The following is a 57671-nucleotide window of genomic DNA, read 5'->3' on the forward strand; positions in this document are numbered from 1 at the left end:
ATCCCGTCCGCCCCGGACCAGCCTTCTATCCAGGAGGGTGATATGGAATTCCTGATGGACCCGTCGATTTGGATCGGCCTGCTGACGCTGGTCGTGCTCGAGATCGTGCTCGGTATCGACAACCTGGTCTTTATCGCCATCCTGGCCGACAAACTGCCGCCGGCGCAGCGCGACAAGGCGCGCCTGATCGGCCTGTCGCTGGCGCTGCTGATGCGGCTGGGCCTCTTGTCCGTCATCTCGTGGATGGTCACGCTGACCGCGCCCCTGTTCGCGCTCGCCGGCCATGACTTTTCCGGACGGGATCTGATCCTGATCCTCGGCGGCCTGTTCCTGCTGTTCAAGGCGACGATGGAGTTGCACGAACGCCTGGAGGGCGTGGTCCACGAGAACAGCGGTAGCCGTGTCTACGCCGGCTTCTGGGTCGTGGTGGCGCAGATCGTCGCCCTCGACGCGGTCTTCTCGCTCGACGCGGTGATCACGGCGGTCGGCATGGTCGACAACCTCGGCGTGATGATGGTGGCGGTGATGATCGCGATGGCGGTGATGCTGCTGGCGTCCAAGCCGCTGACGCGCTTCGTCAACGCGCACCCGACCGTGGTGGTGCTGTGCCTGAGCTTCCTGTTGATGATCGGCCTGAGCCTGGTGGCCGAGGGCTTCGGCTTCCACATTCCGAAGGGCTATCTGTACGCCGCGATCGGCTTCTCGATCCTGATCGAGGCCTTCAACCAGGTCGCGCGGCGCAACTTCGTCAAGCACGAGTCGCGCCGGCCGATGCGCGAGCGCACCGCCGAAGCGATCCTGCGCATGATGGGGTCACGCCGCCGCCACGAGTTGGCCGAATCCGCCGAGTCCGAGTCGAGCGAGGCGCCGGTCGAGGCCTTCGGCGACGAGGAGCGCTACATGATCAGCGGCGTGCTGACGCTGGCCGACCGGTCGATCCGTACCATCATGACACCGCGCACCGAGGTGTCCTGGGTCGACTGCAACGGGGACCCTCACGACATCCGTCAGCAACTGCTCGACACGCCGCATAGCCTGTTCCCGGTATGCCGCGGCACGCTCGACGAGGTGGTCGGCGTGGCGCGCGCCAAGGACCTGTTGGTCGCGCTCGACAGCGGCCAGTCGCTGGCGCACTACGCCGCCCAGCATTCGCCCATCGTCGTGCCCGAGAGCATGGACGCGATCAAGTTACTCGGCGTGCTGCGCCGTGCCAAGGGGCGTTTCGTGCTGGTGACCGACGAGTTCGGCGTGGTGCAGGGGCTGGTCACGCCGCTCGACGTGCTGGAAGCGATCGCCGGCGAGTTTCCCGACGAGGACGAAACGCTGGACATCGTCCGCGACGACGCGGTTTGGCTGGTCAAGGGCGGCGCCGACCTGCACATGCTCGAACAGGCGTTGGGAGATGTCGAGCTGGTAAGCGCCAACGACGAGTATGCTTCGCTGGCCGGGCTGCTGCTGGTGCGCTGCGGCCATATGCCGGCGCTGGGCGAGACGCTCGATATCGGCGCCTATCGTTTCGAGGTGGCCGAGCTTTCGGAGCGTCGCATCGAACTGGTGCGTATCCGCATGATCGAACCCGCGCTCTCGGATCCTCACTGATACCCTGATCTTGCCTGGCCGGAAGGCCAGGCTTTTTTTGCCCCCATGGACCTGTTACATCTTTTCAAGGCGCTGTTGCTCGGTTTCGTCGAAGGGCTCAGCGAGTTTCTCCCCATCTCCAGTACCGGTCATCTGATTCTGATCGGCGACTGGATCGCCTTCGCGTCCCACGAGGCGCGCGTCTTCGAGGTGGTGATCCAGCTCGGCGCGGTGCTGGCCGTCTGCTGGCTCTATCGCGACAAGATCCGCCGCCTGCTGACCGGCTTGCTCAACGGCGGCGAAACGGAGCGCCGCTTTGCGCTGTGCGTGCTGCTGGCCTTCCTTCCGGCCGCCGTCATCGGCGCGCTGTCGATCGGCGTCATCAAGAGCCTGCTGTTCAACCCGTCCGTGGTTGCGGCCGCGCTGATCGTCGGCGGTCTGATCATCCTCGCGGTCGAGGGGCGTCGTGCCGTCCCGCAGGTGCATGATACCGAGCAGATCGGTTGGCGCCATGCCTTGGGCGTTGGCGTCGCGCAGTGCTTCGCGATGATCCCCGGTACCTCGCGTTCCGGGGCGACGATCGTCGGCGGGATGCTGTCGGGCCTGTCGCGCCAGACCGCCACGGAATTCTCATTCTTCCTGGCCATGCCGACCATGCTCGGCGCCGCCAGTTACGACCTCTATCGTCATCATCATTTGTTGAACGCCAACGACGTTGGCGCGATCGCGGTCGGTTTTGTCGCAGCCTTCATCTCCGCGCTCTTGGTCGTCAAGGCCATGGTGCGCTTCGTCGCTCGCCATTCGCTGCGCGTGTTCGCCTGGTACCGGATTGCACTGGGAACCGTGATCGCCGCGGGCATCGCCACCGCATCCCTTTGATCGCTCACCTTGCCCCGTCTTGATAACGAGGACTCTTCGACATGAAACGCGTTCTTCTTCTGATCTGTACCAACATCGCCGTCATGCTCGTGCTCAGCGTGGCGGCCAGCCTGCTCGGCCTGAATCGCTTCATGACCGGCAACGGCCTGAACCTGGGCACGCTGCTGACGTTTGCCGCGCTGATGGGGTTCGGTGGCGCCTTCATCTCGCTGTGGATGTCCAAGCCGATGGCGAAATGGTCGACCGGCGCCCAGGTGATCGACAATCCGCAGAACCCGACCGAGCGCTGGCTGGTCGACACCGTCGCGCGGCTGGCGCGCGACGCCGGACTGCCGATGCCCGAGGTCGCCGTCTACGAGGGCGAGCCCAACGCCTTCGCCACCGGGCCGAGCAAGTCGAACTCGCTGGTCGCGGTGTCGACCGGGCTGCTGTACAACATGAACGAGCGGGAGGTCGAGGCGGTGCTGGCGCACGAGGTCGCGCACATCGCCAACGGCGACATGGTGACCCTGACGCTGATCCAGGGCGTGGTGAACACCTTCGTGTTCTTCCTGGCCCGCGTGGTCGGCTACGTGGTCGATGGCCTGCTGCGCAAGAACGACGAGGAAAGCAGCGGTCCGGGCATCGGCTACATGGTGACGGTGATCGTCTGCGAACTGGCGTTCGGCATTCTGGCCAGCCTGATCGTGATGTACTTCTCGCGCCAGCGCGAATTCCGCGCCGACGCCGGCGCCGCGCAGTTGCTGCGCAGCCCGCAGCCGATGATCGCCGCGCTGCGCCGCCTCGGCGGTACCGAGGCCGGCGAGCTGCCGCAGAACATGGCGGCCTCCGGCATCGCCGGCGGTCACGGCCGCTGGTCGTCGCTATTCGCCTCCCATCCGAGTCTTGAGGAGCGCATCGCCGCTTTGCAGTCCTGACCAGCCTCCCGCGCGAGCCGAACGAAACGGCCTCCGATCGGAGGCCGTTTTTTTTCAGATGCCATTATCCTGCTCAGATGAAGATGTGAGCTGTACGATAGAACTTATTGTGGACAATATCGGAGAACAAGAACCTCTATCCTTGCTGCAATGTCTTGAATCCCTTTAGCCACTTCTGGACTGCCCCGGGACAGTCCGCCGAGGGGCCTCTTCTGGCTCTGCGATGGGAGGCAAGCGAGTGCTCATGAGCAGCACATCCATGTCCTCCTGAAGCGTTGCGTCAGAGCTCAGGCGAACAGTGACGTAAAACCAACGCGATCATCCTGGCCGCAATGTCCTGGATGTCCTTGGCTCCTTTGCCATGCCGGGTGTCATCCCGCACGATGCCGTCGACCTCGTCGGTGAGCGGCCACGTAGTCTTCTTAACTGCCGCGACCAGGATTTTGTCGAACAACTCGTCGTCGATAGGGGTGTAATTTCGGGTGCGCAGCAAGGCGATCGGCAAGACGTCCATATAGAGTGACTGGCCAGGCCCTGGCTGCTTCCGGTCGCGGCGCTCGGCATCCAGCAAGTAGACATACTGTCCCGCTCCGACTGTCAACCGCGCGCAGACCAATCTGCGCTGCTCGGTCCGCTCGTCATCCATGAAGGAGAACTGCCGCAGCTGCAGCGTCCGCTTCTCACACGGCACCATGGGAAACAACGAGAACCACGCTTCGCGCTCCTCATCGTAGCGGCCATCAAAGCCCGCCGGGACCGTCTCCATCCGCCACTCGGGCCTCTCCTTGCTCAGGACATCCAGCGCCTCCAGAAACGCATCGAGGCTGGCCGGCACGACAGAAGGTCGTAGCGTCTTATCCTGTATGGCCAGCGGCTTGGCCGAGGTATTCCCTTGAGTCGGGTCGCCCGTGCTGGAGTTCGGCAAATCCTCCACGGCACCACCGCTCCCCCCGCCGGCACGATGTGTGCAGTCACGCCGTTTTTCGCGGACGATCGGCATGCCCTGCAGCGCAAGAAACTTGCGGCCAGCGCCCTGAAACAGCTGCTTCTCGACACCCCCGGCCGGTGGCTCGGTGCTGAGCCCCAGCCCCACAGAGCTGCCACCTCTCAAATGGCGCCATCGCCGACCAGGAAAAGCAACCGGCGCGTCCGGCCCAGCCGGTTTACCCCCGGGGCCCACCTCCTCGCAATAGCTGATGCCCTTGAACGGAAAAGGTCCGGAACAACTCAGTATCTGATGAACCAGGAAGACCGGGTGATCCGTCTTGAAATTCCAGTAAGAGCCGGCGAGTTCAAGCGTCGTCGGTGCCATGAAGGGGAAGCGGGTACGCGGATGAAACAGGGATGATCTCCCTGCGGCGTTGATCCGCTGGGCGAGCGCGAGCGTCCCGGGGCGATACACTCCGCGCTGAGCCCAGCGCTCCCCGCCTTCGAACAGGATCCGCGCCAGCACGGGAACGTCGGCACGTGCAAAACCGTGCCGATACACAAAACGGGCGACGCCACTTTCCAGATCGTAGCTCGGCTCCTCGTGGAGGAGGTTGTAGGTACTTTCGGCCCACTCCTCCCGTCCAAAGTGGCCGGTGAAGATCAGCTTCGCCATGCGCTCACTGGACACGTAGTAGAAGCGAAGCAGCTCTAACTCCGGCACCAGGATGACGGACGGCGCCACAGCCTGACCGTGGGTATGAATCACCTTACCCTGCAGTCGCTTCAAGCCCGCCCGCAGCGAAGAGCCGTCATGATCGGCCATGGGCTTCAGGAATCGCTGGTGCACCGGATCGAATCGGGCTGCGGCCTCGACGTCAAGCAAAGACGTCTCCTCGACCGCGCCCGGTTGCCGCAGGTCCAGCTGCAGCGTGAGTCGGGCTGCTGCGCGTCCCAATTGGGGGCGCCTGTTCTTACCCTGAAAGGTCTGTCCGAGGAAGAGGGTCGGCAGATAGCCCACCGCGATGCCCGCACGGATCTGATTGGGAAAGTCTCGCTTCCCACTGACAGGGTTCAAGGGCGTGAAGAAACATTCGAGCAACGGATTCGAAGGATCGCCCAGATTGGCGTAGACCCCGCCCATCCATTCGAGCCGATAGCACTGTTCTTGACTGGCGATTTCCTTGAACAGCGGCAACTGCGGGATGATGGCCATAAATCATCTGGGGGGTCGGAGACAGTCGCATAAATCGACCATCAGTCGCAAATAACATTCATGAGTCGCAAACAGCATTGGCTTTAACACGGAGCCGCCTCCGACCAGGGCCACCGCCGATGCGGTATGGTGTGGACTTCTGAACGGGCGGGCACGCCAGTTCAGCGACGCGCCGTGAGCCGTCAACGACTGCAGGGCCGCCGATTCGAGCGCTTCGTCTTCGGTCATCGACGGCAGGATGCCCGCCAGGCGTGCGGCCAGCATCGACTTGCCGGTGCCGGGCGGGCCGACCATCAACAGATGGTGCGCACCAGCCGCGGCGACTTCGAGCGCACGGCGCGCGCCGGCCTGGCCTTTGATGTCGGAAAGGTCCGGATAAGGACTCGCCAACTCGAACGGCAGCGGCGGCTGCACTTCGAGCGTAGCGATCCCGTTCAGATGCGCACAAACCGCTAGCAGCGAATCGGCCGGATGCACGGTCGCCCGCTCGACCCAGGCGGCTTCACACGCACTGGCCCGCGGCAGCACGAAGGCGCGGCCGGCGCGGCTCGCGTGCCAGGTCATCGCCAGCGCGCCGCGGATCGGGCGCAACTCGCCGGAGAGCGCCAGCTCGCCGGCGAATTCGTAGTCGGCGAGCTTCGCCGCAGGGATCTGGCCGCTCGCCGCGAGGATGCCGAGCGCGATCGGCAGGTCGAAACGCCCCGACTCCTTCGGCAGGTCGGCCGGCGCGAGGTTCACCGTGATCCGGCGCGCCGGGAATTCGAATCCGGCGACCTGGAGCGCGGCGCGTACCCGCTCGCGGCTTTCCTTCACCTCGGTGTCGGGCAGACCGACGATGGTGAACGAAGGCAGGCCGTTCGCCAGATGCACTTCGACCGCGACCTCGGGCGCCTGCATGCCGGACAAGGCCCGGCTCTGCACGATCGCGAGCGTCATCGGCGCAGGGTCAGGAGTGGCCCTGGCTCGCTTCGCTGCGTTCCTGCTCGGCCGCCGCTTCCGGGAACAGCGCCGCCTCCAGCTTGGCAACGCGCGCCTCGAGCAGCGTCAGCTTTTCGCGCGTACGCGCGAGCACTTCCTGCTGCACGTCGAATTCCTCGCGCGTGACCAGGTCCATGCGCGCAAAGGTCGACGACATCAGCGACTTGATATTCTTTTCCACATCCTTGGCCGGGCTCGCGGCGATGGTTTCGCTGATCTTGTTGCTGATTTCTTCGAAGAGTTTCTGGCTGAGCATGGTCGTCTCCTTGCTTGTGTCATTTCCTGTCTGCTGGAGTGTAGCAAAAAGGACAGACAGACGCCGGTTTGACTCCGCAGCGCAGCAAGGTTCCACCCATCCCTCGTCCTTTCCTTCGGTCGACGTTGGCCGAGCACTGCCCCAGCCTGGTGCGAACTCGCGCGACAATGCGACCAAATTGGTGCGTATCGCGATGCGACATGCCCTTTCGCGGTGCAAATCGGCGTCATTTTTCCGGCCGATCACGCGCCAGCGCCCTATATAGGGAGCTGGCACGCTTTCTGCATATTGCCTCTGCAAGCAATCCGGCAAACCGATCCTTGAGGGAGGAACCGCCATGAAACTGGTTAGCGCGATTATCAAGCCGTTCAAGCTGGACGAGGTCCGCGAGGCCCTGTCGGCGATCGGCGTGCAAGGCATTACCGTGACCGAGGTGAAAGGCTTCGGCCGGCAGAAGGGGCACACCGAGCTCTACCGCGGCGCGGAGTACGTGGTGGACTTTCTGCCCAAGGTCAAACTGGAGATCGCGATCGCCGAGGATCTGCTCGAGGTCGTGCTCGAGGCGATCGAGAATGCCGCGCGCACCGGCAAGATCGGCGACGGCAAGATCTTCGTGATGGACCTGGACCAAGTGATTCGCATCCGGACCGGCGAAACCGGCGCGGACGCGCTGTAAACGACAGAGGGAGACCACCATGAAATCCTTGAACCGTCTCGCCTGGCTCGCCGCCGGGCTCGCGATGCCGGCGCTGGCGCTGGCCGATGCGGCGCCGACGCTGGTCGACGCCAAGACCATCAGCGCCGGCGACACCGCCTGGATGCTGACCTCGACCGCGCTGGTGCTGTTCATGACCATCCCGGGTCTCGCGCTGTTCTACGGCGGCATGGTGCGCCGCAAGAACGTGCTGTCCACGCTGATGCAAAGTTTCGCGATCTGCGCGCTGATCACCGTGCTGTGGGCGGTGATCGGCTACAGCCTGACGTTCACGCCCGGCAATCCGTATATCGGCGGCTTCGACCGCGTGCTGCTCGACGGCCTCGTCTACCTCAAAGACGCCGCCAAGCTGACGGTGCATCCGCTGGCCGGCACGATCCCCGAGTCGGTGTTCATGATGTTCCAGATGACGTTCGCGATCATCACGCCGGCGCTGATCACCGGCGCGTTCGCCGAACGGATGAAGTTCTCGGCGATGCTGGTCTTCATGGCGGTCTGGTCGCTGCTGGTGTACGTGCCGGTCGCTCACTGGGTGTGGGCGCCGGGCGGCTGGATGTTCGATTACGGCGTGCTCGACTTCGCCGGAGGGACCGTGGTGCACATCAACGCCGGTATCGCCGGCCTGGTGGCAGCGCTGGTGCTCGGCAAACGCGTAGGCTACGGCCGCGAGGCGATGGCACCGCACAACCTGGTGCTGACGCTGATCGGCGCGTCGATGCTGTGGGTGGGCTGGTTCGGCTTCAACGCCGGTTCGGCGGTCGCCGCCGACGGCCGCGCGGGTCTGGCGATGCTGGTGACGCAGATCGCGACCGGCACCGCCGCGCTCGCGTGGATGTTCGCCGAATGGATCGCCAAGGGCAAACCGTCGGTGCTCGGCATCGCGTCCGGCGCGGTCGCAGGCCTGGTGGCAATCACTCCGGCCGCCGGCTTCGTCGACGCCCAGGGCGCGCTGGCCATCGGCCTGATCGCCGGCGTGGTGTGCTACTGGGGCGCCACCGGCCTGAAGCACATGCTGGGCTACGACGACTCGCTCGACGCCTTCGGCGTGCACGGGGTCGGCGGCATCGTCGGCGCGCTGCTGACCGGCGTGTTCGCGGTCAAGGACATCGGCGGCGTCGAAGGTTCGCTCGCGGTGCAAGCGCTCGGCGTCGGCGTGACCGTCGTCTACTGCGCGGTGGTCACCTTCGCGATCCTGAAGCTGGTCGACGTGGTGATCGGCCTGCGCGTCGACGAAGAAAAGGAACGCGAGGGTCTGGACCTGGTGCTGCACGGCGAGCGCGTCGAATAAACCTCTTGCGCGGCCCGAGATCGACGATCGAGAAGGAGGCGGGCCGTGCATCTTGTCAGCGGGGGTCTTATGATCCCCGCTTTTTTTTTTCGTCCTCGGCCAACGTTGGCCGAGCCCGGCACAAAAAAAACCGCCCGCACCAGAACGGTGCGGGCGGTTTTCACTAACGGATCGGGCGCGCTTACTTGACCACGCGCAGGTGGCCGCGCGCAGCGGGCGGCTTACCGCCGCCGTCGCCATCCGGTTTGGGATCGGTCGCCGGAGCTTCGGTCGGCGCCGGCGTGGCGTCGGCCGCGAGTTCGACCTCGAAGCCCATGCCCTCGCCGGTTTCGCGCGCGAAGATCGACAGCACGTTGCCCACCGGGACCCAGATGTCACGCGACACGCCGCCGAAACGCGCCGAGAACGACAGCCAGTCGTTGGCGATCTTCAGCCCCTGCGTGGCGTTGTAACCGATGTTGAGCACGATCTCATTGTCTTTGACGAACTCGTGCGGCACCTGGGTGCGGCCGTCGACCCAGACGACGACGTAAGGCGTGTGACCGTTGTCGGTGCACCATTCGTGCAGCGCACGGATCAGGTAGGGTTTGGTACTGCCGGCCATCGCGGGCTCCTTACTTGCGCATCGCCTTTTCGGACGGCGTCAGCGAATCGATGAAGGCCTGGCGCTGGAAGATGCGTTCGGCGTATTTGAGGATAGGCGCGGCGGCCTTGCCCAGTTCGATGCCGTAGTGCTCGAGGCGCCACATCAACGGCGCGATCGCGACGTCGATCATGGTGAAGTCTTCGCCGAGCATGAACTTCTGTTTGGCGAAGATCGGCGCGATGGTGGTCAGGCCGTCGCGGATCGCTTCGCGGGCACGGGTCGCTTCCTTGCCGCTGGCGCCGGCTTCGAGCGACTTCACGTGGTTGAACAGCTCGTTCTCGAAACGGTGCAGGAACAGCCGCGCGCGGGCGCGCATCACCGGGTCGGCCGGCATCAGCTGCGGGTGCGGGAAGCGCTCGTCGATGTACTCGTTGATGATGTTCGACTCGTGCAGGATCAGGTCGCGCTCGACCAGCACCGGCACCTCGTTGTACGGGTTCATCACCGCGAGATCTTCCGGCTTGTTGTGGACGTCGACGTCGATGATCTCGAAGTCCATGCCTTTTTCGAACAGCACGATGCGGCAACGTTGGCTGAACGGGCAGGTGAGTCCGGAATAGAGGGTCATCATGGCGGGCGGGTTTCCGTAGGGATTGATCAAGAAATGGGCAGATTTTACCACCTGTCAATGGGTAAAATCCAGGAAAAGGCGCTAAATCCATGATTTCAAAAAGAAAAAGCGGGGAGCTCACTCCCCGCTTTTAGCTGTTTCACGCCGCTTTTCAGTGGATGTCTTTCCAGTATTCCTTCTTCAGGAAGTAGGCGAACGGCAGCAGCAACAGGGTCAGGAACATCAGCACGATGTAACCGATCTGGTGGCGTTTCACCTGAGCCGGCTCGGCCATGTAGACCAGATAGTTCACCAGGTCGGCGACGCGACGATCGTAATCGATCGTATTGGCCTTGCCGTTTTCCAGCTTGGTCAGCGTTCCGGCCTTGATCAGCTCGAGGCTGCGCGTCTCGTGGCCCTTCGCGTCCTTGCCCTTCTTCAGCACCTGCTCACCCTGCCACTCCCACAGCACGTGCGGCATGCCGACGTTGTCGAACACCAGGTTGTTCCAGCCGGTGTCGCGGCTCGGGTCGCGGTAGAAGCCCTTCATATAGGCGTACAGGTAGTCCGCACCACGCGAACGGGCGATCACCGACAGATCGGGCGGCGCCGAGCCCATCCACACCTTGGCGTCCTTCTTGTCCATCGCCACGGCCATGGTGTCGCCGACCTTGTCCGATGCGAACAAGAGATTGCTCTTGATCTCGTCCTCGGACAGGCCGATGTCGGTCAGGCGGTTGTAGCGCATCGCGTTGGCCGAGTGGCACGACAGACAGTAGTTGACGAAGGTCTGCGCACCGCGCTGCAGCGACTCGGTATCCTGGATATTGATCGGCGCCTTTTCCAGAGCCGGGCCTTCGGAGGCGAAACCCGCCACCGGCAGCACGAGGGCGACGGCGGCGATCAGATGACGGAGTTGTTTTTTCATGTGTGCCATCCCCTCAATTACACGAACATCGCGAACAGCGCCGCACCGATGATCGTCACCGCGAACAGCACGACGAAGCGGATCTGGCGACGGACATTGCTTTCGGTCACGCGGTCCGGAACCGGAACGGCGCCGACGTCGTTCTTGGTGTAGAACGGCATGCCGAAGAAGAACGCGAAGTACACGACCGAGAGGATCTGCGACACCACGGTACGGGTATCGGTCGCCGGCAGCGCGCCGAGGATGCCGAGGCCGATGAAGGCGATGATGAACAGCACCAGCATGAACTTGAACTTCGTGCCGCGGTAGCGGACCGACTTGACCGGCGACTTGTCCAGCCACGGCAAGAGGCCGATGATGACCACCGCCGCGCCCATGCCGATCACGCCCCATACCTGGGTGCCGAGGAAGGACGGAATCGCGCGCAGGATCGCGTAGAACGGCGTGAAGTACCATACCGGCGCGATATGCGGCGGGGTCTTCAGCGGGTCGGCCGGGTCGAAGTTCGGGTGCTCGAGGAAGTAGCCGCCCATCTCCGGCAGGAAGAACACGATCGCCGAGAACACGATCAGGAACACCGCCACACCGAGCACGTCCTTCACCGTGTAGTACGGGTGGAACGGGATGCCGTCGAGCGGCAGGCCGGTCTCGGGGTCCTTGTTCTTCTTGATCTCGACGCCGTCGGGGTTGTTCGAGCCGACTTCGTGCAGCGCGACCAGGTGCGCGACCACGAGCGCCAACAGGACCAGCGGCACGGCGATCACGTGCAGCGCGAAGAAGCGGTTCAGCGTGACGTCGGACACCACGTAGTCGCCGCGGATCCACACCGACAGGTCCGGGCCGATCAGCGGGATCGAGCCGAACAGGTTCACGATCACCTGCGCGCCCCAGAACGACATCTGTCCCCACGGCAACAGGTAGCCCATGAACGCCTCGGCCATCAGCACCAGGAAGATCAGCGAGCCGAACACCCAGACCAGCTCGCGCGGCTGCTTGTACGAGCCGTAGATCAGGCCGCGGAACATATGGAGATAGACGACGACGAAGAACATCGACGCGCCGGTCGAGTGCATGTAGCGGATGATCCAGCCGCCCGGCACGTCGCGCATGATGTACTCGACCGACAGGAAGGCGAGGTTCGCGTCGGGCTTGTAGTTCATCGTCAGGAAGATGCCGGTGACGATCTGGATCACCAGCACCAAGAGCGCGAGCGAACCGAAGAAGTACCAGAAGTTGAAGTTTTTCGGCGCGTAATAGTCGGTGACGTGCTCTTTGAGCACCGACGACAGCGGGAAGCGCTCGTCGACCCAGTTGAGAATGCGTTGTCCTGTGTTCATCTTGTGTCCTCAGCTTATTTGTCGTCGCCGATCAGCAGGTTCGTATCGGACAGATACTTGTGCGGCGGGATTTCCAGGTTCTTCGGCGCCGGCACCCCCTTGAACACGCGGGCAGCGAGGTCGAACTTGGAGCCGTGACACGGACAGTAGTAGCCGCCGAGCCACTCGGGGCCGAGGTCGGCCGGCGCGAGGTCGGGGCGGTAGGTCGGCGAACAGCCCAGATGGGTACAGATGCCGACGGCGACGAGAAGCTCCGGCTTGATCGAACGGGTCGGGTTCTGGCAGTACTCGGGCTGCTGCTCGACTTCAGACTTCGGGTCGAGCAGCTTGTCGTCGTTCTTGGCGAGGTTCTTCACCATTTCCGGCGTGCGCGACAGCAGCCACACCGGCTTGCCGCGCCACTCGACGGTGATCTGCTGACCCGGCTCCAGCTTGCTGATGTCCACCCCCACCGGCGCTCCGGCGGCCTTGGCCCGTTCGGACGGGAAGAAACTCATCAAGAACGGCGTGGCGACCCCGGCCACGGCCACACCACCAACCGCGCTGGTTGCGACCGTCAGGAATCGACGGCGCCCCGTATCGACGTGTTGTTCACTCATTTACAGTCATCCTCAAAACGTGGAAACCGAGCATTTTCAAAATCGCCCGATTTTACCCGATTCCCACTAGGCACTTGAAGCCGTTATGAAAAGAAATTGTCGCCGAGCCGCTTACAACGCGTTTCATACCGGATTCGGCAGATCGACGAATTCGACCGTGGCATCGCTGTTTTGCATCAGCCATTCGCCGAGCGCCTGGATGCCGTAACGCTCGGTCGCGTGATGCCCGGCGGCGATGAAGGCCACCCCGCATTCCTCGGCCAAGTGGAGGTTCTGCTCGGACACCTCGCCGGTGATGAAGGCGTCGACGCCCAACGCGACCGCGTCGGCGAAAAAGCCCTGCGCGCCGCCGGTACACCAGGCGACGCGTCGGATGGTCTTGTCTTGCGGCCCCAAGAGCAACGTTTCGCGTCCGAGCCTGGCCGACAAGTCGTCGGCGAAGTCGCGCGCGTTCCGCACCGTTTCGGCGCGGCCGTACCACAGCAGATTCTGGTCGCCGCCCTGCCCTTCGGCCGTCAGCCCCAGCACCTCGGCCAACCTCACATTGTTGCCCAGCACCGGGTGCGCATCGAGCGGCAGGTGGTAGGCGACCAGATTGATGTCGTTTTCGAGCAGCGTTTTCAGACGGCGTCGCTTGATGCCGGTGACGCGGGCGTCCTCGTTCTTCCAGAAGTAGCCATGGTGGACCAGCACCGCGTCGGCGCCGCGCGCGACGGCCTCGTCGAGCAGTGCCTGGCTCGCGGTGACGCCGGTGACGACCTTTTTCACTTCGCTCGCCCCCTCGACCTGCAGGCCGTTCGGCGCGTAATCCTTGAAGCGCCACGGCTCGAGCGTGGCGTCCAACAGGGCAATCAGTTCGCTGCGTTGCATGGCGTATCCCCTTTGTTAGATGGCGGCATTGTGCCAGCGTAGCCCAACGCGACCAAGGTTGGCCGAGCCTTCCTTCGCCTGCCACGCTCAGCCAGGCCAAGCTCGGGAGGGTGCCGGCAAAGCCCAAAGAAAAACCCCGCTCCGAGGAGCGGGGTTTTCATCGTCGGACGGGTCCTGACGGCTGATTACATCATGCCGTCCATGCCCATGCCGCCCATGCCGCCCATCGGGGCTGCGGCCTTGTCTTCCGGCAGTTCGGCGATCATCGCGTCGGTGGTCAGCATCAGGCCGGCGACCGAAGCGGCGTGTTGCAGCGCCGAACGGGTCACCTTGGCCGGATCGAGCACGCCCATCTCGATCATGTCGCCGTATTCGCTGGTCGCGGCGTTGTAACCGAAGTTACCGGTACCTTCGAGCACCTTGTTGATCACGACCGACGGCTCGTCGCCGGCGTTCTGCACGATCTGGCGCAGCGGGGCTTCGATCGCGCGCAGCACGATCTTCACGCCGGCGGCCTGGTCGACGTTGAGGGTCTCGACGCTCGACAGGCTCGAACGCGCGCGCAGGATGGCCACGCCACCGCCGGGCACCACGCCTTCTTCGACGGCGGCACGGGTCGCGTGCAGCGCATCTTCGACGCGGGCCTTCTTCTCTTTCATTTCGACTTCGGTCGCGGCGCCGACCTTGATCACCGCCACGCCGCCGGCCAGCTTGGCTACGCGCTCTTGCAGCTTTTCACGGTCGTAATCGGAGGTGGCGTTTTCGATCTGCGAACGGACCTCGTCGACGCGAGCCTGGATCGCGGCGGCTTCGCCGGCACCGTCGATGATGATGGTGTTTTCCTTGCCCACTTCGATGCGCTTGGCTTGGCCGAGCAGCGACAGGTCGGCTTTTTCCAGCGTCAGGCCGACTTCTTCGGCGATCACGGTGCCGCCGGTCAGCGTGGCGATGTCCTGCAGCATGGCCTTGCGGCGGTCGCCGAAGCCCGGCGCCTTGACGGCGACGACCTTCAGGATGCCGCGGATGGTGTTGACCACCAAGGTCGCCAGCGCTTCGCCTTCGACGTCTTCGGCGACGATCAACAGCGGACGGCCGGCCTTGGCCACCTGCTCGAGCACCGGCAACAGGTCGCGGATGTTCGAGATTTTCTTGTCGAACAGCAGCACGAACGGGTTGTCGAGCAGCGCGATCTGTTTTTCCGGGTTGTTGATGAAGTACGGCGACAGGTAGCCGCGGTCGAACTGCATGCCCTCGACGACGTCGAGTTCGTTCTCGAGCGACTTGCCGTCTTCGACGGTGATCACGCCTTCCTTGCCGACTTTTTCCATCGCGTTGGCGATGATCTGGCCGATGTCGGCGTCCGAGTTGGCCGAGATCGAGCCGACCTGGGCGATCTCTTTCGAGGTCGCGCACGGCTTGGCGATGTTCTTCAGCTCGCCGACCAGCGCGATCACCGCCTTGTCGATGCCGCGCTTCAGGTCCATCGGGTTCATGCCGGCGGCGACGTACTTCATGCCTTCCTGCACGATGGCCTGCGCCAGCACGGTCGCGGTGGTGGTGCCGTCACCGGCGATGTCGGAGGTCTTGGAAGCGACTTCCTTGACCATCTGCGCGCCCATATTCTCGAACTTGTCCTTCAGTTCGATTTCCTTGGCGACCGACACGCCGTCCTTGGTGATGGTCGGCGCGCCGAACGAGCGGTCGAGCACCACGTTGCGGCCTTTCGGGCCCAGGGTCACCTTGACCGCGTCGGCGAGGATGTTGACGCCGTTGACCATCTTGGCGCGGGCGGAGTCACCGAATTTAACTTCTTTTGCTGCCATGTTCTTTACTCTCCAGGGATTAGATGAACGGAAGGGGGATCGGTGGACTTATTCCACGATGCCCATCACGTCTTCCTCGCGCATCACGAGGACTTCCTCGCCTTCGACCTTCACGGTCTGGCCGGAGTATTTGCCGAAGATCACCTTGTCGCCGACTTTCAGTTCGAGCGGGCGACGCTCACCGTTCTCGAGGATCTTGCCGTTGCCGACGGCGAGCACTTCGCCCATGTCCGGCTTTTCAGCGGCGGCGCCGGGCAGGACGATGCCCGAAGCGGTTTTTTCTTCGGCTTCGAGGCGCTTGATCACTACACGATCGTGCAAAGGACGGATTGCCATTGATCTCTCCTATGAGCTTTAGCAAAGGGATTTTGCTGTGAAAATCCCGTAACAAATCAGCGTGTTGGGCCGGGCGTTAGCACTCGACCTTAGCGAGTGCTAATAATAGGGGCGAGTCCGACGCTTTTCAAGAGCCTGCCCCGCGTCGCGCGGCGCCATCGCGTGCGCTAGACGTGGGGCGGCGCAACGGGATTTTCAAGAGGGAATTCAGGAAGGACGAGCAGAATCCGGCACGAAACGGATACCCAGTTGCGACACGCGATTGCCCTCGGTTTTGGCCACCACCAGCGTCAGGCGGCCGAAGGGCACGATGTCGCCCGGCACCAGCGGAGCTTGGCCGAGCCTTTCGCAATAGTCGGACAGCGGCAAGGCGGCGTATTCGGGCGCCAGCGTCACGCCGTAGGCGTGCGCCAGTTCGCCGGCGGTCAGCGTCGCGTCGACGGTGAAAACGCCGTAAAAGCGCTTCGCTTCGCGCTCGGCGCGGCTCGAGAACAGCGCGGTCGCCTCGGCAAGCGCCTCGTCCGTGCCGACCAGATACAGCCAGTCGCCCTCGGCCAAGGCGCCGGCTTCGCCTGCCGCCAGCCTTTCGCCACCGCGGAATACCGCAGCCAGGTGCGCGGCTTCGGGCAGCGCGAGCTCGGCCAACGTCGTCCTCTCGGCGACCGATTCGGCCTCGACGCGGAATGACGCCGCCTCGAACGCCGTGTCGGCGCCGGCCTCGACCTTCACGCGCCGCGCCGGTGGCGGCGTCGCCGGCAGCTTGAGGCCGAGCCGGCCCGCGAGCGGCACCAGGCTCCAGCCCTGGCAGACCAGCGACATCAGCACGACGAAGAAGGCGACGTTGAAATAGATCGTGCCGTTGGGCAGACCGGCCATCAGCGGGAAGATGCCCAGAATGATCGGCACCGCGCCGCGCAGGCCGACCCAGCCGATGTAGAACTTCTCTCTTCTTTGCATGCTGAACGGCAACAGGCCCAGCCACACCGCGACCGGCCGCGCCACCAACATCAAGACCAGCGAGATGGCCAGCGCCGCCGGCGCGAGCGGCACCAGCTCGTGCGGCGTGACCAAGAGACCCAACACCAGGAACATCACCACCTGCGCGAGCCAAGCGTAGCCGTCCTGAACGCGAAGCAGCGTCGACAGCCCGCCGATGCGCGCGTTGCCGAGCAAGAGGCCGGCCAGGTAGATCGCCAGGAAGCCGCTACCACCGGCGACCGACGCCAGCGCGAACAGGAGCAGCGCGGCCGCGAGACCGAACATCGACAACAGCGCGCCCTCGAGCGACAGGCGGCGGAACATCCACACCATCGCGCGACCGCCCAGCCAGCCGGCGAACGCGCCGACGCCCATCTGCTGCACAAAGGCCATCAAGAGCGACGCGTCCGGCACGCTGCGTCCGGCCCCGATCAGGCCGATCAGCGCCAGCGTCAGGAACACCGCCATCGGGTCGTTGCTGCCCGATTCGATCTCGAGCACCGCGCCGACGCGCCGGTTGAGTTTGAGCCCGCTGCCCGACAGCAAGGAAAACACCGCGGCGGCGTCGGTCGAGCCGACGATGGCGCCAATCAAGAGGCCTTCCAGCCACGAGAGGTCGAGCAGCCACGCGGCGAAGCTGCCGGTGATCAGCGCGGTGACCAGCACGCCGAGCGTCGCCAGCGACAGCGCCGGCTTCAGGCCGACGCGGAAGCTGTCGATGCGCGTCCTCAGGCCGCCGTCGAACAGGATCACCACCAGCGCGACGGTGCCGATCAGATAGCTCAAGGGATAGTTGTCGAAGGCGATGCCGCCCGGCCCATCCTCGCCGGCGAGCATGCCCAGCGCAAGAAACACCAGCAGCAACGGCGCCCCGAGCCGCGATGCGAACGACGACACCAAGAGGCTGATGAACAGGATCAGCGCGGCGACCAGGATCGATTGATTGATGAGCTCCAACAGCGCCTTCCCCGTGGTTTGGATGTGTTAATGATTATGCAGCCTGGCAGACCGGCCGGCCGTATTCCCCGAAGAGCTAAGCATAAAAACGAATAATAAAATACATCCAAATACTTTTTGGATATGAATAGAGCCGGATAGACTGCATCAGATGCCCACCACGCTCTTCAAAGCCGCCCGCATCGCCGGTCCGGGAGTCCCCATGAACGACCTGTTTGCCACCTTTCTCGCCACCGTACACCGCGAGTACTTCAGCGGCTTTCCGCTGTGGCAAACCCCGGACGGCCGCATCGCCGGCGAATACTTCAAGATCCGCCTCGGGAGCCGCTTCCGCCCGGTGGTCGACGCGCTCGGCCAACCTTTGGGCCGGGCGGCCGAACTGGTCGCGATCGGCCCGGACGGCCGGACGGTCGGCGAATCGGCGCTCGCCAGGCTGACGCGCGTCAGCGAGTCGCCGGTGGTGCTCGACCGCTTCATCCGCTGCCTGCACCTGTTGAACCACCTGCGCGAGCCCGGCAAGGAGGGCCGACTGTTCCTGCCGGTGTCGGCGGCACTGTTGGAGCGCATCAGCGCCCAGCACGGTCGCGTATTCCGCCAGATACTCGACAGCCTGTCGCAGCCGCCCGGCTCGGTCGCCTTCCTGTTGCCCGGCGCGCTGTCGCATTCGCCGGCGCTGCTCGCACGCCTCGAGGCGAACTACGCCGCGCAGGGCTTTTCCGCCTATCTGCCGCTCGGCCAGCTCAGCGGCGATGTGCTGCTGGTCAAGCCCTTGTCCACGCCCGCGGCAGAAACGCCGCCGCGCGCTTAAGCCTGCCCACTCGCCCTCGGCCAAGACTTCCCCCTGCTGCCACGTCGAGCCTCGACAAAAAAAGGCCCGCCATGAAGGCGGGCACAAGGGGTGTTGCTACGGCGGAGGAATCGATCAGCGACGCTCTTCGGCCAGCTCGGCCACCGGCTCGAGCACGGTGTCGATCAGCGGCGTCGGGTTCGCCAGCTCGCGCTTCAGCGTGGCGGTATCGAGCGAGTCTTCCCACTTGGCGACCACCACGGTCGCGACCGCGTTGCCGACCAGGTTGGTCAGCGCGCGCGCTTCGGACATGAAGCGGTCGATGCCGAGGATCAGCGCGAGGCCGGCGACCGGGATGTCCGGCACGGTGGCGAGCGTCGCCGCCAGCGTGATGAAGCCCGAACCGGTGACGCCGGCGGCGCCCTTGCTGGTCAGCAGCAGCACGCCGATGATGGTCAGTTGCTGCGTCAGCGACAGGTCGATGCCGCAAGCCTGGGCGATGAAGATCGCCGCCATCGTCAGGTAGATCGACGTGCCGTCGAGGTTGAACGAGTAGCCGGTCGGCACCACGAGGCCCACCACCGACTTCTGGCAGCCGAGGCGTTCCATCTTCGTCATCAGGCGCGGCAGCGCCGATTCGGACGACGAGGTGCCGAGCACGATCAACAGCTCTTCCTTGATGTACTTGATCAGGCCCCACACGCTGAAGCCGGCGATCTTGGTGATGGTGCCCAGCACCAGGAACACGAACAGCAGGCAGGTCAGGTAGAACGACCCCATCAGCGCGGCGAGCGACGACAGGCTAGCGACGCCGTACTTGCCGATGGTGAACGCCATCGCGCCGAACGCGCCGACCGGGGCGAGCTTCATGATCATGCCGATCACCACGAACAGGCCTTGCGACACCTTCTCGAACAGGTTGACCAGCGGCTTGGCCGGCGTGCCGATCTTGGCCAGCGCGAAGCCGAACAGCACCGAGAACAGCAGCACCTGCAGGATCTCGCCCTCGGCGAACGCGCCGACGACGCTGTTAGGAATCACGTGCAGCACGAAGTCGACCACCGACTGCTCGCCGGCCTTGGCGGTGTACTTGGCGATGGAGCCGGCGTCCAGCGTCGCCGGGTCGACGTTCATGCCGGCGCCCGGTTTGAGCACGTTGACGACGACAAGGCCGATGATCAGCGCGAGCGTGGTCACCGCTTCGAAGTAGAGCAGCGCCTTGCCGCCGACGCGGCCGACCTTCTTCATGTCTTCCATGCCGGCGATGCCGACCACGACGGTGCAGAAGATGATCGGCGCGATCATCATCTTCACCAGCTTGATGAAGCCGTCACCAAGCGGCTTGAGCGACGCGCCGGTGTCCGGCCAGAAGTGGCCGACGGCCACACCGAGGAGGATCGCGACGATGACCTGGAAGTACAGGCTGCGATAGAAAGGTTTTTTCTGCATGGCTTTTTCCCGTCTCTGTAGTTTCGGAGCGGTACGTCGCCGCTCCTTTTGGCCGAAAGGTGATCGGATGATGGACGGTGTGGCAGGCGGGCGAAATCAGGAGTTTTCGCATTGCGGAAAACCCCAGTGCCGCGAGGAGAAATAGGCATGACGGGGAGCCGATGCCGGCTCCGGACGCGGCAGGACATCGGGGGAGGGGAAGCGAAAGACTGGCGTTTTTCAAGCGCGGGTTGGCCGAGGCCGGCCCGTCAGCGCGCGTCGTCAAGCCTGAACGGCATCGGCACGATCAGCCACGCCTCGACGTGCGTGTCGCCGCGCCTGGCCGGCACGAAGCGCCAGTGCGCGACCGCCTTCAGCGCCGCGTCGTCGAGCCGCTTGTAGCCGCTCGACCTGGCGAGCTGCACCTCGGCCGGGCGGCCGTCGACGGTGACGCGCACGCGGACCTCGACCCTGCCCTCCTCGCCCAGTTCGCGCGAGCGCTCCGGGTAGGCCGGCGGCGGATTGGTCAGGTAGTCGGCGCGGTAGCGCGCCGGCGTGGTCGGCGCGTCTTCGCCGGGCTCGCCCGTGCCGCCCGCCTGGCCGGTGGCCGCCTCGTGCTTCGCGGCCGACGCGGTTGTGCCGCCTCCGCCCGTTACCGGCGATGACGCCGTCGATACCGATGAAGAAACCGACTCGGCCGGTCCCGACCGCGTCGCTTTCGGCGTTTCGGCGCGGCCGGTTTCCGGCTTCGCAGCGTCCGCTCTGCGGGGCGTCAAAGAGGCGGCAGGAGACGCCGCCCGGGCAGGCTCAGGCAAGGTTGGCCGCGCATCGGCTGCGGCCTCCTTGCGGACACCAACCAGCTTCACCGTCAGCGGCTGCGGCTCGCCGACGGTATGCGGCCGCGGCGGCCACAGCGCCAGCGTCGCCGCGTGCGCGGCGAGCGAGACGGCGAGCGCTGCGACGAACACGTGCCCGTCGCCGGGGCCGCGGCTTCCCATGTCAGGCGGTCTCGCGCATCTTCATCGCCTCGACGATATCGACCGCGACGATGCGGGACACGCCCTGCTCCTGCATCGTCACGCCGACGAGCTGCTCGGCCATCTCCATCGTCAGCCGGTTGTGGCTGATATAGAGAAACTGTGTGTTGCATGACATCTTCTTCACCAAGTCGCAGAAGCGGCTGGTGTTGGCGTCGTCGAGCGGCGCGTCGACCTCGTCCAAGAGGCAGAACGGCGCCGGGTTCAGGCTGAACAAGGAGAACACCAGGCTCATCGCGGTCAGCGCCTTCTCGCCGCCGGACAGCAGGTGAATCGTGCTGTTCTTCTTGCCCGGCGGCTGCGCGATGATCTGCACGCCGGCGTCGAGCATGTCCTCGCCGGTCAGCGTCAGCTCGGCGCGGCCGCCGCCGAACAGCGTCGGGAAGAACTCGCGCATCTTGGCGTTGACCGCCTCGTAGGTGTCCTTCAAGAGGTCGCGCGTCTCGGCATCGATCTTGGCGATCGCCTCCGAGAGCGCCTCCATCGCCTGGTTCAGGTCTTCCGACTGGTTCGCCAGATAGTCGCCGCGCTTTTTCGCCTCGTCGAGCTCCTCGAGCGCGGCGAGGTTGACCGCGCCGAGGTTGTCGATCGCGCGCGCCAGCCGCGCGATCTCGGCCGCCAGCGCGTTCGGCTTGACCGCGTCGGTCAGGTCCGCCATCAGCACCGCCTCGTCGGCGCCGGCTTCCTTCAGCTCCTCGTTGAAACGCTCGAGCCCGATGCGCGCCTCCTGGTGCTTGAGCAGCCAGTCCTGGCGCGCCTCGCGGATCGAAGGCAGGCGCGCGTTCGCGTCCTGCTGCTGTTGCGCGAGCACGCGCATCCGCTCGGTCAGGCCGTTGAGCGCATCGCGCGCGGCGGACAGCTCCTGTTCGTGCGTCTCGCGCGCGATCAGCGCCTCCTGCAGCGCCTCCTCGGGCACCGCCTCGTCTGCCGTCTCGCCCTCCTCGGCCAAGGTCATCAGCCGCTCTTCGAGCGTGCCGTCGCGTTCGGCAAGTTCGCGCGCGCGGCGCACGAGTTCGGCGACCTTCTGCTCGGCGGTGTGCTGCGCGAGCTTGATATCGTGCATGCGGCGCTCGGCGTCGCGCGTCTTGTTGCGCGCGAGCTCCAGCCCGGTCTCGGCGTTCAGCCGGTCGATGCGCGCGTCCTCGAGGCTGCTTGCCAGCTCCTCGAGCGTCAGCGCCGCCTCCTCGGCCAGCATCTCGCTGTCGGCGATCGTCTCCTCGGCGTGATGACGCTCCTCGGCCAACCTTTCGCGCTCGGCGCGGATCGCCGACAGTCGCGCCGCGCCCTGGCGCGCCGCCTGGTCGAGCTTGACCTGTTCGAGCGTCGCCGCATTGAGTTCGCCTTCGAGCCTTGTCAGCGCGCCCTTCTGCGCGCGCACCGCCTCGGCCATCATGTTCGTGCGGCTGACCAGGCTCTCGCGTTGACGCTGCAAGGCGTCGATCTCGGGCGCGAGCGCTTCGGCCGCTTCCTGAGCGCGCGACAGCGCCTGTTGGCGAGCGAGCAGGCCGTCGCCACCGGCCTCGGCATGGAAGGCGACCGCCAGCGAAGACACGCGATGACCTTCGGGCGTCAGCAGCACTTCGCCTTGCGCGAGCTCTTGACGTTGGCCGAGCGCGGCTGGCAGCGAGTCGGCGAGGTACACGCCGGCCAGCCAATCGTTGAGTAACGACGAAAACGGCGCGTCGGCCTCGATCTTGTCCAAGAGCCGCGGCCACGGCCGGTTCGATGCACCGACGTTGGCCGAGCCTTGGCCGTCGATAACGGTGAAAGGCGCCGGCGGAATACCAATAGGCAAGGCACCCGCACGCGCGGCGAGCCGGTCGCCGAGCACCGCCTCGAATGCGGGCTGCCATTCGGGCTCGACACTCACCGCCTGCCACAGGCCCGGCGCGCTATCGAGGCCCTGTTCCTCAAGCCAATCGCCAAGCTTCTCGCCGGCCGCCTCGCGAGCGAGCACCGCCGCGAGCGCGTCGGCCTCGGCCTCGGCGCGGGCGAGACGCGCCCTTGCCTCGGCCAACGTTTCGTCGAGCTTTTCCCGCTCCGAGGCCATGTCGGCGAGCTTCGCCTCGTCGGCGGCGACGCGCGCGCGCACCGCGTCGAGCGCCGCTCTCGCGCGATCGACTTCAAACGCGGCGGCCTCGAGCGCGTCGTCGCTAGGCAGGTTCAGGTCTGACAGTTCCTTCTGCAGCGCGCCTTCGCGGCCGGCCAGCTGATTCAAGCGTTCTTTAAGGTGTTCGCCGCGCTGGTGCGCCAGATCCCTTTCGCGCGTCAGGTTCGACTGCTGCGCGGTCAATTGAGAGAGCGCCTGATCCTTGAGCCTGAACTGAGCCTCGGCCTCGGGCAGGCTGTCGGCGCCGTCTTCGAGTGACATCTGCGCCTCTTCGAGCATCATCTGCGCCTCTTCCTGGCGCGGCAGCCAGTCGTCGAGCTCGGCCTCGACCGTGGCGCGCGCCTCGGCCAACCTCTGGCGCTCGTCGCGCGCGGCGGCCATCTCACGCTCGATGCGCGCACGGCTCTGCTCGCGGTGGCGGCTCTGCTCCTCGAGCCGCGCGAGCTGCGCGTTCGCCTCGGACAGCACTTGCTGGGCCGCATGCACCGCGTCGCTCGCCGCGTAGTGGTCTTCGCGCAGCGTGGCAAGCTCCGTCTCAAGGTGCGTCGCTGCGGCCGACAGCGCGGTCTCCTCGGTCTCCAGCCGCGCCAGTTCCTCGCGCGCGGCGGCCTCGGTGCGCGCCGCTTCCTCGCGCCGCGCGAGCGCCAAGAGGTTCTGCTTGTGAGTCAGCGCGCCGCGCATGTCATGGTAGTGGACGGCGACCTCGGCCTGCTCGGACAGCTTCTCTACCTGGCGCGTCAGTTCCTGCTGCAGGTCGGCGATGCGCTCCAAATTATCGCGCGTGTCCGACAGCCGGTTCTCGGTCTCGCGGCGGCGTTCCTTGTACTTCGAGACGCCGGCGGCTTCTTCCAGATAGGCGCGCAGTTCCTCCGGCCGCGCCTCGATGATGCGCGAGATCATCCCCTGCTCGATCACCGCGTAGCCGCGCGCGCCGACGCCGGTGCCGAGGAACAGGTCGGTGATGTCGCGGCGGCGCACCTGCTGGTTGTTGATGTAGTAGCTCGACTCGCCCTGGCGCGTCAGCACGCGCTTGATTGCGACCTCGGCGTACTGGCCCCACGGGCCGGTGAGCGCACCGTCCGCATTGTCGAACACCAGCTCGACCGATGCGCGGCTTACCGGTTTCCTGGAACTCGAGCCGTTGAAGATCACGTCCTGCATCGACTCGCCGCGCAGCTGCTTGGCGCTCGATTCGCCGAGCACCCAGCGCACCGCGTCGATCACGTTCGATTTGCCGCAGCCGTTCGGGCCGATCACCGCGACCAGCTGGCCCGGCACCGGAATCGCGGTCGGGTCGACGAAGGATTTGAAGCCGGCCAGTTTGATATGGGTGAGACGCAAGACGCCCTCGCTAGGATCGGGGTGGCAAAACGGCCCATTTTAGCCGCTTTTCGGCCGCCGCCGGCCGGCACGCGAGGCACATGCGATGTGGAAGGCTGCGGCCTCGGCGCTGTGCCATAATGCCGGGATGGAAATGCTCTCGCTCTCCAACCAATTTCTGATCGCCATGCCCGGCATGGTCGATCCCCTCTTTGCCAAAAGCCTGGTCTACCTGTGCGAGCACGGCGAGCACGGCGCGATGGGGCTGATCGTCAACAAGCCGTCCGGCATCGCGCTGGCGCAGCTGTTCGAACAGATCGACCTGCCGCTGACCGACCGCGAGCTCGCGACGCTGCCGGTGTATTTCGGCGGCCCGGTCCACCCGGACCGCGGCTTCGTGCTGCACCAGCCGGCCGGCAACTGGCAGTCGAGCCTGATGGTCACCGACACGCTGGCGCTGACGACGTCCAAGGACGTGCTCGCCGCGCTCGGTGAAGGCACGGGCCCGGGCGAGCTGATCGTCAGCCTCGGCTACGCCGGCTGGGAGCCGGGCCAGCTCGAGCAGGAAATCGCGCAGAACGCATGGCTGACCGTCCCGGCGTCGACCGACATCATCTTCAACCTGCCCTCCGAAGAACGCTTCGAAGCCGGCATGGCGCTGTTGGGCATCGACCCGACATGGCTGTCCGGCGACGTCGGCCACGCCTGACCCCCCTTACTGGTTCCGCCATGCCCGACTCCACTATCCTCGGCTTCGACTTCGGCGAGCGCCGCATCGGCATCGCGATGGGTGCCGCCGAAGTCGGCGTCGCCACGCCGCTCGTCACGATCGACACCCCGAGCAACGACGAGCGCTTTACGGCCATCGCCAAACTGATCGCCGAATGGCAGCCGGGCGCGCTGGTGGTCGGCCTGCCGACGCACGCCGACGGCACCGAACACGAGATGACCCGCCTGTCGCACAAGTTCGCGCAGCGCCTCAAGGGCCGCTTCGCGCTGCCGGTGTGGCTGGTCGACGAGCGCCATACCTCGCTGTTGGCCGAGAGCATGTTGAACGACGCCGGCGTGCGCGGCAGGAAGCAGAAGACGGCGCTCGACCAGGTCGCGGCGATGGCCATCGTCCAGACCTGGTTCGAAGCCGGCGGCGAAGCGGTGTAAACCTGCCCCTCCGAACGACGAAAGCCGCAGTCCGACGGCCGCGGCTTTTTTCATCTCCACGCCCTTACTGCGGCGGCGAGGGAAACAGCACCACCGGCCCCTTCGGCTCCTCGCCGGGCGGCTGATAGGCCGGCGCCGTCGAACCGGCCGGGCCGAGATAGCGGATGTAGCGGTAGATCGCCTTCAGGTCGGCGTCGCTCATCGCGCGCAGCGAAGGCACCGGCATCGGCGGCCTGAGCTCCGCCGTGCGCGCCACCTTCAGCCAGTCACCCTCGCTGACCCCCTGGACGTAGCGCCGCAGGTTGCTCGGGTAGGTCGTGCCCCAGGGGCCGCGCCAGCCGAGCGAGTCGCCGATCAGCCATTGCTTCTCGGCGACCTGGCCGCCCGACATCGCGAAGCCCGGTGTGTGACAGTCGTTGCAGCCGGTGATCTTCACGAGATAACGCCCGCGCTCGACCGACTTCAGCGCCGTGTTATCGTGTTTGGCCGCCCACACGGCCGGCGCACAAACGCCGATCACCACCGCCACCACGCCCATCCAATCCAGCCGTTTCGTCGCCACGATGCCTCCCCGATGATGGGCCCGATGTGGGCCCGATGCATCCATCGTAGTCATCGCGCGTCATTTTTTCCGCCAAACAATGAAAGACGGGATTGCTTTCGTCGACGAGGCCGAATCGCGGACCCATGCCGGGCTCGGCCAACCCGGCGGGCACGAAAAAGCCGCGGCATCGTGCCACGGCTTGTGGCGACGGGGCCCTCAGCGCGCCGCGCGTTCGAAACGGATAGGCACCCACTTCGACGTCGGCGTCCGGCTGTCGTCGCCGACGCTGGCCAGCGCGACCAAGGGGTTGGTCTCCGGGTAGTAGGCTGCGGCGCTGCCCGGCGGCAGGTCGTACTCGACCAGCGTGAAATCGCAGACGCGTCGCTCGACGCCGTCGCCCCACTCTGCGACCAGGTCGACCGTCTCGCCGGCCGCGAAGCCGAGGCGTGTGAGGTCCGCGCCGGACACGAACACCACGCGGCGCTGGCCGAACACGCCACGGTAGCGGTCATCGAGGCCGTAGATGGTGGTGTTGTACTGGTCGTGCGAGCGCAGCGTCTGCAGCACAAGATCACCTTCATGCGTGTCCAGATGCTCGGGCAACGGTGACGCGGCGAAGGTCGCGCGGCCGCTGGCGGTATCCCAGCGCCGCTCGCGCGCGGCGTTGCCGAGGTAGAAGCCGCGCGGTGCTTTCAGTCTTTCGTTGAAGCCTTCGAAGCCGGGCAGCGTGTCGGCGATTAGGTTTCTGATCCGGTCGTAGTCTTCGATGAGAAACATCCAGTCGACCGGCCACTTTCCTAGCAACGCCTCGGCGACGCCGGCGACGATCGCCGGTTCGGACTTCAGCTGCGGCGACGCGGGTTCCAGCACGCCGGCCGACGAATGCACCATGCTCATCGAATCCTCTACCGAGATCATCTGCGCGCCGCCGGCCTGTTGGTCGATCTCGGTGCGACCGAGGCACGGCAGGATCAGCGCGCTCTTGCCGGTCACCAGGTGGCTGCGGTTGAGCTTGGTGCTGACCTGCACCGTCAGGTCACAGTTTCTGAGCGCCGCCTCGGTCGCCGCGGTGTCGGGCGTCGCCGCGGCGAAGTTGCCGCCGAGCGCGAAGAACACGCGGCTTTGGCCGTCCTTCATCGCCTGGATCGCCTCTACCACCGCATGACCGTGCTTGCGGGGCACGTCGAAGTCGAAACGTCGGCCGAGCTTGTCGAGAAACGCCGCCGACGGCTTCTCGTTGATGCCCATGGTGCGGTCGCCCTGCACGTTGCTGTGGCCGCGCACCGGGCACAGGCCGGCGCCGGGCTGGCCGACGTTGCCGCAGAGCAGCATCCAGTTGGCGATCTCCTGGATGGTCGCGACCGAGTGCTTGTGCTGCGTGATGCCCATCGCCCAGGTGGCGATCACGCGGTCGGCTTTCCGGTAGACCTCGGCCAAGCCTTCGATGACGTCGCGCGTGACGCCCGACTGGCGTTCGATGGTTTCCCACGACGTCGCGTCTACTGCGACCAGGTACGTTTCCAGCCCGTCGGTGTGTTCACGAAGGAAGGCGTGGTCGAACACCGGTTCGCCGCCATTGGCCTGCGCTTCGCGTTCGGCGGCGAGCAGCGCCTTGACCATGCCGCGCACCAAGGCCATGTCGCCGCCGAGTCTCGGCTGCACGTAGCGCGTGTTCATCGTCGTCGCTGAGCCTGCCAGCATCTCGAGCGGGTGCTGCGGGTGGGTGAAGCGCTCGAGGCCGCGTTCCTTCAGCGGGTTGATCGCCACCACCTGCGCACCGCGTTTGACCGCGTCGCGCAAGGTGTCGAGCATGCGCGGATGGTTGGTGCCGGGGTTCTGGCCGAACACGAAGATGGCATCGGCTTGATCGAAGTCGTCCATCGTCACCGTGCCCTTGCCGACGCCGACGCTGCGGCGCAGCGCGACGCCGCTCGCCTCGTGGCATAGGTTCGAACAGTCGGGGAAGTTGTTGGTGCCGTAGGCGCGCACGAACAGCTGATACAGGAAAGCCGCCTCGTTGCCGGTGCGGCCCGAGGTGTAGAACTCGGCCTGATCGGGCGAATCGAGTTGCTTCAGGTGCTGCGCGATCAGCGCGAACGCGTCGTCCCAGGCGATCGGTGCGTAGTGGTCGCTGGCCGCGTCGTAGACCATCGGCTCGGTCAGCCGGCCCTGCGACTCGAGCCAGTGGTCGGTCTGCGCATACAACGACGCGACGCTGTGCTCGGCGAAGAAGGCGGCGTCGACGCGGCGCGCGGTCGCCTCCCAGTTCACCGCCTTGGCGCCGTTCTCGCAGAAGCTGACGCGGCCACTGTGCTTGCCCTCGCCCCACGCGCAGCCGGGACAGTCGAAGCCGCCCGGCTGGTTGGTGTTGGCCAGCGTCTTCAGGTTGGTCAGCGCCTGCTCGCTGTTCAGCAAGTGGCGCGTGGTGCTTTTCAGCGCGCCCCAGCCGCCGGCGGCCCCCGGGTACGGTTCGATGCGGATCTTCTGGCTCATGATGATGTCTGTGTCCGGCGCGTACGGCTATATCGCGAAAAGCTGCTGCGCGTGGTGCCGAAGATGGTCTTCGATAAAGGTCGAGATGAAATAGTAACCGTGGTCGTAGCCGGCGTGGCGACGCAGCGTCAGCGGCTGGCCGCGTTCGGTGCACGCGGCTTCAAACAACTCTGGCCTGAGCTGCGTCTCGAGAAACTGATCGGCCAGCCCCTGGTCGACCAGGATCTCGCCCGGGTAGGGCTCGGCCAACGTTGTTACCCGCTCGCACGCGTCGTGCCGCGTCCATTCGTCCCTATCGTCACCGAGATAGCCGGCAAACACCTTCTCGCCCCAAGGCACCCGGCTCGGCGCGACGATGGGCGCGAACGCCGACAGCGACCTGAATCGCTGCGGATATTTGAACGCCAGCGTCAGCGCGCCGTGTCCGCCCATCGAGTGGCCGAAGATGCCCATCCGGGCGATGTCGACCGGGAAGTGCTCGGCCAACGTTTGAGGCAGTTCGCAGGCGACGTAGCTTTCCATCTTGTAGTGCTTCGCCCACGGCTCGCGCGTCGCGTCGATATAGAAGCCCGCGCCGGTGCCGAAGTCCCAGTCTTTGTCTTCGCCGTCGATGTTCGCGCCGCGCGGGCTGGTGTCGGGCGCGACCAGCGCGAGGCCGAGTTCGGCGGCCACGCGCTGCGCGCCGGCCTTGATCATGAAGGTCTCTTCGGTGCAGGTCAGGCCGGCCAGATAAATCAGCACCGGCACCTTGCCGTGTTCGGCCTGCGGCGGCAGGTAGACCGAAAAGCGCATAGGCAGGCCGATCGTGCTCGAAGCGTGCCGGTAAAAGCCCTGGCGGCCGGAAAAGCAGCCGTGCTGGCTCAGGATTTCCATGTTCTCTCCAAACGGGCGGCGCTGCAGGGGCCACCGCCCGCCCAAGGGGCTGAATCAGTAGACCACCACCGAACGGATCGACTCGCCGCGCTTCATCAGCTCGAAGCCGTCGTTGATCTGCTCCAGCGTCAGCCGGTGCGTGATCATGTCGTCGATGCTGATCTTGTTCTCCATATACCAGTCGACGATCTTCGGCACGTCGGTTCGGCCGCGCGCGCCGCCGAAGGCCGAGCCCTTCCAGACACGGCCGGTGACGAGCTGGAACGGCCGCGTGCGGATCTCCTCGCCGGCGGCGGCGACGCCGATCAGGATCGACTGGCCCCAGCCCTTGTGGCAGCACTCGAGCGACTGGCGCATGGTGTTGACGTTGCCGATGCACTCGAACGCGTAGTCGGCGCCGCCGTCGGTGAGCTGGATGATCGCGTCGACGACGTTGTCGACCTCGTTCGGGTTGATGAAGTCGGTCATTCCGTACTTGCGCGCCATCGCCTCGCGCGCCGGGTTGATGTCGACGCCGATGATCTTGCCCGCGCCGACCAGCCTCGCGCCCTGGATCACGTTAAGCCCGATGCCGCCCAGACCAAACACCACGACGTTGGCGCCCGCCTCGACTTTCGCGGTGAAGATCACCGCGCCGAGGCCGGTGGTGACGCCGCAGCCGATGTAGCAGACGGTGTCGAACGGCGCGTCTTCGCGGATTTTCGCCAGCGCGATCTCGGGCACCACGGTGTAGTTCGAGAAGGTCGACGTGCCCATGTAATGCAGGATCGGCGTGCCGTCGATCGAGAAGCGGCTGCTGCCGTCCGGCATCAGCCCGCGACCCTGCGTCGAGCGGATCGCCTGGCACAGGTTGGTCTTTCTCGACAGGCAGAACTTGCACTCGCGGCATTCGGGCGTGTACAGGGGAATGACGTGGTCGCCCTTTTTCAGCGACTTCACGCCCGGCCCGACGTCGACCACCACACCGGCGCCCTCGTGGCCGAGGATGGCCGGGAACAGGCCTTCGGGGTCGGCGCCCGACAGCGTGTAGTAGTCGGTGTGGCAGATGCCGGTGGCCTTCAGTTCGACCAGCACTTCGCCCTCTTTCGGGCCGGCCAGGTCGACGGTTTCGATGGTCAGCGGGGCGCCGGCTTGCCAGGCGACTGCGGCTTGGGTTTTCATTTCACGTCTCCGGGGCGGGGTTGGGGGCAGAAAGAGAGCCCCAAGTATCGACCCGGATTCGAGCGGAACGTTAAAGGGAAAGCCCGCATGCAGAAAGGAGAGGCAGAAATGCAAAAAGCCACCGGTTTTCACCGGTGGCTTTTCTGAAACTTGGTTGCGGGGGCAGGATTTGAACCTACGACCTTCGGGTTATGAGCCCGACGAGCTACCAGACTGCTCCACCCCGCGTCAGAGAACCCAGATATTATCGAACGTTTCGTTTCAGGTCAAGACTTTTTCAAAAACGATCATCAACCGCGGCGTTTCTTCACCGCGGCGGCGCGTTCGGCCTTCGCGAGGTCGCGCGCCGACTGGCGTTCGGCGTCGAGGCGGCGCGCCTCGGTCAGCCAGTCCTTCCACTCTTCCGGCGTCTCGAGCGTGATGCGGCCGATGGTGCCGTCGCGGAAGTCGGTCAGCACGATCTCGGCGGTCTTCTGGAAGTTGACGCGCCCGCCGCCGAGCATCGCGCCGCGGCGCCGGCCGATCGCCTCCAAGAGCTGGTCGTCGAGCATCTCGGCGACGCCGTCGAGCTTGTAGCGCGCCTCGACGTCGGCCGGGTAGTTCACGATCAGGTATTTCAAGAGTTCGAGCGCGACCTCTTCCTCGTCGAGCGCGTTGCGGCCGACCGCGCCGCTGGCGGCGAGGTTGTAGCCGCCCTGCTCGACCAGGATCTTCGGCCACAGCATGCCCGGCGTGTCGTAGAGGATGAAGTCGTCGGCCAGGTCGATGCGCTGCTCGCCCTTGGTGATGCCCGGCTCGTTACCGACCTTCGCGGCGCGGCGGCCCAAGAGACTATTGATCAGCGTCGACTTGCCGACGTTGGGGATACCGCAGATCAAGACGCGCAGCGGCTTGTCGAGGCCGCTGCGGTGGGGTGCGATCTCGCGGCAGGCGCTGATCAGCCGCTGCGCCGGGCTCTTGTCGCCGGCGTCGAGCCCGATCGCGCGCGTGTCGTTCAGGCCGTTGTAGTAGTCGATCCACACGCGGGTGCGGGTCGGGTCGGCCAGGTCCTGCTTGTTGAGGATCTTCAGCGCCTTCTTCTTGCTCGTCATGCCGGCGAGCATCGGGTTGGCGCTGGAAGCCGGCAGGCGGGCGTCGAGCATCTCGATCACCACGTCGATGCCCTTCAGGCGGTCCGCCACCTGCTTCTTGGCCTTGTTCATGTGGCCGGGGAACCATTGAATCGCCATCGTGTTTACCGTTTCCTCAGGGGCGCGAGCAAGTAGCCGAGCCCGTTGTGTTTGAGTTCGTACACGATCTCCAGCAAGCGGCCGAGCTCGCCCTTGGGAAAGCCCTGGCGGGCGAACCAGACGAGGTAGTTCAGCGGCAGGTCGGCCAAGAGCACGCCCTTGTACTTGCCGTAGGGCATGGGCCGGCTCGCCAGCGCTTCGAGGTCGGCGGCTTGCATCGCGTGTTCGTGTTCCAAAGGGGCGGCATTGTGCCAGAAGCGAGACAAATCAGCCAGTTAAGCCGGTCAGGCCGGCAGCGGCTTGCCGTCGTTGAATGCGAGGAAACCGCGCACGACGCGGTAGATGAACCACACCCAGGTCGCGAACAGGATCAGGAAGCCGACGAGCAGGAAGGTGGTGAGAAAGCCGAGCACGTAGCCGGCGAGCGCCCACCAGAAGGTGCGGATCTGCCACGCGAAGTGGCTCTCGAACACGGTGCCGGCGACGTCGGGCTTCTTGATGTAGTTGACGATCACGCCGACGAGCGCGGTCACGCCGACGAACAGGCTGACGATCTGCAGGATGTAGACCACCAGCGTCAGCTGGTAGAGCTTCTTGTCCGGGTGGGGTCGGGTGGAAGCGGCGGCGGCGGGCCAATCGTTCATCGATTCTCCTTAATGGTCAGCGGCATCAGGCGAGGCCCGCGACGCGCGCGAGCGGCGCCGGCAATGCCGCGCGGCAACATGCTGCTAGTGTAGAAGACCGCGCGATCGCCGACAGGTTCGCCAGCGCCGCCGGCAAATCGAGGCGCGTGCGGCCGGAAAGCGGTGCCTGTCCGTTCGCGGCGAACTCCCTCACCAGCCGCGGTTGCGCCGGGGTGAAGTCGATGGCGAGATCGCCGCACAGCTCGGCCAACCTCTGGTTCGCCGCGTCGAGTTGCGGCAAGGCGTCGAGCGCGATGTCGACTTCGGCGAGTTGCAGCACGAGAATGGTGGCGGCGAGCCAGTCGGCGTCGTCGGCGAAGCGCTCAGGCGAGCGTGCGCTCCAGTCGGCGCGGCGCGCGGCCAGCAGCAGCGCGAACGGGCGGATCGGCAGCAGCGCTTCGAACACGCCGTGTTCGGAAAGCGCAGCAGCGTCGCGGGCGATCGACAGGAAATAGCCCGCCGCCGTCTCGCGCGGGGTCAGCGGGGATAGTTGGCGGAGGGCGTTCATGAAAGGGTTTCCTTGTCGGTGTTGTTGCGCCGCGACCGGAAGACCCTTTGAAAACACAAAAGCCGCCGGTGATGCGGCGGCTTTGGTAGGAGAAGCTGGGTTTCAGCGTGTGCACATCCCTTGGAGCCGCCTCGAGCTGCGGTACCAATAAAAATAGGCAAAGGATGCGATGCGCTGGGTGTTCATGCCTTCAAGGGTGAGCGAAGCACGGCGGACTGTCAAGTTTCGCCGCGACGCAACAAAAAAGCTCGGCCAACCCTTTGCAAGGTTGGCCGAGCTTTCCGGCGACAGGTTTTCCGTTTAGAACGTCCCCGGGCCTGCCCTGCCCGCTTACATATTCGGGTAGTTCGGCCCGCCGCCGCCTTCCGGCGTCACCCAGTTGATGTTCTGCATCGGGTCCTTGATGTCGCAGGTCTTGCAGTGCACACAGTTCTGCGCGTTGATCTGCAACCGCGGCGCGTCCGGTTCGCCGACGAACTCGTAGACCCCGGCCGGGCAGTAGCGCGCCTCCGGGCCCGCGTAGCGCTTCAGGTTGATCTCCACCGGCACGCTCTTGTCCTTGAGCTTCAGGTGCGCCGGCTGGTCTTCGCTGTGGTTGGTGTTCGAGATGAACACCGACGACAGGCGGTCGAAGGTCAGTTCGCCGTCCGGCTTCGGGTAGTCGATCTGGTAGCACATCGCCGCTTCCTTGAGCGTCTCGTGGTCGGCGTGCTTGTGGCGCAGCGTCCACGGCGCGCGGCCGCGGAACAGGTAGGTGTCGAGCGCGCCGTAGGCGATCGCCGGCCACAGCCCCCAGCGGAACGCCGGACGGATGTTGCGCACCCGCCACAATTCGTCGTACAGCCAGCTCTGCTTGAACCTGTCCGGGTAGCTCGTCGCTTCGCGCGCGGTGGAGTCGGTCGACAACAACTCGAACACCGACTCGGCGGCGAGCATGCCCGACTTGATCGCCGCGTGGCTGCCCTTGATCTTCGGCACGTTGAGGAAGCCGGCGGTGTCGCCGACGAGCACGCCGCCCGGGAAGGTCAGCTTGGGCAGGCTCTGGATGCCGCCCTCGTTCAAGGCGCGCGCGCCGTACGAGATGCGGCGGCCGCCCTCGAGCGTCTTCCTGATCGCCGGGTGCGTCTTGAAGCGCTGGAACTCCTCGAACGGCGACAGCCACGGGTTCTGGTAGTCGAGGCCGACGACGAAGCCGACGACGACCTGGCTGTTCTCGAGGTGGTATAGGAAGGAGCCGCCGTAGGTCGCGGTGTCCATCGGCCAGCCTATGGTGTGCGTGACGCTGCCGGCGCTGTGCTGCTCGGCCGGCACTTCCCACAGCTCCTTGATGCCGATGCCATAGGTCTGCGGATCGGCGTCTTTCTGCAAATCGAAGCGCTCGAACAGCGTCTTGGTCAGCGAGCCGCGGCAGCCCTCGGCGAAGATGGTCTGCTTCGCCCACAGCTCCATGCCCGGCTGCCAGGCGCTGGTCTTCTGGCCATCCTTGCCTATGCCCATGTCGCCGGTGGCGACGCCCTTGACCGCGCCGCTCTCGTCGTACAGTACCTCGGCGGCGGCGAAGCCCGGGTAGATCTCGACGCCGAGTTCCTCGGCCTGCCCACCGAGCCAGCGGCACAGGTTGCCGAGGCTGATGATGTAGTTGCCGTGATTCTTCATCTGCGGCGGCGTCGGCAGCTCGATCGACTCGGTCTCGGTCAGGAACAGGAAATGGTCGTCGGTCGCCTCTGTGTTGAGCGGTGCGCCCTTGGCTTTCCAGTCGGGGATCAGCTCGGTGAGCGCCTTCGGCTCGAACACCGCGCCCGACAGGATGTGCGCGCCGATCTCCGAGCCCTTCTCGAGCAGACAGACCGACAGCTCGCGACCGGCGTCTGCCGCAAGCTGCTTGAGGCGAATCGCGCTGGCAAGGCCGGACGGGCCGCCGCCGACGATCACCACGTCGTATTCCATGTATTCGCGTTCCATCGATGTCCCTTGTCTATTGCTTTATTGGCGGCGAGTGTACGCCGATCGCAACGCACAAAACAGCCCCCATCCGGACGATGATATCGGCTCCACGCCACAATTCAAACAGTTGTCTGATAGGGGTTGCCCGACCCCAGCACACCGGCCTTCCGCAATGCGGCAATTTCGTCCGGGTCATAGCCGAGCGCCGCCAGCAGCGCGTCGCCGTGTTCACCCAGAAGCGGCGGCGCAAGCTCCGCCCTAGCCGGCTCGCCGTCGAAGCGGATCGGGCAAGACAGCTGCGCGAGCTCGGTGCCGTCGTCGCGCTGCGCCACGAAAGACATGCCGCGGTGGCGGGCCTGCGGGTGGGAGAACGCTTCGGCGACATTGAGGATAGGGCCGCACGGCACGCCGGCCGCTTCTAGCTTGCCGAGCCACTCGTCGCGACGGTCTTGCAGGAAGCGCTCGGCCAACCTTGGCACCAGTAGCTGTCGGTTTTCTACGCGCGCCGGGTTGGTCGCGAAACGTTCGTCCTCGGCGAGCTCGGGCACGCCGAGCACGTCGCACACCGCGGCAAACTGCTTGTCGTTGCCGCAGGCGAGGATCAGGTGGCCGTCGGATACGGCAAACACCTGATAGGGGACGATGTTCGGGTGGGCGTTGCCGAGCCGCGGCGGCACGTTGCCGCTTACCAGATGGTTCAGCGCGACGTTGGCGAGCATCGCCAACGAGCAGTCGAACAGCGCGAGATCGATGTAGGCGCCGCGGCCGGTACGGGTGCGCTCGAACAGCGCCGCCTGCACCGCGTTGGCGGCGTACAGCCCGGTGAAGAGGTCGGTGACCGCGACGCCGACCTTGTGTGGTTCGCCGTCGGCCGGGCCGGTGATGCTCATCAGGCCCGACAGCCCCTGCACGATGTAGTCGTAGCCGGGCAGCTCGGCGGCCGGGCCGTCCTGGCCGAAGCCGGTGATCGAGCAGTACACCAGCGCCGGGTTGATCTTCGCGAGGCTGTCGTAGTCGAGCCCGTACTTGGCGAGCCCGCCGACCTTGTAGTTTTCCAGCAGCACGTCGGCGGTCTCGGCCAAGCTTTTGACGATCTGCTGCCCCTCTGGCCGGGTGATGTCGAGCGCGATCGAGCGCTTGCCGCGGTTGGCCGACAGGAAGTAGGCGGCGCTGCCGTCGCTGGCGGCCGGCGGCGCCCACGCGCGGGTGTCGTCGCCGCTGCCGGGCTTCTCGACCTTGATCACGGTCGCGCCGAGGTCGGCCAACAGTTGGCTCGCCCACGGGCCGGCGAGCACGCGCGACAGGTCGAGCACGGTGATGCCTGCAAGCGGTTTGGCCATGGCGATTCTCTATATAGAGGATAGGTTGGCCGAGCCTCGCCCGGCCGGGGACGAATCAGAAGGCCGCGATGCCGGTCTGCGCGCGGCCGAGGATCAGCGCGTGAATGTCGTGCGTGCCCTCGTAGGTGTTGACCGCCTCGAGGTTGACCATGTGGCGCATCACCTGGAACTCGTCGGCGATGCCATTGCCGCCGTGCATGTCGCGCGCGACCCGTGCGATGTCGAGCGCCTTGCCACAGTTGTTGCGCTTGATCAGCGAGATCATCTCGGGCGCCGCCTCGCCCTTGTCGATCAGCCGGCCGACCTGCAACGCGGCGAACAGGCCGAGCGTGATCTCGGTCTGCATGTTCGCCAGTTTCAGCTGGATCAATTGATTCGCGGCGAGCGGCCGGCCGAACTGTTTGCGGTCCAGCGTGTACTGGCGCGCCGCGTGCCAGCACGCCTCGGCGGCGCCCATCGTGCCCCACGCGATGCCGTAGCGCGCCTTATTGAGGCAAGAGAATGGCCCCTTCAGCCCGGTCACGTCGAGCCGGTTCTCGTCGGGGACGAACACCTCGTCCATCACGATCTCGCCGGTGATCGACGCCTTCAGAGAAAGCTTGCCGTGGATCGCCGGCGCGGATAGCCCCTTCATGCCGCGCTCGAGCACGAAGCCGTTGATCACGTCCTCTTCATCCTTCGCCCAGACGATGAACACGTCGGCGATCGGCGAGTTGGTGATCCACATCTTGCTGCCCGACAAGGTCCAGCCGCCGGCTACCTTCTTCGCGCGCGTCTTCATGCTGGCCGGGTCGGAACCGGCGTCGGGTTCGGTCAGGCCGAAGCAGCCGACGAGTTCACCGGTCGCGAGCTTAGTCAGATATTTGTCCTTCTGCGCGTCGCTGCCGAAGGTGTAGATCGGATGCATCACGAGCGACGACTGCACGCTCATCGCCGAGCGGTAGCCCGAGTCGACGCGCTCGACCTCGCGCGCGATCAGGCCGTAAGCGACGTGGCCGAGGCCGGCGCAGCCGTAGCCTTCTATCGTCGCGCCGAGCAAGCCCAGCTCGCCCATCTCGGTGAGGATCTCGCGATCGAACCTCTCCTCGCGGAAAGCCGACAGCACGCGCGGCTGCAGTCTTTCCTGGCAGTAGGCATGCGCGGCGTCCAGCACCATGCGCTCTTCTTCGGTCAGCGCGGCCTCGAGCAGCAGCGGGTCGGACCAATTGAAGGCGGGGCGTTGGGATGCGTGGGACATGGCGTTTCTCCGTCGGGTTAAGTTTCGCTATGCGAAACATAGTTCCATCATGCGAAATATGTTAGCCATTGGCGTACACGCTGTAAAGCCCCGCGCTTTTCACCGCGGCGATTGCGTCCTATGCTCTGCCCCAATCGAAACCAAGGATCTGCAATGAGCACAGACGACCACCTTCCCCTCGACGAGTCCGACGCCGAACTCAACAAGGACCGTTTCTTCGTCACCGCGCTGGCGCGCGGCCTCGCGGTGCTGGCGGCGTTCCGCCCCGGCGAAGCGGCGCTGTCGAACCAGGAGCTGACGCGCCGCACCGGCCTGCCCAAGTCGACCGTGTCGCGGCTGACCTACACGCTGACGCAGCTGGGCTACCTGTCGCAGGAAACCGACACCGGCTACTACCGGCTCGGCCTCGCGGTGCTCGCCTTGGGTTCGGCGGTGTTGTCGAGCTACGACGTCCGCGAGATCGCCGCGCCGCTGATGCGCGAGTTCGCGCTCAAGCACAACGTGTCGGTCAGCCTGGCGATGCGCGACGGCGTCGACATGGTTTATCTCGAGACCTGCCGCAGCGCGGCGCGGGTGACGGTGCAGCTGACGGTCGGCTCGCGCGTGCCGCTGGTGACGACCGCGATCGGCCGCGCCTACTACGCCGGCCTGACCGACGCCGAGCGCGCCAAGCTCGACCTGGAGTTGGCCGAGCACTACGGCGCCGAATGGCCGGGCCTGGCCGACAAGCTCGCCGAGAGCCTCGTCGACTACCGCGAGCGCGGCTACGCGCACTCGTGGGGCGAGTACGGCCCCGAGGTGCTCGCGATCGGCGTGCCGCTACGCTCGCCGGCGTCGGGCCAGCCGACGATGGCGCTGAACGCCAGCGGCCCGGCGCTGTTGTTCACGCCGGAAACGCTCGGTCGCGAGGTTGGCCCGGTGCTGGTCGAACTCGCGCACCGCATCGCGCCGCCGCTCGGCTGAATCGCGGACGAAAAGCAAAACGGCGCCGCCGGGGAAACCGGGCGGCGCCGTTGTCGTTTTATTGCTGGGGCCTTATTCGTGGGCGACGGCGCCGTGGTGTTGGCCCTGGATGTAGTTGACCAGCTGGTCGATGGTGAACTGCTGCTCGGTGATCGTCGCGCGCACCAGGTCGCCGATCGACAGCACGCCGATCACCGTGCCGTCCTCGAGCACCGGCAGGTGGCGGATGCGTTTTTCGGTCATCAGCGCCATGCATTCGTCTATCGTCTGCTCGGGCTTCACGTACACCACCTTGCTGGTCATGATCTCGCGCACGTGCGTGCCGGCCGACGTGCGGCCCTGCAGCACGACGCGCCGCGCATAGTCGCGTTCGGAGAAAATGCCGACGATATCGCCCATGTCCATCACCAGCAGCGCGCCGACGTCCGCTTCGGACATGATCTGCAGCGCCTGGAACACGGTGGATTCCGGCCCGACGTAGACCAGCGGACGGTGGCGTTTGTCTTCCAAGATTTCCCTGACAGTTTGCATGACACCCCCTGTGTTCGGTACGGCCAGTCATGCCATCAATATAGACCAGCGCGTTGTGCGGTGCGGGCGGAGGGGGGCCACCGGCAGCGGGGACGGGAGCGGGGCAAGATGGCCAAGCCTCGATCATAGGCAGCGCTCCACACTGTCGATGCGGACCTGTGGGGCTCGGCCAACGTTGGCCGAGCCCATGAAAAAAGCCGTCGCCCCTGTCAGGACAACGGCTCTTCGCGTCGGCGCGCAACGCTTACCGCGCGCGGATCTTCATTGGGCTCGGATCATCGTCCCGACGCCGGCGTCGGTCAGGATCTCGAGCAACAGCGCGTGCGCGACGCGGCCGTCGATGATGTGCACCGAGTTCACGCCGTTCTTCGCCGCGTCGAGCGCCGAGCTGATCTTCGGCAGCATGCCGCCGTGGATGGTGCCGTCGGCGAACAGGCCGTCGACCTGGGCGGCGGTGAGCCCGGTCAACAGCTTGCCCTGCTTGTCGAGCACGCCCGGCGTGTTGGTCATCAGGATCAGCTTCTCGGCCTTCAGCGTTTCGGCCAGCTTGCCGGCGACGAGGTCGGCGTTGATGTTGTACGCCTCGCCTTCGCTGCCGACGCCGATCGGCGCGATCACCGGGATGAAGTCCTGCGAGTCGAGCAGCGACACCAGCGACGGGTCGATGTGCTCGATCTCGCCGACGTGGCCGATGTCGATCTGTTCATCCGGGTTATCGCCCTTCAGCAACAGCTTGTGCGCGCGGATGAAGTGGCCGTCCTTGCCGGTCAGGCCGACCGCCTTGCCGCCGTGCTGGTTGATCAAGGACACGATTTCCTTGTTCACCTGGCCGCCGAGCACCATCTCGACCACGTCCATCGTCTCGCGGTCGGTCACGCGCATGCCCTGGATGAACTCGCCCTGCTTGCCGACGCGCGCCAACAGATCGTTGATCTGCGGGCCGCCGCCGTGCACGACCACCGGGTTCAGGCCGACCAGCTTCAACATCACCACGTCCTTGGCGAAGTCTTCCTTCAGCTTTTCGTCGGTCATCGCGTTGCCACCGTACTTGATCACGATGGTCTTGCCGTAGAAACGGCGGATGTAGGGCATGGCTTCGGCGAGGATGAGCGCCTTTTCGCTGGCGGCAATGGTCACGGCTGACTCCTTGAATGGGGGAGGCGGCGGCGGGTTTCGGCCGGCTCCCGGATGACTTCTTGTGGTGTGGCATTCTACCCAAAGACGTTGCTGAATTTTGATTTATTAATTGCGCGCACGGCGCCATGACGCTAGGCTCGCCATTTAATGAATCAGAATTCAGCAACACGATGATCGATACCGGCTGGCAGAGAAAGAAAGACGAACGACCCGGCGAAATCCTCGAGGCCGCGCTCGGCCTGTTCGTCGAGAAGGGCTTCCGTGCGACCAAGATGGAAGACATCGCGCGCGCCGCCGGCGTGACCAAGGGCACGCCTTATCTGTATTTCGAGAACAAGGAAGAGCTGTTCAAGGCGGTGGTGCGCGAGACGCAGGTCGCGCACGTGACGGCGATGCGCGAGCGCGCCGCCGACCACCAGGGCAGCGCGACCGAACTGTTGTTCGCGCTGCTCGAAGACTGGTGGCGGGAGAGCGGTTCGACCCGGCTCGCGGGTCTGTGCAAGTTGATGATGGCCGAGGCGACCAACTTCCCCGAACTCGCGGCGTTCTATTACACCGAGGTGATCGCGCCGGCGCGCGCGATGATGACGTCCATCGTCGAATTCGGTGCCGCGCGCGGCGAATTCCGCCCGCTCGACGTCGCGGCCACCGTCGACGCGCTGATGGCGCCGATCATCACCAGCATGGTGTGGAACCACTCGTTCGGCGCGGTGCCCGGCGTCGCGCCCGAGGGCAGGCACGACTACGCGTCGCTCAAGGCCTCGCTCTCGCTGCTGCTGACCGGCCTCGCCGCCCGCTAGCCCCAACACAACAAGACCCCACGAGAACACCATGAAAACGACGATCTTCACCGGCCTCATCGCCGGCCTGCTGTCCATGGGACTCGCCGGCTGCGCCGACAAGCCCCAGCCGGCAGAAGAAGTGCGGCCGGTGCGCTACACCGTCGCCGGGCAAGGCGAGGCGAACGGCGGGCCGCGCTTTTCCGGCGAGGTACGCGCACGCACCGAGAGCCGGCTCGCGTTCCGCGTCGGCGGCAAGGTCATCGAAAAACGCGTGAGCGCCGGCGAGCGGGTGAAGCAGGGCCAGGTGCTCGCCCGGCTGGATGCGACCGACTACCGGCTCGACCTGTCGGCGAAAGAGGCGCAGCTGTCGGCGGCCGAGTCCGATCTCGCACAGCAGCAGGCGGATCTCACACGTTCGCGCGACCTGCTGGCGAAAAACTTCGTCAGCGCCGCGCAGGTCGAGCGCCAGCAGAACGGCGTCGCCGCCGCGCGCGCCAGGCTCACGCAGGCTCGCGCGCAACGGGCGGCCAGCCGCAACCAGACCGGCTACGCGAATCTGGTGGCCGACGCCGACGGCGTCGTCAGCGAGATGTCGGCCGAGCCCGGCACCGTGGTCGCCGCAGGCTTCCCGGTCGCGAAGCTCGCCGTCGACGGCGAACGCGAGGTCGCGGTGCAGGTGCCCGAGCAGCTGGTCGACGCGGTGCGCCAGGCCAAGTCGTTCTCTGTGTCGCTGTGGGCGAACGGCAAGGAAAGCTACCCGGGCACGCTGCGCGAACTCGGTTCGGACGCCGACCCGGCGACGCGCACCTACGCCGCGCGCATCCGCATCGCCGCGCCGCCCGAGGCGCTGAGGCTCGGCATGACGGCGACCGTCGCGCTACCGGGCTCGGCGGGCGCAGGAACCCGCCTGCCGCTGACCGCGCTGCTCGACGAAAGCGGCAAGCACTCCGTGTGGCTGATCGACGCGAAGACGCTCAAGGTTGGCCGAGCCTCCGTCAAGGTCGCGGCGATCGACGAGGCGAGCGTCCTGATCGAATCCGGCGTGCCGGCCGGCAGCCGCGTCGTCACCGCCGGCGTCCACCTGCTGCGCGACGGCCAACGCGTGTCGCTGCTTGAAGAGGGCGCGCGATGAACAGCCGATTCAACCTGTCGGCGTGGGCGCTGAACAACCGGCCGCTGGTGCGCTACCTGATGGTGGTGCTGATGGTCGCCGGGCTGTGGGCCTACACCCAGCTCGGACAGAAGGAAGACCCGGAATTCACGTTCAAGGCGATGGTCGTCCAGGTGAACTGGCCGGGCGCGACCGCGGCCGAGATGGAGCGCCAGGTCGCCGACAAGGTCGAGAAGAAGCTGATGGAGCTGCCCGAACTCGACTATGTGAAGACCTTCGTCAAGCCGGGCGAGGCGCAGATGGTGCTCATGCTGCGTGAGAACACGCCGGGCAAGGCCGTGCCGCAGGTGTGGTACCAGGTGCGCAAGAAGCTTTCCGACATCCGCCATACGCTGCCGGCCGACATCCGCGGCCCCTACTTCAACGACGAGTTCGGCGACACCTTCGGCAACATCTATGCGTTCACCGGAGACGGCTTCAGCGACGAAGACCTGCGCCGCGTGCTCGAGGATGTGAAGCGCGAGGCGCTGCGCGTGCCCGACGTCGGCAAGGTCGACCTCGTCGGCGTGCAGGACGAGCGGATCACCGTCAACCTGTCGACCGCGAAGCTCGCCAGCCTCGGGCTCGACGCGCGCACCATCTGGAACGCGCTCTCCGAGCAGAACGCGATGAGTCCGGCCGGCACCTTCGACACCGCAAGCGACCGCATCTGGGTGCGCGCGACCGGCGCCTACAACAGCGCGGACGCGGTCGCCAACACGCCGATCACCGCGAACGGCAAGACCTTCCGCCTCGCCGACATCGCGACCGTCGAGCGCCGCTTCGCCGACCCGGCGTCGTTCCGCATGCGCTACGGCGGCAAGCCGGCGCTGGGCCTCGCGATCAGCATGAAGGACGGCGGCGACGTGCTGAAGCTCGGCCAGAACCTCGACGCGCTGATGGCGCACGTGAAGACAAAACTGCCTATAGGCGTCGAGATCCACGCGGTGTCCGACCAGCCCAAGGTGGTCGAGCACTCGGTCGACGAATTCATGAAGTCGCTGGTCGAGGCGGTGGTGATCGTGCTCGCGGTCAGCTTCCTGAGCCTGGGTTTGCGCACCGGTATCGTTGTGTCGCTGTCGATTCCGCTGGTGCTGGCGATGACCTTCCTCGCGATGTACTTCTTCGAGATCGACCTGCAGCGCATCTCGCTCGGTTCCTTGATCATCGCGCTCGGTTTGCTCGTCGACGACGCGATCATCGCGGTCGAGATGATGGCGCTGAAGCTCGAGGAAGGCTGGAAACGCTTCGACGCGGCGACCTACGCCTACACCAGCACCGCCTTCCCGATGCTGACCGGCACGCTCGTCACCGCGGCGACCTTCCTGCCGGTCGGCCTCGCCAAGTCGAACGCCGGCGAATACGTGTTCAGCCTGTTCGCGGTGGTCGGCATCGCGCTCGTCGTGTCGTGGCTCGTCGCCGTCGTGTTCACGCCGTTGCTCGGCTACCACCTGTTGCGCGAACACGCCGGCACCGTGCACGCGCACCACGACGTGTACGACAAGCCGTTCTACCGGCGTTTCCGCGCGACGCTCGAATGGTGCCTCGACCACCGAAAGACGGTGATCGTCGCCACCCTCGCGGCCTTCGTGCTGTCGATCGGCGCGTTCAAGCTGTTCGTCGCGCAGCAGTTCTTCCCGGCGTCCAACCGCGCCGAATTGCTGGTCGACCTGTGGCTGCCGCAGGGTGCGAGCTTCGAGGCGACCGAGCGCGAGGTGAAGAAGCTCGAGGCCAAGATCAAGAACGATGCGAACGTGAGCGGCGTTGCGAGCTACGTCGGCGGCGGCAGCCCGCGCTTCTACCTGCCGCTCGACCAGCAGCAGCAGCACCTGAACTACGCGCAGCTGATGGTGATGACGAAGGACGAAACCGTACGCGAAGACGTGAAGAAGAAGCTCGAGCACCTGTTCGACACCGACTTCCCGATGGTGCGCGGCCGCGTCTCGCGGCTGGAGAACGGCCCGCCGGTCGGCTACCCGGTGCAGTTCCGCGTGATGGGCGAAGACCACGACGAGGTGCGCGCGATCGCCGCGCAGGCCGAAGCGATCGTGCGCGCCCACCCTGCCGCGCGCCACGTCAACAACGACTGGGGCGAACAGGCGAAGGCGCTGAAGGTCGAGGTCGACCAGGACAAGGCGCGCGCGCTCGGGATTTCGACTCAGGCCTTGTCGCGCCAGCTCGCGCTGCTGATCTCCGGCACCAGCGTGACCGATTATCGCGAGGGCGATCGAACCCTGGCCGTCGTCGCGCGTCTTAACCCCGGCGAGCGCCGGGACGTGGCGAGCCTCGGCGACCTGATGATCCAGACGGCTTCCGGCCGTTACGTGCCCTTGGCTCAGCTCGGCAAGATCGTCTACGCGCCCGAGGAGAGCATCATCTGGCACCGCAACCGGCTGCCGGCCGTCACCGTGCGCGCCGACGCCGCCGACGGCGCGCAGGCGCCCGACATCGCGAACGCGCTGTGGCCGAAGATGCAGGCGCTCGAGCAGACGCTGCCCTTCGGCTACCACATCGAGATGGGCGGCTCGGTCGAGTCGAGCCAGCAGGCGCAGGGCGCGATCAACGCGGTCGCCCCGCTGATGGTCGTGACGGTGCTGACCTTGCTGATGCTGCAATTGAAAAGCTTCCAGCGCACGCTGATGGTGGTGCTGACCGCGCCGCTCGGCATGATAGGCGTGACGCTGACGCTGATCGCGTTTAGCGCGCCGTTCGGCTTCGTCGCGATGCTCGGCGTGATCGCGCTGTCGGGCATGATCATGCGAAACTCGGTGATCCTGGTCGAACAGATCGAGCGCGACATCGAGGACGGCGTAGAGCGCTTCGACGCGGTGGTCGGCTCGACGGTGCGCCGTTTCCGGCCGATCATGCTGACCGCGCTCGCCGCGATCCTCGCGATGATCCCGCTGACGCGCAGCACCTTCTGGGGACCGATGGCGGTGGCGATCATGGGTGGGCTGCTCGTCGCGACCGTCCTGACGCTGCTGTTCCTGCCGGCGCTCTACGCGCAATGGTTCAAGGTGAACCGGCCAATCAACAAAAATAAATGAATTGGAACCGATGAAACCGTTTCGCATCACCCTTATCGCCGTCGCGGCCTTGACCCTGGCACAGGGCGCCGCCGCCTTCGACCTCGTCGACGCCTGGCGTGCCGCGCGCGACCACGACGCGGGCTTCTCCGCCCGCCGCAACGAGCGCGACGCCGGCCAGGAAAAGGCGGTCCAGGGCCGCGCCGGCATCCTGCCGCAGGTCGGCCTCTCGGCCAACTACCGCTACAACCGGCCGATCGAACCGGCGGGCCTCTCCAGCTACGACAGCCATGGCTACGGCGTCGAGCTGACGCAGCCCTTGTTCGACGTGCCCCGCTACGCCGGCTACCAGAAGGGCAAGACCGGCACGCGGCTCGCCAACGTGCAGTTCTCGGCCGCCGAACAGCAGTTGATCGTCGACGTCGCGCGCGCCTACTTCGACGTGCTGCTCGCCAACGACACGCTGGCGTCGGTGCGCTCGGCCAAGGCGGCGTTCGCCAAGCAGCTCGAACAGGCGAAGACCGCTTTCGACGTCGGCACCGCGACGATCACCGACACCTACGAGGCGCAGGCCGGCTTCGACGCCGCGCGCGCGCGGGAAATCGCCGCCGAGAGCGACCTCGAGGTGAAGCGCGAGGCGCTGCGCCGGCTTACCGGCCTCGACCCGCAGGGCGTCGCGTCGATCGACCAGAAGCTCGCGCTCGCCCCGCCGCAACCGGCCGCACTCGCCGACTGGATGACGTTGGCCGAGGCCAACAGCCTCGTCGTGAAGTCTGACGAGGAGCAGCTCGAACTCGCCCGCCAGGATCTGCTGCAAAAACGCGGCCAGCGCCTGCCGACGGTATCGCTTGCGGCCGGCTACAACGACAGCGTCAACAACAGCCCTGCCAGCAGCCTCACCGCCCGCCAGACGCGCGGCTCGGCCATAGGCGTCACCTTGAGCCTGCCGCTGTTCGCCGGCGGCGGCCTCAGCAGCCAGGTGCGCGAAGCGGCGGCCAACGAACTGAAGGCGCGCGACACGCTGGAGGCGAGCCGCCGCCAGGTGCGCGAAGACGTGCGCCGCGCGTATCTGGGCGTCACCAACGGCGCCGCGCTGGTGCGCGCGCAGGAACAGCTGCTGGCGTCGTCGAAAAGCAAGCTCGAATCGACGCGCCTGGGCCGCGAAGTCGGCGTGCGCACCAACCTCGACCTGCTGCAGGCCGAACAGGCCTACTACGAGGCGGTCACCAGCCTCGCCGAGTCACGCTATACGTATCTGAACGCGCAGCTCGCGCTGTCGCAGGCGGCCGGCCTCCTGGATTCGGCCAGGCTCGAAGCCGTCAACCGCGCGATGCTCGCCAGGCGCTGATCTCGCACCCGCACGCCATCAAGGGTTAACCCCGGGCCGGCTAGCGGTTACAATCGGTCCATCCCTGCTACAGGCCGCCCACGAGGCGGCCTGTAGCGTCAGTACCGCAAGGAGACCGCATGCACAGCCTTGAACTGCTGCAACGCAAACACGACATCACCCCTGCCGGCGTCGGCGTGATGGCCGATTTCTTCGTCGAACGCGCCCGCAACGCCGAGTTGTGGGACCAGGACGGCCGCCGCTATATCGACTTCGCCGGCGGCATCGGCGCGCTGAACACCGGCCACCTGCACCCCAGGGTGCACGCCGCCGTCGCCAAGCAGCTCGACGCGTTCAGCCACACCGCCTATCAGATCGTGCCGTACGCGCTGTATCTGAACGTCGCCGAAAAGCTCAACGCGCTCGCGCCGATCAAGGGCGCGGCCAAAAGCGCCTTCTTCACCACCGGCGCCGAGGCGGTAGAAAACGCGGTGAAGATCGCACGCGCCGCCACCGGCCGCCCGGGCCTGATCGCGTTCGGCGGCGGCTTTCACGGCCGCACCTTGCTCGGCATGTCGCTAACCGGCAAGGTCGCGCCGTACAAGACCGGCTTCGGCCCGTTCCCGGCCGACATCTACCACGCGCCGTTCCCGGACGCGCAGGAAGGCGTGTCGCTCGACGACGCGCTCAAGGGCCTCGAGCGCCTGTTCAAGTACGACATCGACCCGGCGCGCGTCGCCGCCTTCATCCTCGAGCCGGTGCAGGGCGAGGGCGGCATCCGCCCGGCGCCGCAAGCCTTCATGCAGGCGTTGCGCGAGATCGCCGACCAACACGGCATCCTGATCATCGCCGACGAGGTGCAGTGCGGCTTCGGGCGCACCGGCAAGCTGTTCGCGATGGAGCACTACGACGCCGAAGCCGACATCATCACGCTGGCCAAGTCGCTCGCCGGCGGCTTCCCGCTGTCGGCCATCGTCGGCCGCGCCGCGGTGATGGACGCGCCGGTCGCCGGCAGCCTCGGCGGCACCTACGCGGGCAACCCGCTGGCGCTCGCCGCCGCCGACGCGGTGATCGACATCATGCGCGACGAGAACCTGCCCGACCGCGCCGAGGCGCTCGGCACGCTGCTGGCCGACCGGCTCGACGGCCTGAAAAAGTGCGTGCCGCAACTGGCCGAAGTGCGCCGCGTCGGCGGCATGGTCGGTCTCGAATTCCGCGACGGCGAAGGCCGGCCGGACGTCGCCTTCATGAAAAAGGTGCAGGCCGGCGCCTTGGCGCGCGGGCTGATCCTGATCGCCTGCGGCCTCGACGGCAACGTGATCCGCTGCCTGTTCCCGCTGACGATCGAGTTCGACGTGTTCGACGAGGCGCTGGCCATCTTCGAGGCGGCGCTGCTCGAAGCGAGCGCTTAAGGCGACGGCGTCCACAAAAAACTCGGCCAACCCTTACAAGGTTGGCCGAGCCGCTCCTTCCCCTCGCCTGTCAAGGGTCTAGACTGCATAGCGTCCTCTCATGCCGGGAGACCGCCATGCTCACGCTCAAAGACCCGTCGCTCCTGAAAACCCGCTGTTACCTCGAAGGCCGCTGGCAGGACGCCGACAGCGGCCGCGCCTTCGCCGTCGCCAACCCGGCCGACGGGTCGACCCTGGCCGAGCTGCCGGCGCTGGGCGCGGCCGAAACCCTTCGCGCGCTGGCCGCCGCCGAGGCCGCCTTCCCCGCCTGGAAACGCAAGAGCGCCAAGGAACGCGCGCAGATCCTGCGCCGCTGGTTCGACCTGACGATGGCGAACCAGGACGACCTCGCGCGCATCCTGACCGCCGAACAGGGCAAGCCGCTCGCCGAGGCGCGTGGCGAGATCGCCTACGGTGCCGCATATATCGAGTGGTACGCCGAGGAGAGCAAGCGCGTCTACGGCGACACCATCCCGTCGCCCGGCGCGGACAGGCGCATCCTGGTGATCAAGCAGCCGATCGGCGTCGCCGCGGCGATCACGCCGTGGAACTTCCCGAACGCGATGATCCTGAGAAAAGCCGCGCCGGCGCTCGCCGCCGGCTGCCCGATCGTCGTGCGCCCGGCGTCGCAGACGCCGCTGTCGGCGCTGGCGCTCGCCGAACTGGCCGAGCGCGCCGGCATCCCGCACGGCGTGTTCTCGGTGATCACCGGCCCGTCCGGCGAGATCGGCCCGGCGCTGACCGGGTCCGACATCGTGAAAAAGCTGTCGTTCACCGGCTCTACCGAGGTTGGCCGAGCGCTGATCGCCGCGTGCGCGGCGACGGTGAAGAAGGTGTCGATGGAACTGGGCGGCAACGCGCCGTTCATCGTGTTCGACGACGCGGACCTCGACGCCGCGGTCGACGGCGCGCTGATCTCGAAGTACCGCAACAGCGGCCAGACCTGCGTGTGCGCGAACCGCTTCTACGTGCAGGACGGCGTGTACGACGCGTTCGCCGAGAAATTCACCGCCGCGGTATCGCGGCTCAAGGTCGGCGACGGGACTGAGCCCGACGTCACGCAGGGCCCGTTGATCGACATGAACGCGGTCGTCAAGGTCGAGGAACACATCGCCGACGCGCTCGCGCACGGCGCGAAGCTATTGACCGGTGGCGCGCGCCACGCGCTCGGCGGGCAGTTCTTCGAGCCGACGGTGATCGCCGACGCGACCGCCGACATGAAAATGGCACGCGAGGAAACCTTCGGCCCGGTCGCGCCGCTGTTCCGCTTCAAGACGGAGAAGGAGGCGATCGCGCTCGCCAACGACACCGAGTTTGGCCTCGCCAGCTATTTCTACGCGCGCGACGTCGGACGCATCTTCCGCGTCGCCGAGGGGCTCGAGTACGGCATGGTCGCGGTCAACGCCGGCATCCTGTCGAACGAGGCGGCGCCTTTCGGCGGCGTCAAGCAGTCCGGCCTCGGCCGCGAGGGCTCGAAGTACGGCATCGACGACTATCTGGAGATCAAGTACCTGTGTCTGGCCGGCTTGGACGGCTGAATCGGAGCCCAGGCTTGGCCGAGCCTGGAGCCGCCTACCCGCCGGACCGCGGAGGACGAGCGGCTTAGTCGCCGCTCATCACCAGCCGGTTACGTCCGCCGTGCTTGGCCGCGTAGCAGCGCACGTCGGCGCGCGCCATCGGGTCGGCCGGTATCTGGTCGTCCGGTTTGACGCGCGTGTAGCCGATGCTGGCGCTGATGTGGTAGAGCCGGCCGTCCGGCCCTTCGAGCCGATAGTTGCCCAGCGCCGACAAGAGCTCGGACAGCAGCCGTTCGGCCACCGGCAGCGGGCAGTCGTACAGCAGCAACGCGAATTCGTCGCCGCCCAGGCGGGCGACGACGTCGCTCGCGCGCAAGGACTGCGCGATCAGCGTCGCCACCTCCTGCAGCAGCGCATCGCCCAGCAGATGACCGCCGCCGTCGTTGACCGCCTTGAAGTGGTCGAGGTCGAGCATCGCGACCGCGTGTTCGCCGCCGCGGCGCATCTCGTCGGCCAGCAAGGCCGACAGCGCCTGGTGAAAGCCGCGCCGGTTGCAGAGCCGCGTCAGCGGGTCGTGCAGCGCCTCCCAGCGGTGCGTCGCCTCGCGTTCGCGCCGCGGCGCATCGTCCTGGATCACCACCACGCGGTAATCCTCGAAACCCTGCGCGCCGCCGACGCGCGACACCGTCACCTCGACCGCGAAGCGCGTGCCGTCGTCGCGCACCAGATCCACCTGGCGTGCGCCGCCGTCGACCGACAGCGTGCCGATATTGAGCGGGTGGCCGCTCGCGCAATCGACGAAGCGCGCAACGCGGTTGAAAGGCCGGCCGGCGAGCTCGAACGGACGCAGGTCCAGCATCGCCAGCGCCGGCGGGTTCAGGTATTCGACCTCGCCCAGGTGGTTGGTCAGCACCACCGCCTCGCGGATCGATTCGAGGATCGCCAGCGCGCGTTCGCGCTCCATCGACAGCGCCTGGCGCGCGGTTTCCTCGGCGCTGATGTCGAGCAACACGCCGACGTAGCGCGCCGGCCCGTCGCCCGGCATCGCTTGGAAGCGCAAGGTCAAGAGCGGCGCCGGTTCGGCGCCGAGCGCGCAGCTGAAGCGCACCGGCGCCCCCATCGCGACCGCGGCGCTCCACATCGACGCCACCTCGTCGCGCTCGCAGGAGGCAACGAGCTCGAACCACGACCGGCCTAGCGGCGGCGTGCCGTCGTGCGCCAAGAGATGATGGGCAGCCTGGTTGCAGTAACCGATCTCACCGCCGGCCGATACCACCAGCACGCCGAGCGGCGAGGTCTCGTTCAGCGTGCGAAAGAAGGCTTCGCGGTCGGCCAGCGCCGCCTCGGCCGCCTGCCGTGCGGCGAACACGCCCGACACCGCGTCGGCCACCGCCTGCAGTTCGGCGCCGCCGCCGGGCGAGAGCGGGCCGGTGTAGCGGCCTTCGTGCAAGGCCTCGACCTGCTCGCGCAAGGTGTCGAGCGGGCGCAACAGGCGGCGCAGCACCAGCCACGCGAGCGCGATCAGCACGGCGCCGGCCAGCCCCCCCGACACGAGCAGCACGCGGGTCAGCCGCGCGATCGGCGCGTACGCCTCGTCGGCAGGCAGCACCGCCCCGACCACCCAGTTCGCGTTCGACAGCGGGCGGTAGGCGTACAAGGCGCGTGCGCCGCCCCGCCCGTGCCGGCTCTCGGCCACGCCCTGCCAGCCGGCGAGCGCCCTTTGCAGCAGCGGGTTCTCGTCGGGCTGCGCCACCGGCTGCATGATGCGGCTCGCGTCCGGGTGGAACAGCGTCGTCTGGCTGCGCACCGAGCTGACCGTCAGGTAGCCGCTATGGCCGACCTTGAAGGCAGGAAATCGCCGAAGAACTCCGGCGAGAAGAGGTCGATCGTGCCGACCAGCATGCCGGCGAAGCGCCCCTCCTCGTCGAGCAGAGGCGCGGTGAACGCCACCAGGCTGCGGTTGCCGCTGGTGCGCGCGCGGAACGGCTCGGATACCACCGGCTTGAGCGTACGCGAGGTGCGCTGGAAATATTCGCGGAACTGGATGTTGATGCCGACGCGGCCCGGCAGCGGCGGCGCGTCGCCGACGATGCGCCCGTCGGCATCGACGATCACCATCGAGTCGAACAGCGCGTTCAGATGGGCGAAGCGGGCGGCGAGCCGTGGCGCCTCGGCCGGCAAGGTATCGGCGTCGACGCCGACCGACTTCGCCGCCGCCTCGAGCAGTTGGCTGCGCTGCGCGAGGCGGTCGTCGAGGTCGGTGACGACTGCGCCGACCTGGGTAGTCAGATAATCGTTGAGCTGCGCGCGCAATTCGGCGGTCGCCTCGCGGTAAAACAGCCCGCCCTGCACCGCGAGCAGCGCGAGTCCCGCCAGCAGCAAGAGCAGCGTGATTCGGGTCTTGAGTTGTCCACGCGCCGCACCGGCGCGCGCAAAGGGCTTCGACACTCGATTACCTCTCGTGAAGGACGGGAAGCCAGTCTGGACGCTGCCCTACTGTGGATGAGTCAAGCCATTGATAAATCATAACAAAACGGAAATTTTAATCCAAATCCATGCACCTATTTGACCATATACAATAAGGGTATACCCGCGATTGATTATGACAATACTGAAATCGGCGGGTTAAAATAAGCACTCCCCATAAACATAGTCGTCACGCACGACACATACCAACGGAATAACATCATGCTCACCAGTGCACGCAACCAGTTCGTCGGCCAGATCAGCGCCATCCGCGAAGGCGCGGTCAACGACGAGATCGACATCGCGCTCGCCGGCGGCGACCAGCTCGTCGCCGTCATCACCCGCGAGAGTACCCGTTCGCTCGGCCTGGCCACCGGTGGCGAGGCGATCGCGCTGGTGAAGGCGCCGTGGGTGATCCTCGCCAACCCGAGTTCGGGCGTGAAGCTGTCGACGCGCAACCGCCTCGAAGGCACCGTACGGGCGATCAACCATGGCGCGGTGAACACCGAGGTGCAGATCGCGCTCAAGGGCGGCGACGCGCTGACCGCGATCGTCACCCAGGACAGCGCGCGCGAACTCGGCCTCGTCGAAGGCGGCGCGGTGGTGGCCTTCTTCAAGGCGTCGCACGTGATCGTCGGCGTGCGCGGCTGACAGCGACTCGGCCCGCGTCAACGCAAAAGGTTGGCCGAGCCCCCGAGGCTCGGCCAACCTTTTTGTTTGCGGCACGGCTGGCTTCAATCGCTGCCCGGGCCGGTTCATTCGTGTTTTGCTACGAATGGCACCCTGCAAAAAAGCTTGGCCGAGCATCACGCTCGGCCAAGCTTTGTTCTTTGCGCAGCCTCGAAAATCAGTGCAGCCGGCTCGCCTGCTCCGTCAACGGAATCCCCGCTTCCTTCAGGCACAGCGCGAGGTCTTCCCACGCCGCTTCCTTGTCCGGCGCGACGTCCGACACTAGCGCCCACGGCGCGTGCGCGAGCACGTCGTCCTTGCCGCTCGCCTTGATCAGCACCTGGTAGGCGTAGTGCTCGGGCTGGTACTGCGCGACCGCCTCGAGGCCCGCCAATCCGCCGGCGCTGGCCGCGACCAGCGCGACGGTGACGCCAAGCCGCTTGCGGTTCCACGCCCGCGTGCCGGCCGACAGCGCCTCCCACCACGGCAGCGGCGCGAACAGCTCGGCCTCGCCGTATTCCATCTCGGCGCCAACCGCCTCCTGGACCAGCGGCATCACTGCGTCGAGCGCCTTGCGGCCGAGACGTTTCGCCTTGTCGAGAGGCAGCGTGCCGCGCTCGACGATGAACGGGATCCACGCCAGCACCAACTGCGGGTCGGCGGTCTGCCTTGCGGCCTCGAAGGTCGCGCGCGCCGCGTCCGGGTTGTACGGTGCGAAGTCGCAGCCGGCATCCATCACCGTCGCCAGTTGCGACAGGTTCTGGCACGCGCGCTCGTTCAGCATCTCGAGCGTGAACAGCGTCGGCGACACCCACAGCACCGCGTTCTGCGGCACGTCGAGCGCGTCGGCCAGCGGCGCCTCGATGCGTTCCAGCAGCGGGAAGTGCCACCACACGCCGCCCTGCGCGCGCGAGAACGCGAACGGCAGAGCCCACAGTTCGAACGACGCGAGGCTGCCGTCCTTCCTCAGCACCTCGGGGAAGGCGATGCAGTCGCGCGCGGTGCCGATCAACAGCTCGCGCGCCGCCGGCTCTTTCAGCAAGGCGAGCTGCGCCTCGGTGAACACCGCCGGATCGCCACCCGACAGCGCCATCTGCACCGTGGCCGATAGCTGCATCGCGTGTACCGGGCTCCCCAGCGCCTCGCGCGCCTTGGCGGCCAGGTCGTCGATGCGCTGGGCACGCTCGCGCGGCGGCAACGGCTCGCTCGCTCCCTCGCGGAATTCGCGTAGCTTCACGCCGGTTTCGCGCGCGGCGTACGCCTCGTTCAGGCGGCGATAGGCGTCCATCGCCGCGTCGCACACCTTCTGCAGCTCGTCGGCGGTCGGCACCTCGTCCCAGAAGTTGAAGTCGAACAGACGGAAACCCTGGCTGCACACGTAGACGGTCAGGTTTTCCTCTTCGTCGAACAGCATCGCACTGGCGAACGCGTCGGCCTCGACCTCGCGGCCCGGGAACGGCGTATTGTCTTCGCCGACCAGGCGGCAGACGAAAGCCGGAAATTCGGTATGAATCAGGTACTCGCTGGGCTCGATCCCGCTGTCGTCCACCGCATCGCCGAAAATGAATCGGCTGGGCAGGAAGGGGTCGCCCTTGATTCGCGCATTTCGGGGGTGGGATTTCATCGTCGCTGCAAGCCGTGATTGGACAAACCTTGGATTTTACCCTGATGCGTGCCCCGCCGATACCGCCGGCCGTCCGCGCCCGTTGCGGCCGGGCAATGGCAAGCCCGGACGTGCTTAGTGCGATGGCGGCGTCAGCAACTAAACAGATGCGTGAGGCCGCGTTACTACGCAGGCAAGGCTTATCGACGGTGAGGTTGGCCGAGGTCGGCTAAAGGACTAAAGGACAAAGGGGCAAGGTTCGGCCCGCCCTGGTGGTGGGTCCCATCACACGCCGAGGCGGGTTGGGCGGGAGCATAAAGCAACAAACCCCCGTGCCAGGGGCACGGGGGTTGCGTAAGGGGCGTCTGGCGGTGACCTACTTTCACACAGGTATCTGCACTATCATCGGCGCTGAGGCGTTTCACGGTCCTGTTCGGGATGGGAAGGGGTGGGACCACCTCGCTATGGCCGCCAGACATAAACTGTCAACAAACTTAGTAAGCCGAAGCGTGCCCCCGAGGGGTCACGGTTCAATCAAATTCTTGGGTGACGATCGTCTCTCGTCGCAGTCACAACACTCTTAAAGTGTCTCAAATGATAGGATCAAGCCTCACGAGCAATTAGTATCGGTTAGCTTCACGCCTCACAGCGCTTCCACACCCGACCTATCAACGTCCTGGTCTCGAACGACTCTTCAGGGAGGTCAAGCCTCCAGGGAAGTCTCATCTTCAGGCGAGTTTCCCGCTTAGATGCTTTCAGCGGTTATCTCTTCCGAACTTAGCTACCCGGCGATGCCACTGGCGTGACAACCGGTACACCAGAGGTTCGTCCACTCCGGTCCTCTCGTACTAGGAGCAGCCCCCGTCAAACTTCCAACGCCCACTGCAGATAGGGACCAAACTGTCTCACGACGTTTTAAACCCAGCTCACGTACCACTTTAAATGGCGAACAGCCATACCCTTGGGACCGGCTACAGCCCCAGGATGTGATGAGCCGACATCGAGGTGCCAAACTCCGCCGTCGATGTGAACTCTTGGGCGGAATCAGCCTGTTATCCCCGGAGTACCTTTTATCCGTTGAGCGATGGCCCTTCCATACAGAACCACCGGATCACTATGTCCTGCTTTCGCACCTGCTCGACTTGTCGGTCTCGCAGTTAAGCTACCTTATGCCATTGCACTATCAGCACGATTTCCGACCGTACCTAGGTAACCTTCGAACTCCTCCGTTACACTTTGGGAGGAGACCGCCCCAGTCAAACTGCCTACCATGCACTGTCCCCGATCCGGATCACGGACCAAGGTTAGAACCTCAAACACACCAGGGTGGTATTTCAAGGATGGCTCCACGCAAACTGGCGTCTGCGCTTCATAGCCTCCCACCTATCCTACACAAGTCTGTTCAAAGTCCAATGCAAAGCTACAGTAAAGGTTCACGGGGTCTTTCCGTCTAGCAGCGGGTAGATTGCATCTTCACAAACACTTCAACTTCGCTGAGTCTCAGGAGGAGACAGTGTGGCCATCGTTACGCCATTCGTGCGGGTCGGAACTTACCCGACAAGGAATTTCGCTACCTTAGGACCGTTATAGTTACGGCCGCCGTTTACTGGGGCTTCGATCCAGAGCTTGCACCCCTTCACTTAACCTTCCAGCACCGGGCAGGCGTCACACCGTATACGTCCACTTTCGTGTTGGCACAGTGCTGTGTTTTTAATAAACAGTCGCAGCCACCGATTCTCTGCGACCCCTTCGCGCTTCGTGAGCAAGTCACTACACGCTACAGGGGCATACCTTCTCCCGAAGTTACGGTATCAATTTGCCGAGTTCCTTCTCCTGAGTTCTCTCAAGCGCCTTAGAATTCTCATCCTGCCCACCTGTGTCGGTTTGCGGTACGGTTCTCGTATAGCTGAAGCTTAGTGGCTTTTCCTGGAAGCGTGGTATCAGTCACTTCAGGTCCGTAGACCCTCGTTATCACGTCTCGGCCTTAAGGAGAGGCGGATTTGCCTACCTCTCCAGCCTACCGGCTTGAACGACCTATTCCAACAGGCCGCTGACCTAACCTTCTCCGTCCCCACATCGCACTATACGAAAGTACGGGAATTTTAACCCGTTTCCCATCGACTACGCTTTTCAGCCTCGCCTTAGGGGCCGACTCACCCTACGCCGATGAACGTTGCGTAGGAAACCTTGGGCTTTCGGCGAGCGGGCTTTTCACCCGCTTTATCGCTACTCATGTCAGCATTCGCACTTCTGATACCTCCAGCAGCCTTTACAAGCCACCTTCACAGGCCTACAGAACGCTCCCCTACCATCTAGACGACACTGACGACGTCTAGATCCGCAGCTTCGGTTATCAGTTTGAGCCCCGTTACATCTTCCGCGCAGGACGACTCGACTAGTGAGCTATTACGCTTTCTTTAAATGATGGCTGCTTCTAAGCCAACATCCTAGCTGTCTAGGCCTTCCCACCTCGTTTACCACTTAACTGATCATTTGGGACCTTAGCTGGCGGTCTGGGTTGTTTCCCTCTTGACGATGGACGTTAGCACCCACCGTCTGTCTCCCATGCTCGCACTTTCCGGTATTCTTAGTTTGCCATGGTTTGGTAAGTCGCAATGACCCCCTAGCCATAACAGTGCTTTACCCCCGGAAGTGATACATGAGGCACTACCTAAATAGTTTTCGGGGAGAACCAGCTATCTCCGAGTTTGTTTAGCCTTTCACCCCTATCCACAGCTCATCCCCTAATTTTGCAACATTAGTGGGTTCGGACCTCCAGTGCGTGTTACCGCACCTTCATCCTGGCCATGGATAGATCACTCGGTTTCGGGTCTACGCCCAGCAACTGAATCGCCCTATTCGGACTCGGTTTCCCTACGCCTCCCCTATTCGGTTAAGCTTGCTACTGAACGTAAGTCGCTGACCCATTATACAAAAGGTACGCAGTCACCCCATTTTTCAAGGGCTCCCACTGTTTGTATGCATCCGGTTTCAGGATCTATTTCACTCCCCTCCCGGGGTTCTTTTCGCCTTTCCCTCACGGTACTGGTTCACTATCGGTCGATCACGAGTATTTAGCCTTGGAGGATGGTCCCCCCATCTTCAGACAGGATTTCGCGTGTCCCGCCCTACTTCTCGTACGCTTAGTACCAGTAAACTGTTTTCGGATACGGGGCTATCACCCACTATGGCGGCTCTTTCCAGGGCCTTCTCCTAACACTCTACTTATCACGTACTGGCTGTTCCGCATTCGCTCGCCACTACTAACGGAATCTCGGTTGATTTCTTTTCCTCCGGCTACTTAGATGTTTCAGTTCGCCGGGTTCGCTCCCTCTGCCCTATGTGTTCAGGCAGCGGTGACTCTTTCGAGCCGGGTTTCCCCATTCGGATATCGCGGGATCATAGCTCTATTGCCAGCT

46 protein-coding genes, 1 tRNA gene, 2 rRNA genes and 1 pseudogene (1 of these 50 cut by a window edge) are annotated in these 57671 nt (G+C 65.5%); 16 read left to right on the forward strand and 34 right to left on the reverse strand.

Annotated elements, in window-relative coordinates:
• Positions 1-42: 42 nt before the first annotated feature.
• Genes DWG20_RS02665 through htpX form a run of 3 tightly spaced genes read left to right on the forward strand, consistent with a single transcriptional unit; the run spans position 43 to position 3374 of the window.
• Positions 43-1599 carry a TerC family protein gene (locus DWG20_RS02665; RefSeq protein WP_115432327.1) on the forward strand — a complete coding sequence of 519 codons (1557 nt, stop codon included), beginning with the start codon at positions 43-45 and terminating at the stop codon, positions 1597-1599.
• A 45-nt stretch (positions 1600-1644) separates the two neighbouring features.
• Positions 1645-2457 (forward strand): undecaprenyl-diphosphate phosphatase, encoded by an 813-nt coding sequence (locus DWG20_RS02670; protein WP_115432329.1) that lies wholly within the window; start codon positions 1645-1647, stop codon positions 2455-2457.
• A 41-nt stretch (positions 2458-2498) separates the two neighbouring features.
• A complete protein-coding gene (gene htpX / locus DWG20_RS02675; RefSeq protein WP_115432331.1) occupies positions 2499-3374 on the forward strand; it encodes a protease HtpX in 876 nt (291 codons plus the stop codon).
• 280 nt (positions 3375-3654) lie between these two features.
• On the opposite strand, the gene DWG20_RS02680 is transcribed toward htpX, so the two are convergent.
• From DWG20_RS02680 to DWG20_RS02690, 3 genes and pseudogenes are all read right to left on the reverse strand, one after another.
• Positions 3655-5517, reverse strand: coding sequence for a hypothetical protein (locus DWG20_RS02680; protein ID WP_115432332.1), 1863 nt, complete (start codon positions 5515-5517; stop codon positions 3655-3657).
• A gap of 78 nt (positions 5518-5595) precedes the next feature.
• Positions 5596-6453 (reverse strand): annotated as a pseudogene (locus DWG20_RS02685) (YifB family Mg chelatase-like AAA ATPase); the annotation flags it as partial.
• Positions 6454-6463: 10 nt separating this feature from the next.
• On the reverse strand, positions 6464-6751 hold the full coding sequence (locus DWG20_RS02690; protein WP_115432334.1) for an accessory factor UbiK family protein: 288 nt from the start codon (positions 6749-6751) through the stop codon (positions 6464-6466).
• Positions 6752-7088: 337 nt separating this feature from the next.
• On the opposite strand from DWG20_RS02690, the gene glnK reads away from it, so the two are divergent.
• Together glnK and DWG20_RS02700 are read left to right on the forward strand one after the other, a co-directional pair.
• Entirely contained in the window at positions 7089-7427 is a 339-nt protein-coding gene (gene glnK / locus DWG20_RS02695) for a P-II family nitrogen regulator (RefSeq protein WP_115432335.1), read from the forward strand.
• Between the two features lie 28 nt (positions 7428-7455).
• Positions 7456-8754 (forward strand): ammonium transporter, encoded by a 1299-nt coding sequence (locus DWG20_RS02700; RefSeq protein ID WP_425451609.1) that lies wholly within the window; start codon positions 7456-7458, stop codon positions 8752-8754.
• Positions 8755-8935: 181 nt separating this feature from the next.
• Here DWG20_RS02700 and DWG20_RS02705 read toward each other — a convergent pair whose 3' ends face one another.
• From DWG20_RS02705 to DWG20_RS02745, 9 genes are all read right to left on the reverse strand, one after another.
• Positions 8936-9358, reverse strand: a complete 423-nt coding sequence (locus tag DWG20_RS02705; protein ID WP_115432339.1) for a ClpXP protease specificity-enhancing factor — start codon at positions 9356-9358, stop codon at positions 8936-8938.
• Positions 9359-9368: 10 nt separating this feature from the next.
• A complete protein-coding gene (locus DWG20_RS02710) occupies positions 9369-9971 on the reverse strand; it encodes a glutathione S-transferase N-terminal domain-containing protein (protein ID WP_115432340.1) in 603 nt (200 codons plus the stop codon).
• A gap of 151 nt (positions 9972-10122) precedes the next feature.
• Positions 10123-10878 (reverse strand): cytochrome c1, encoded by a 756-nt coding sequence (locus DWG20_RS02715; protein ID WP_115432342.1) that lies wholly within the window; start codon positions 10876-10878, stop codon positions 10123-10125.
• A 17-nt stretch (positions 10879-10895) separates the two neighbouring features.
• Positions 10896-12215, reverse strand: a complete 1320-nt coding sequence (locus DWG20_RS02720) for a cytochrome b (protein ID WP_115432344.1) — start codon at positions 12213-12215, stop codon at positions 10896-10898.
• A 14-nt stretch (positions 12216-12229) separates the two neighbouring features.
• Positions 12230-12814 (reverse strand): ubiquinol-cytochrome c reductase iron-sulfur subunit, encoded by a 585-nt coding sequence (gene petA / locus DWG20_RS02725; RefSeq protein WP_115432346.1) that lies wholly within the window; start codon positions 12812-12814, stop codon positions 12230-12232.
• 123 nt (positions 12815-12937) lie between these two features.
• Positions 12938-13684 carry a Nif3-like dinuclear metal center hexameric protein gene (locus DWG20_RS02730; RefSeq protein WP_115432347.1) on the reverse strand — a complete coding sequence of 249 codons (747 nt, stop codon included), beginning with the start codon at positions 13682-13684 and terminating at the stop codon, positions 12938-12940.
• Between the two features lie 185 nt (positions 13685-13869).
• Positions 13870-15507: a chaperonin GroEL gene (gene groL, locus DWG20_RS02735; protein ID WP_115432349.1), complete on the reverse strand. Its 1638-nt coding sequence runs from the start codon at positions 15505-15507 to the stop codon at positions 13870-13872.
• A 48-nt stretch (positions 15508-15555) separates the two neighbouring features.
• Positions 15556-15843 carry a co-chaperone GroES gene (gene groES, locus DWG20_RS02740; RefSeq protein ID WP_115432351.1) on the reverse strand — a complete coding sequence of 96 codons (288 nt, stop codon included), beginning with the start codon at positions 15841-15843 and terminating at the stop codon, positions 15556-15558.
• Positions 15844-16050: 207 nt separating this feature from the next.
• A complete protein-coding gene (locus DWG20_RS02745) occupies positions 16051-17778 on the reverse strand; it encodes a potassium/proton antiporter (RefSeq protein ID WP_115432353.1) in 1728 nt (575 codons plus the stop codon).
• 202 nt (positions 17779-17980) lie between these two features.
• On the opposite strand from DWG20_RS02745, the gene DWG20_RS15875 reads away from it, so the two are divergent.
• Positions 17981-18586: a hypothetical protein gene (locus DWG20_RS15875; protein WP_147289902.1), complete on the forward strand. Its 606-nt coding sequence runs from the start codon at positions 17981-17983 to the stop codon at positions 18584-18586.
• A 114-nt stretch (positions 18587-18700) separates the two neighbouring features.
• Here the strand turns inward: DWG20_RS15875 and DWG20_RS02755 are convergent, their stop codons facing one another.
• From DWG20_RS02755 to DWG20_RS02765, 3 genes are all read right to left on the reverse strand, one after another.
• On the reverse strand, positions 18701-20014 hold the full coding sequence (locus DWG20_RS02755) for a dicarboxylate/amino acid:cation symporter (RefSeq protein ID WP_115432357.1): 1314 nt from the start codon (positions 20012-20014) through the stop codon (positions 18701-18703).
• A 248-nt stretch (positions 20015-20262) separates the two neighbouring features.
• On the reverse strand, positions 20263-20991 hold the full coding sequence (locus tag DWG20_RS02760) for an energy transducer TonB (RefSeq protein WP_115432359.1): 729 nt from the start codon (positions 20989-20991) through the stop codon (positions 20263-20265).
• A 1-nt stretch (position 20992) separates the two neighbouring features.
• Positions 20993-24481, reverse strand: a complete 3489-nt coding sequence (locus tag DWG20_RS02765) for a chromosome segregation protein SMC (protein ID WP_115432361.1) — start codon at positions 24479-24481, stop codon at positions 20993-20995.
• A 127-nt stretch (positions 24482-24608) separates the two neighbouring features.
• Between DWG20_RS02765 and DWG20_RS02770 the strand changes: the two genes are divergently transcribed.
• Together DWG20_RS02770 and ruvX are read left to right on the forward strand one after the other, a co-directional pair.
• A complete protein-coding gene (locus DWG20_RS02770) occupies positions 24609-25169 on the forward strand; it encodes a YqgE/AlgH family protein (protein WP_115432363.1) in 561 nt (186 codons plus the stop codon).
• Positions 25170-25189: 20 nt separating this feature from the next.
• A complete protein-coding gene (gene ruvX, locus DWG20_RS02775) occupies positions 25190-25618 on the forward strand; it encodes a Holliday junction resolvase RuvX (RefSeq protein ID WP_115432364.1) in 429 nt (142 codons plus the stop codon).
• Between the two features lie 64 nt (positions 25619-25682).
• Here ruvX and DWG20_RS02780 read toward each other — a convergent pair whose 3' ends face one another.
• From DWG20_RS02780 to DWG20_RS02835, 12 genes are all read right to left on the reverse strand, one after another.
• The gene (locus DWG20_RS02780; RefSeq protein WP_220272000.1) at positions 25683-26180 is read right to left on the reverse strand and encodes a c-type cytochrome; all 498 of its coding nucleotides are present in this window, start codon (positions 26178-26180) and stop codon (positions 25683-25685) included.
• A 198-nt stretch (positions 26181-26378) separates the two neighbouring features.
• Positions 26379-28655: an FdhF/YdeP family oxidoreductase gene (locus DWG20_RS02785; RefSeq protein WP_115432368.1), complete on the reverse strand. Its 2277-nt coding sequence runs from the start codon at positions 28653-28655 to the stop codon at positions 26379-26381.
• A gap of 27 nt (positions 28656-28682) precedes the next feature.
• Positions 28683-29528, reverse strand: a complete 846-nt coding sequence (gene fghA, locus DWG20_RS02790) for an S-formylglutathione hydrolase (protein ID WP_115432369.1) — start codon at positions 29526-29528, stop codon at positions 28683-28685.
• 54 nt (positions 29529-29582) lie between these two features.
• On the reverse strand, positions 29583-30689 hold the full coding sequence (locus tag DWG20_RS02795) for an S-(hydroxymethyl)glutathione dehydrogenase/class III alcohol dehydrogenase (RefSeq protein ID WP_115432371.1): 1107 nt from the start codon (positions 30687-30689) through the stop codon (positions 29583-29585).
• Positions 30690-30840: 151 nt separating this feature from the next.
• A tRNA-Met gene (locus tag DWG20_RS02800) sits at positions 30841-30917 on the reverse strand.
• A 62-nt stretch (positions 30918-30979) separates the two neighbouring features.
• A complete protein-coding gene (gene ylqF / locus DWG20_RS02805; RefSeq protein ID WP_115432373.1) occupies positions 30980-31918 on the reverse strand; it encodes a ribosome biogenesis GTPase YlqF in 939 nt (312 codons plus the stop codon).
• Between the two features lie 5 nt (positions 31919-31923).
• A complete protein-coding gene (locus tag DWG20_RS02810) occupies positions 31924-32136 on the reverse strand; it encodes a DUF3820 family protein (RefSeq protein ID WP_115432375.1) in 213 nt (70 codons plus the stop codon).
• Between the two features lie 66 nt (positions 32137-32202).
• Positions 32203-32562: a DUF4870 family protein gene (locus DWG20_RS02815; protein WP_115432377.1), complete on the reverse strand. Its 360-nt coding sequence runs from the start codon at positions 32560-32562 to the stop codon at positions 32203-32205.
• 25 nt (positions 32563-32587) lie between these two features.
• Positions 32588-33109 (reverse strand): hypothetical protein, encoded by a 522-nt coding sequence (locus DWG20_RS02820; RefSeq protein ID WP_115432379.1) that lies wholly within the window; start codon positions 33107-33109, stop codon positions 32588-32590.
• A gap of 330 nt (positions 33110-33439) precedes the next feature.
• On the reverse strand, positions 33440-35056 hold the full coding sequence (locus tag DWG20_RS02825; RefSeq protein ID WP_115434713.1) for an electron transfer flavoprotein-ubiquinone oxidoreductase: 1617 nt from the start codon (positions 35054-35056) through the stop codon (positions 33440-33442).
• Positions 35057-35172: 116 nt separating this feature from the next.
• On the reverse strand, positions 35173-36393 hold the full coding sequence (locus DWG20_RS02830; RefSeq protein WP_115432381.1) for a CaiB/BaiF CoA transferase family protein: 1221 nt from the start codon (positions 36391-36393) through the stop codon (positions 35173-35175).
• A 55-nt stretch (positions 36394-36448) separates the two neighbouring features.
• On the reverse strand, positions 36449-37630 hold the full coding sequence (locus tag DWG20_RS02835; RefSeq protein WP_115432382.1) for an acyl-CoA dehydrogenase: 1182 nt from the start codon (positions 37628-37630) through the stop codon (positions 36449-36451).
• 153 nt (positions 37631-37783) lie between these two features.
• Here DWG20_RS02835 and DWG20_RS02840 point away from each other — a divergent pair, with 153 nt between their 5' ends.
• Positions 37784-38593 carry an IclR family transcriptional regulator gene (locus DWG20_RS02840; protein ID WP_115432384.1) on the forward strand — a complete coding sequence of 270 codons (810 nt, stop codon included), beginning with the start codon at positions 37784-37786 and terminating at the stop codon, positions 38591-38593.
• A 72-nt stretch (positions 38594-38665) separates the two neighbouring features.
• Here the strand turns inward: DWG20_RS02840 and DWG20_RS02845 are convergent, their stop codons facing one another.
• Both DWG20_RS02845 and argB read right to left on the reverse strand, forming a co-directional pair.
• Positions 38666-39103: a CBS domain-containing protein gene (locus DWG20_RS02845; RefSeq protein WP_245944756.1), complete on the reverse strand. Its 438-nt coding sequence runs from the start codon at positions 39101-39103 to the stop codon at positions 38666-38668.
• A 282-nt stretch (positions 39104-39385) separates the two neighbouring features.
• A complete protein-coding gene (argB, locus tag DWG20_RS02850) occupies positions 39386-40216 on the reverse strand; it encodes an acetylglutamate kinase (protein ID WP_181881000.1) in 831 nt (276 codons plus the stop codon).
• Positions 40217-40431: 215 nt separating this feature from the next.
• Between argB and DWG20_RS02855 the strand changes: the two genes are divergently transcribed.
• The 6 genes from DWG20_RS02855 to DWG20_RS02880 all read left to right on the forward strand — a co-directional run bounded on the left by DWG20_RS02855 (position 40432) and on the right by DWG20_RS02880 (position 49535).
• On the forward strand, positions 40432-41061 hold the full coding sequence (locus tag DWG20_RS02855) for a TetR/AcrR family transcriptional regulator (protein ID WP_245944757.1): 630 nt from the start codon (positions 40432-40434) through the stop codon (positions 41059-41061).
• A 31-nt stretch (positions 41062-41092) separates the two neighbouring features.
• Positions 41093-42175 (forward strand): efflux RND transporter periplasmic adaptor subunit, encoded by a 1083-nt coding sequence (locus tag DWG20_RS02860; RefSeq protein ID WP_115432391.1) that lies wholly within the window; start codon positions 41093-41095, stop codon positions 42173-42175.
• A complete protein-coding gene (locus DWG20_RS02865) occupies positions 42172-45240 on the forward strand; it encodes an efflux RND transporter permease subunit (protein ID WP_115432392.1) in 3069 nt (1022 codons plus the stop codon). The genes DWG20_RS02860 and DWG20_RS02865 overlap by 4 nt, the downstream gene beginning before the upstream one ends.
• 10 nt (positions 45241-45250) lie before the next feature.
• A complete protein-coding gene (locus tag DWG20_RS02870) occupies positions 45251-46567 on the forward strand; it encodes a TolC family outer membrane protein (protein WP_115432394.1) in 1317 nt (438 codons plus the stop codon).
• 119 nt (positions 46568-46686) lie between these two features.
• The gene (gene gabT / locus DWG20_RS02875) at positions 46687-47958 is read left to right on the forward strand and encodes a 4-aminobutyrate--2-oxoglutarate transaminase (protein WP_115432396.1); all 1272 of its coding nucleotides are present in this window, start codon (positions 46687-46689) and stop codon (positions 47956-47958) included.
• 116 nt (positions 47959-48074) lie between these two features.
• Positions 48075-49535 carry an NAD-dependent succinate-semialdehyde dehydrogenase gene (locus DWG20_RS02880; protein WP_115432398.1) on the forward strand — a complete coding sequence of 487 codons (1461 nt, stop codon included), beginning with the start codon at positions 48075-48077 and terminating at the stop codon, positions 49533-49535.
• 64 nt (positions 49536-49599) lie between these two features.
• Here DWG20_RS02880 and DWG20_RS02885 read toward each other — a convergent pair whose 3' ends face one another.
• Together DWG20_RS02885 and DWG20_RS02890 are read right to left on the reverse strand one after the other, a co-directional pair.
• Entirely contained in the window at positions 49600-51321 is a 1722-nt protein-coding gene (locus DWG20_RS02885) for a diguanylate cyclase domain-containing protein (protein ID WP_115432399.1), read from the reverse strand.
• Positions 51322-51332: 11 nt separating this feature from the next.
• Positions 51333-51962, reverse strand: coding sequence for a PDC sensor domain-containing protein (locus tag DWG20_RS02890; protein ID WP_115432400.1), 630 nt, complete (start codon positions 51960-51962; stop codon positions 51333-51335).
• A 240-nt stretch (positions 51963-52202) separates the two neighbouring features.
• On the opposite strand from DWG20_RS02890, the gene DWG20_RS02895 reads away from it, so the two are divergent.
• Positions 52203-52631 (forward strand): TOBE domain-containing protein, encoded by a 429-nt coding sequence (locus DWG20_RS02895; RefSeq protein WP_115432401.1) that lies wholly within the window; start codon positions 52203-52205, stop codon positions 52629-52631.
• 196 nt (positions 52632-52827) lie between these two features.
• Here the strand turns inward: DWG20_RS02895 and DWG20_RS02900 are convergent, their stop codons facing one another.
• The 3 genes from DWG20_RS02900 to DWG20_RS02910 form a co-directional block, all read right to left on the reverse strand.
• The gene (locus tag DWG20_RS02900) at positions 52828-54273 is read right to left on the reverse strand and encodes a hypothetical protein (protein WP_115432402.1); all 1446 of its coding nucleotides are present in this window, start codon (positions 54271-54273) and stop codon (positions 52828-52830) included.
• Between the two features lie 342 nt (positions 54274-54615).
• Positions 54616-54728 (reverse strand): 5S ribosomal RNA (rrf, locus tag DWG20_RS02905).
• A 123-nt stretch (positions 54729-54851) separates the two neighbouring features.
• Positions 54852-57671 (reverse strand): 23S ribosomal RNA (locus DWG20_RS02910); it runs 83 nt beyond the window's last position.

Source organism: Crenobacter cavernae (assembly GCF_003355495.1).
GTDB lineage: Bacteria > Pseudomonadota > Gammaproteobacteria > Burkholderiales > Chromobacteriaceae > Crenobacter > Crenobacter cavernae.

Bases quoted from the DNA above. Each gene is read 5' to 3' on its own strand.
- DWG20_RS02665 (WP_115432327.1), top strand. From the start codon at position 43: ATGGAATTCCTGATGGACCCGTCGATTTGGATCGGCCTGCTGACGCTG.
- DWG20_RS02670 (WP_115432329.1), top strand. From the start codon at position 1,645: ATGGACCTGTTACATCTTTTCAAGGCGCTGTTGCTCGGTTTCGTCGAA.
- htpX (WP_115432331.1), top strand. From the start codon at position 2,499: ATGAAACGCGTTCTTCTTCTGATCTGTACCAACATCGCCGTCATGCTC.
- DWG20_RS02680 (WP_115432332.1), bottom strand. From the start codon at position 5,517: ATGGCCATCATCCCGCAGTTGCCGCTGTTCAAGGAAATCGCCAGTCAA.
- DWG20_RS02690 (WP_115432334.1), bottom strand. From the start codon at position 6,751: ATGCTCAGCCAGAAACTCTTCGAAGAAATCAGCAACAAGATCAGCGAA.
- glnK (WP_115432335.1), top strand. From the start codon at position 7,089: ATGAAACTGGTTAGCGCGATTATCAAGCCGTTCAAGCTGGACGAGGTC.
- DWG20_RS02705 (WP_115432339.1), bottom strand. From the start codon at position 9,358: ATGGCCGGCAGTACCAAACCCTACCTGATCCGTGCGCTGCACGAATGG.
- DWG20_RS02710 (WP_115432340.1), bottom strand. From the start codon at position 9,971: ATGATGACCCTCTATTCCGGACTCACCTGCCCGTTCAGCCAACGTTGC.
- DWG20_RS02715 (WP_115432342.1), bottom strand. From the start codon at position 10,878: ATGAAAAAACAACTCCGTCATCTGATCGCCGCCGTCGCCCTCGTGCTG.
- DWG20_RS02720 (WP_115432344.1), bottom strand. From the start codon at position 12,215: ATGAACACAGGACAACGCATTCTCAACTGGGTCGACGAGCGCTTCCCG.
- petA (WP_115432346.1), bottom strand. From the start codon at position 12,814: ATGAGTGAACAACACGTCGATACGGGGCGCCGTCGATTCCTGACGGTC.
- DWG20_RS02730 (WP_115432347.1), bottom strand. From the start codon at position 13,684: ATGCAACGCAGCGAACTGATTGCCCTGTTGGACGCCACGCTCGAGCCG.
- groL (WP_115432349.1), bottom strand. From the start codon at position 15,507: ATGGCAGCAAAAGAAGTTAAATTCGGTGACTCCGCCCGCGCCAAGATG.
- groES (WP_115432351.1), bottom strand. From the start codon at position 15,843: ATGGCAATCCGTCCTTTGCACGATCGTGTAGTGATCAAGCGCCTCGAA.
- DWG20_RS15875 (WP_147289902.1), top strand. From the start codon at position 17,981: ATGAACGACCTGTTTGCCACCTTTCTCGCCACCGTACACCGCGAGTAC.
- DWG20_RS02755 (WP_115432357.1), bottom strand. From the start codon at position 20,014: ATGCAGAAAAAACCTTTCTATCGCAGCCTGTACTTCCAGGTCATCGTC.
- DWG20_RS02760 (WP_115432359.1), bottom strand. From the start codon at position 20,991: ATGGGAAGCCGCGGCCCCGGCGACGGGCACGTGTTCGTCGCAGCGCTC.
- DWG20_RS02770 (WP_115432363.1), top strand. From the start codon at position 24,609: ATGGAAATGCTCTCGCTCTCCAACCAATTTCTGATCGCCATGCCCGGC.
- ruvX (WP_115432364.1), top strand. From the start codon at position 25,190: ATGCCCGACTCCACTATCCTCGGCTTCGACTTCGGCGAGCGCCGCATC.
- DWG20_RS02785 (WP_115432368.1), bottom strand. From the start codon at position 28,655: ATGAGCCAGAAGATCCGCATCGAACCGTACCCGGGGGCCGCCGGCGGC.
- fghA (WP_115432369.1), bottom strand. From the start codon at position 29,528: ATGGAAATCCTGAGCCAGCACGGCTGCTTTTCCGGCCGCCAGGGCTTT.
- DWG20_RS02795 (WP_115432371.1), bottom strand. From the start codon at position 30,689: ATGAAAACCCAAGCCGCAGTCGCCTGGCAAGCCGGCGCCCCGCTGACC.
- ylqF (WP_115432373.1), bottom strand. From the start codon at position 31,918: ATGGCGATTCAATGGTTCCCCGGCCACATGAACAAGGCCAAGAAGCAG.
- DWG20_RS02810 (WP_115432375.1), bottom strand. From the start codon at position 32,136: ATGCAAGCCGCCGACCTCGAAGCGCTGGCGAGCCGGCCCATGCCCTAC.
- DWG20_RS02815 (WP_115432377.1), bottom strand. From the start codon at position 32,562: ATGAACGATTGGCCCGCCGCCGCCGCTTCCACCCGACCCCACCCGGAC.
- DWG20_RS02820 (WP_115432379.1), bottom strand. From the start codon at position 33,109: ATGAACGCCCTCCGCCAACTATCCCCGCTGACCCCGCGCGAGACGGCG.
- DWG20_RS02825 (WP_115434713.1), bottom strand. From the start codon at position 35,056: ATGGAATACGACGTGGTGATCGTCGGCGGCGGCCCGTCCGGCCTTGCC.
- DWG20_RS02830 (WP_115432381.1), bottom strand. From the start codon at position 36,393: ATGGCCAAACCGCTTGCAGGCATCACCGTGCTCGACCTGTCGCGCGTG.
- DWG20_RS02835 (WP_115432382.1), bottom strand. From the start codon at position 37,630: ATGTCCCACGCATCCCAACGCCCCGCCTTCAATTGGTCCGACCCGCTG.
- DWG20_RS02840 (WP_115432384.1), top strand. From the start codon at position 37,784: ATGAGCACAGACGACCACCTTCCCCTCGACGAGTCCGACGCCGAACTC.
- argB (WP_181881000.1), bottom strand. From the start codon at position 40,216: ATGCCCTACATCCGCCGTTTCTACGGCAAGACCATCGTGATCAAGTAC.
- DWG20_RS02855 (WP_245944757.1), top strand. From the start codon at position 40,432: ATGATCGATACCGGCTGGCAGAGAAAGAAAGACGAACGACCCGGCGAA.
- DWG20_RS02860 (WP_115432391.1), top strand. From the start codon at position 41,093: ATGAAAACGACGATCTTCACCGGCCTCATCGCCGGCCTGCTGTCCATG.
- DWG20_RS02865 (WP_115432392.1), top strand. From the start codon at position 42,172: ATGAACAGCCGATTCAACCTGTCGGCGTGGGCGCTGAACAACCGGCCG.
- DWG20_RS02870 (WP_115432394.1), top strand. From the start codon at position 45,251: ATGAAACCGTTTCGCATCACCCTTATCGCCGTCGCGGCCTTGACCCTG.
- gabT (WP_115432396.1), top strand. From the start codon at position 46,687: ATGCACAGCCTTGAACTGCTGCAACGCAAACACGACATCACCCCTGCC.
- DWG20_RS02880 (WP_115432398.1), top strand. From the start codon at position 48,075: ATGCTCACGCTCAAAGACCCGTCGCTCCTGAAAACCCGCTGTTACCTC.
- DWG20_RS02895 (WP_115432401.1), top strand. From the start codon at position 52,203: ATGCTCACCAGTGCACGCAACCAGTTCGTCGGCCAGATCAGCGCCATC.
- DWG20_RS02900 (WP_115432402.1), bottom strand. From the start codon at position 54,273: ATGAAATCCCACCCCCGAAATGCGCGAATCAAGGGCGACCCCTTCCTG.